The organism is Dolichospermum sp. DET69, assembly GCA_017355425.1.
Taxonomy (GTDB): Bacteria; Cyanobacteriota; Cyanobacteriia; order Cyanobacteriales; family Nostocaceae; genus Dolichospermum.
In genome coordinates, this window is the sequence record CP070234.1 from 57,672 (window position 1) to 115,342 (window position 57,671).

A 57,671-nucleotide genomic window follows, 5' to 3' on the forward strand; every position below is an offset into this window, starting at 1 on the left:
AGGATGATTGTTTTCACTTTACTATGATAACTGATAACTTTTTTAATCCTACCCTATGAGTACGTTGTTAAGGGTAGGTATTTCCGCAAATTTACCAACTCAAAATGTTATGTTTCAGGTATAGCAACTGCATCCAACAACACCAACCCCATTTGCTTCAATAAAGCAGTATTCCCATCAGGACAACCATGTTGAATTAGGCACTTAGCACAACCAGTATGACAATTACAATCTCGTGCGATCGCCCCCGCAACCTCCGCAAGTTTTGGCAGATGTTTAAACACAGCTTCAGCCGCACCATTGCCGCCGTCACTGGTATCATAGAAGTAACCTGTGTAATTGTTATTTTCCTCTAACTCCTTCACCACAGTAAAATTCACCTGTTTGGGGTCAACTCTAGCTACAAGCTGTAATGCTCTCATAATTTGATGTCCAAAGCTGTGGATAGCAATGAAGGGACTGGAATATTCCCACAACTGTTGATAACCAGAAGGTATCGGTTCTTTACTACGAGTTAAATTGGTTCTAGTTTCTTTAGCAAATTGCTGGATATATTCCCGCGCACTGGAGTTAATTGTTACTTTCACCATAGGGGCAGAAAACTGGGTGCGAAAAGGCTGCTCAAACTTGGCTTCTGATAGGGTTTTGACAATGACAGCTTTGCGGGTGAGTTTACGACACAGGGGACAACGCTGTTGTTGAGGTAAGGGTTCTTTATAGTTGAGACAGCGTTTATTCAAACAAGTCTGCTCGTAAATTTGCGTCATTAAACTGTAACCACTGGTAATGTGTTTAACTTCACCAAAACTCAATTCCAGCGTTAAATATTCCTGACAGTCTTCAACTTCAAGCAAAGTTGCAGGGTGCGAAATTTTCTCCTTTATTTTCTGTTCCTTTTCCTCCTTCACAGATTTTTCAATGACTACAATGTCAGTTTTGTGGGAAACTTTCCCCTTTATTTTCTGTTCCTGTTCCTCCTGTTTCTTTTCTTCCATACCATCTGGAGAAAACAATAATGGTAAATTCACTGGGTCAGTCAGCACAGTTAAACTACTGGTTTGTGATACCGTAGTTGCAACTGTAAAAATTGCTTTATCTGTTATTTGTTTTAAAATTGCTCGTTTACTGTTAAGGTCGAGAGAAATACATTGATAAGTCAGCATTTGTCCCTTAGTATCTTGGCGTTTATAAATGGCTTGAGGATGCACTTCTCGATAAGCGATATCTTCAGATATTTCCTCTAATTCTTCCCCAGAAATTGCATCTACTAATTTGATAGTTGTTTGCGATAAACCACCCCGAAAATTCACATCTTTGTGGGGATAACCTTTAGCCCATAAGCCATTTTTACCTTTGTGTAAATGTCCTTGGGCTAATAACAGTTTGGCAACATCAAAAGCGGCTGCACCAAAATAGTGTTTAATTTTGTTAGTGGGAAAGCCTGTTTCTGCGGCTGCACACATCAAATGTTTGGCTGCAAAGATGGGATATTCATCATTAAAAAACACTTCTTCAGATTCTCCAGATACCAGCATTTCTGGATGTTCTGCTACATAACAATCAATAGGGTTGAAAGCATTGGGAAGCAGCACTGTGAGTCCTGGTTGAGAACGTCCGGCTCGACCACTGCGTTGCTGATACGCCATTTTAGAACCAGGCCAGCCACGCAAAACACAACATTCTAATTCTGGTAAATCTATTCCTGCTTCTAAGGCTTCTGTGGCAATTATCCACTTAATTATACCAGATTGAAGTTGATTAACTACTTCGGCTCGACGCTCGGCAGTAATGCCACTGTAAAACGCGGTGACTTGATTTGATTTTAACAGTTCTGTGACTTCTCGCACACTCCGCCGGGAGTTACAAAAGGCGATTCCTGATTTATTTTGATTGAGTAAAAATTGAATTATCCGGGCTGTGTCAGCAGTTAAATTATAACTTGGTTGGGTGACAATAATTTGTCTGGGTGGTGAAGCTGCGCCACTTTTGCGAATCCAAATTAAGGGTTTGGGGTTGAGTTTAGTGGGTTTTAAACCAGAGATTTTCAAAGCTAATTGTTTAGGATTTCCACAAGTAGCACTTAGGAAGATAAATTGCAGTTTTTGGGAGTCACCACCGTAATGATCTACTGCTAGTTTAATACGGCGAATTAACCAAGCCATATTTGCGCCATAGCTACCGGAAAGGGTGTGTGCTTCATCAATTAAGATGTAGCGTAATCGTTGATAAAAGTTTGCCCAATTTGGTGATTTCCAAACTTGTTTGAGTTGGAAGTGAATTAATTCGGGAGTGACACCTAATATATGGGGTTCACTGGCAAGGATTTGTTCTCGTTCATCTGATTTAACATCTCCTGTGATCATTGCTAAGACTGGGCGATATTTGGGGGGGATGGTAGAAAGGAGTTGTGAGATTTTATGGAATTGGTCAAGTGCTAATGCTCTTAGTCCATAAAATGCTAAAGCTCGGTGTTCTTGAGTGATGCAACCTTCGATAATGCCGGGGTATGTGCTGAGGGTTTTACCACTGGCTGTAGGTGAGGTAAGGATGAAACTTTTACCTTTCCTAATTGCTTGTAAGGCTTTGATTTGATGGGAGTAAAGTTGGGTGATTCCTAATGATTGTAGGGCTTTAATTAATTGTTTTGGTAGGTCTTTGGGGATGGTTTTGAGGTTGGGTTCGGTGGCGGGAATTGTTTGTTGATAGAGTATTTCTTCTGCTAGAAATTCGGTGATTTCTGTTGGTTCTGGGGGATGGTGATTGGGGTGGGAATTTTCGGGAATGGGTGTGGTAGGTGGTGTCCACAGGCTTTGTAGTAATAGGCTGTAGTTGGGCGTGTTCATGGTGGTGTTTTTTGAACTTTGCCCTTATAAATCCCCCATTGGGGGAAGATGTTAAGTTGATAGAAGTAAACTCCGAATTTACAAAGTTATTTTTGATAAATGCCATAGTAATTTATTAGAAAATTATCATCTGGCAAAGATTTTACTCTCTGAAGGATGTTTGTAACGGGGGTGATTAATGGTTGAATATAAATAGTTAAACTAATAGATTTATATTTCATTTGGTGTTATTCGTCATCTTTATCTAGATCCAGGCTTTCGTCAAGTTTGACTCCGAATGGTAGGGGATCAAAGCCTAAGTTTTCTAGAGTTAAAATTGCTGTTTCAATTGATAAGTTGTTGATTGTTTCTTGATTTACTAGGGATGTAAGTAATTCACAAACTCCCTGGTATTGACTGGCATTATAGTCAATCCAACGGTTAGAATATGCCAGTGCATCATGTAATGCCATTACCACTTCTGTATAGGGGTCAAAAGGTAATTTATCACGCATATTTCGCATAGTCCGCAGTAGGTTATCTGCATAAATAGATGCTATTGGTTCTCCAGAGCAAGAGGAGAGTTTTTGGAAATCTATTAAGATAGATTTGGTAATTTCTATTCCTGAAATTTCTAAGACAGTCTGCTCAATATTCATTATATTTCTGCAATAATTCTTGAGGGTTTAAGTTAGCTATTGCTTTCTATTTTAATACATATTTATCTCTGCTGTAGTTGGGGGTATTCATAGTGGTGTTTTTTTAAACTTTGCCCTCACAAATCCCCCAGTGAGGGAGTGTGATAATAAGTTAGAATCGGTAAGTGATGCTCTGGTATCAAAAACAAGAATATGAATGTTACAGGACTTTACTATAAATTTCAATTGGTACTGATACTTTGTAGGATAAAGCACTGTTTTACAAATTGATGTAAAATTAAATCTAGTGATGTTTAAAAATTAAATTATAGAAATAATGTATAATTGGAAACGCTTTTGGTGTATAAATACGGAAAATATCAGGCTTCACTATGGTGGATTTTTAGAAGATTCAGAATCAGAATATGGTCATAATCCTGATGTTGTACCATTTAATTCTATATCCCATATTCCTTGTTTAGTATTATTGGGTGAGCCAGGTATTGGTAAAACAACAGCAATTAATCAAGCATTTAATGAACTAAACACAGAATTGGAAACATCTGAAGATGATTGTTTATTTTTTAATCTAGGTGATTTTGACTCAAATCAAGATTTATTGAATGGAATATTTCAAAGCAATAAATTTATTAAATGGCTCAATGGAAGTTATAAGTTACATCTTTTTTTAGATAGTTTAGATGAAGGCTTATTATCTGTCAAAACGATTATTAGGTTTTTATGTAAGCATATAGATAATGTTCCTATTGAACGCCTTTATTTTCGGATAACTTGTAGAACTTCTGTATGGTTAGAAAGTATTTCCTTTGAACAAAAATTAAAAGAAAAATGGAAAGAAGATAATACAAAAATATATGAACTTGCTCCTTTGCGTAGAGTAGATGTTATTGAAGTAGCGAAGGCAAAAAGCATCAATCATGAATTATTTATACAAGAAATTTTAGATAAAGAAGTTACCCCACTCGCTATTAATCCAATCACATTAAAGTTTTTAACTGATACTTACCTAAAAAATGGAAACTTTCCTGATTCCAAAAAAGAATTATACAAACAGGGTTTACTTCAATTATGTGTAGAGAACAATGAAGATCGTCAAGCAGCAAGGTATCGAGGTAGTTTAAGTTCTGATCAACGTTTGATTATAGCAGGTCGTATTGCAGCCATTTTACTTTTAGCTAGAAAAACTGCTATGTGGACAAGTAGAGAAATGGTAGAAATGCCTAACTCAGACATAGCTATTCCAGATTTATGTGTAGGTAAAGAAATCATTAATCAGCAAGAATTTCCAGTTACAGAAAATGATATCAGAGATGAAGTTTTATCTATTACAGGATTATTTTCTTCTCGTGGTAGTAACAGAATGGGATTTGCTCATCAAACCTACGCTGAATTTTTGGCAGCATGGTATTTAAATAAGCGTAAGATACCTCTAGTTCAAGTAATGAGTTTAATTGTTTCTCAAGGAGATCCAGAATCTAAATTAATTCCTCAACTTCATGAAACTGCTGCTTGGTTAGCAAGTATGAGAACTGATTGTCTTGAAGAAATTATCAAAACAGATCCAGATGTACTTTTAAGAAGTGACATTCCAACAAATGGAGAAATCAGAGAAAAAATAGTTGATAGTTTACTGAAAAATTACAATGATGAAAAACTGTTACATCGAGATTTTAATAACTATTTTAATTATAAAAAACTTCAACATCCCAGATTACCTGAACAACTACGTCCGTATATTCAAGATTCTAGCAAGTCATTGGCAGCAAGATATGAAGCAATAGACATTGCTGAAATATGTGAATTAGATGAGCTTCAAGAAGATTTAGTAATTTTAGCATTGGACTCATCTCAATCTATATACTTAAGAGTTAATGCTGTAAACGCTCTTTGTTCAATTGGTAATTCAGAGACAAAATTAAAGTTAAAACCTTTAGCTCTTAGTAATCTTGAAGAAGATGAAAATGATGAAATTAAAGGATATAGTTTAGAAGCTATTTTTCCCGAACATTTAACGGCAGAAGAGTTATTTCATGCTATTACTCTACCTAAGAGAGTAAATTACTTTGGTGGTTATCAGAGTTTTCTTGATGATAAACTTACTTTAAAACTTCAACCTAATGATTTATTGATAGCTCTAAATTGGCTTGAGAATAAAGGGTTAAGATACTCTTTAGATTTAGATTTAGATTTAGATTCATTTGAAAGGCTTAGTAATAAAATTTTGTTAAAGGCATGGAAAAATTTTTCTATTCCTGGAATTGCAAAGAGTTTTGCAAAAATAGCCTTAATAAAATGGAAAGTATACCAGAGATTAATAACTCAAAGTGAGTATAATTTTGAATTACAACTTTCACAGGATAGTCAAAAAAGAAGAATATTGCTTGAAAATATAGTTTTAGTGATTTCTGATCACACAAAGAAGTCCAAATTATCCCAAGGCTATTTCCAAGAAAATATTCTCTTAAATCAAAATATATTTTGGATATTGGATAAACTGCAAAATACGAAATGTGAGGAAGTGCAAAGAAATTGGGTACAACTAATTGAATGGATTTTTAACCGTCAAGATGCAAAACAAATAGATGCTATTTTAACAGCTACTCAAACTAATGAAATTCTACGCAATCATTTTATATCTTACTTTGAGCCTGTTGAGTTAAATTCAGATCAAGCTGATAAGACGAAAGCTAATAATAAAATGTTGGAAAATTGGAAAGAATACTGGAAAAATGAGCAAGAAGAACCTCCACTACTAGAGCAACCACCAAAAGAGAGAGTTATTATATTTTTGGAGAGTTTAGAGTCTGGAAATTTATCGGCTTGGTCAGAAATAAATATGGAAATGAATTTAACACCATATAGTAGATATTCTAATTCATTATTAGAATATGATTTAACTAAACTTCCAGGTTGGAAAGAAGCAGATATATCTACTCGAATAAGAATTATTGATAGTGCTAAGAAATATCTTTTAGAACAAAATGAAGTTGATTATGACTGGATAGGTACAAACAGTTATAATAGATTAGCGTTGGCTGGTTGTAGAGCGTTATTGTTACTATTGAAAGAATTACCAGAATTTTTGAATACCATTACAGATGAAATCTGGCAAAGATGGACACCTGTTATAGTAGGCTACCCAAATATTTACAGAGAAGATTATTACTTGGAATTGGTTAGACAAACATATATAAAAGCTCCCACTGAAACTATTAGCACACTAATTTTAATAATTGATAAAGAGAATAAAGAAGATAGTAATTTTTTTGATATTAATAAATTTTATAAATGCTGGGATAATAATTTTAATTCTGTAATTTTAGAAAAAATCAAAAATGATAAATCACTTAAACCAAATATTATTGAACGATTGATTAAAGAAATTGTAAAACATGAATTTCAAGAAGTTAAAGAATTTGCTAAGAGTCTAATTTATTATCCACTACCTTCAGAACCTGAAGAATATGAAAGGACTTTACTAGCTGCTAGAGTTTTAATTGGAAATGCTGGTTCTAATGACTGGTCATTAATTTGGTCAATTATTCAACAAAATACAGAATTTGGACGTAAGACTTTTGAAGCAGTTGCTAATCGTCCTTCATTTGGTATTAACTTAAATATTACTGAAGCACAACTAGCAGATTTATATATTTGGATGATTCAGCAATATTCACCTCATGAAGATCCTGTTTATGAAGGTGTTCATCAGATAACAAATAGAGAACGAGTAAGTGATTTTAGAAACAGTATTTTAACTCAACTCAAGGAAAGAGGAACATCTCAATCTTGCTTAGAAATTCAACGAATTAGTAAGGAATTACCTGAATTAACATGGATGAACAGAGTATTAGTAGAAGCTCAAACTATAAGAAGACGTGAAGAATGGAATCGGAATCCTCCCAATTCATCTGAAATTTTTGAACTTATTAGCAATACAGAAAAGCGTTTTGTTCAAGATGGTAATGAACTTTTAAATGTCCTTGCTGAATCGTTGAAAACATTGGAGAAAGAACTACAAGGTGAAACACCATCTGCTATATTCCTTTGGGATAAAGTAGGGGATAATAGCTATAAACCAAAGGACGAAAATACATTTTCTGATTATGTAAAACTCCATCTTGAAAGGGATTTAAAATCTAGAGGTGTTATTATTAATAGAGAAGTAGAGCTAAGACGAAAGCAAGGAGGAAGTAAAGGAGAAAGAACAGACATTCACGTAGATGCTGTCATTGAAATAAATGGAGAAGTATTAGATCAAATAACGGTTATCATTGAAGTAAAAGGTAGTTGGAATGATGAGTTAGATATTGCAATGGAAGAACAACTGGTTAATCGCTATTTAAAAGATAATACTTGTCAACATGGTATGTACTTAGTTGGTTGGTTTAATTGTGAACAGTGGGATAAAAGTGATTATAGAAAAGGAAAATCACCAAAAATCAGTATTTATGAAGCAAGAGAAAAGTTTGAAAAACAAGCTGAACAATTATCACAATTAGGTGTTAAAGTTAAATCCTTTGTACTCAATACAGCACTTCGGTAGCTAAATTTGGATTTTAGACAGACATCAAACATCCAACCTAAAATCCAAAATTATCCCTCAACTTCCTCCTGATTAAACTACCTGAAACAACCTACAAACACCAAGAATCACTACCAATAAATCCCCACCATCACCACCCCTCTTAATAGACATCTCTACATCCAAAATCATAGTCACCGCTTTAGCCAAAGCATTGATACTTGTATTTGCTACCTCCTGACGCAAATAGTAAATACGATGAGGATTACTAATATTACAAAGTTGAGCTAATTCACCATCCTTCTTCACCCCAGAAACAATCGCCGATTTCACCCATAACCAAGTTCTAAACTGCGTTAAAATAGTGCTGACAATCACCATTAAAGGTTGACAACGAGACAGTAAATCATCCAACAACTGCAAAACTTGATGGCTTTTTCCTTCACGCATAGCCGCAGCCAATTGTAGGCTATTCTGAGTTTGACATGGAACTAACTCCTGTACCTCCGCAAGCTCTAATTTTCTACCCTGAGCATAGATATCCAGTTTGCGTAACTCAGAAGCTGCACGGGTCATATCATTACCAATAGCTTGTGCTAAATATGTCACTGCATCCTCTGACAACAGCAGTTTAATTTTCTGAGTTGTAACAGCATTATCCGTGGTGTTCGTGTAGAGTTTTGCAGCAAGGGAAACTATCGCCTGTTCAATCAAATCATACCGCCAAGGTGGTATCAACGCAAACTCCAACAACTTCCCATACTTGACCAGATGCTTGTAAACCTTTAGCCGCTTATCTACATTAGTCGCCACAAACACCAACATTGTCGAATTAGGCAATTGCACCAACTGTTGCAAAGTGGCCAACTCAGGATCACCCCACTGCTTGAGGTGGCAATTTTCCACAATTACCAGTTTTTTACCACCAGTCAGGGAACGAGTCCGAGCCACACTCAAAGCTTTGTCAAGCTGAACAGCCGGAAATCGGTGATAGCATAGAGTCAGCCATTGAGAATCAATCTCTGCTTTGTACTGGTTTAGCTGTTCTTGAATAGCGTATTCATCATCACCCGTGAGCAAAACAATCATCCTCTGACCCTCCCATTATTACTGAGATTGGCAGTTTTAATCAACACAGTCAGAGGTTTTGGACTTTGAGTAGCTCGTTGCAGCATTTTAGCGATCGCTTCTTTGCTATTCTCAAACTTTTGCAGGTAAGCTGGTGTCACCTCTAAAATTGCCTTAGACCCTTGCAATTTCACCAGATTTGCATGAGCCAACAGCTTTTGATGGTTCGGTTTAGCCTTATCCATCACCTGCTGCCATATTTGCGCTAAATTAGTGGTATTGGTGGCAACTGCTGGTAACAAGCTATCTTTACCTGGATCATCCACAGGTTTATCAGTTACCTTGTTGATGGTGTACGTGCCATAAGTTGGTAACAATTTGCCATCATGCCCAGGTTTCACATTTACCGTCTTCGTTGCACCCCCAGGCAATAAACCGGGCAGCAAATTGAGTAAACAAACCTCCAGCCACACCGCTGCATTGACCGTATACCGCAGATAATTTTCCGCTTTTTGTAACTCTGCTAAGGACAAATTCAGAGTCTCGAAATTCCAGTGTTTGGCAAAAGCTTTGAGTTGAGTATAACTGATACAACCAGTCAGTAAAGCTTGTTCCTTGGGTGCAGACTTGATAATCAGTAAATCTCGGTATGTTTGCAGTAAATTTGAGATAATCAATTTGGGCGGTTTCCCAGAGTCTACCAAAACTCTAGCGACTTGCAGTAAGTTAAAAGTGTTGTTGGTAGAGATGGCCTGTAAAATAGCCACTAGCTCTGCTTCTGTGACACCACCAACGATTTCCATGACATGATGGGCAGTGATATCTACATCTAAAAGACTGGCTTGACCGAGTAATTGCAGGGCATCTCGTAAACCACCATCACTCAGTCGAGCGATCGCATTTAATGCCTCTTCATTAATAGAAATAGATTCCGCATCTGCTATAATACGGAGATGCTGCACAATTGTTTGAATTGATAAAGTGCGGAAATTAAACACCTGACAACGGCTGACAATGGTAGGTAAAACCTTGTGCTGTTCTGTGGTGCAGAGAATGAAAACCACATGAGGTGGTGGTTCTTCAATACACTTGAGTAAAGCATTGAAGGCATTACCGGTTAGGCAGTGACATTCATCTAAAATAAAAATTCGATAACGTCCGGCTATTGGTGCTAAAGTACAGCGTTCAATTAAAGCACGGGCATCATCTACACCATTATTTGAAGCAGCATCAATTTCACTCACATCTAAACTATTGCTACTTTCAATTGAACGACAAGATTGACAAATTCCACAAGGTTTATCAGTTGGTTTTTTAGTATTGAGGCAATTCAGAGATTTGGCAAATATGCGTGCAGTTGAAGTTTTACCTGTACCTCTAGAACCTGTTAATAAATAAGCTGGGGCAATTTGCAGGTGTTTGATAGCATTAGTGAGAGCAGTTTTAATGTAGGGTTGTCCAACCAATTCGGCTAAAGTTTGGGGGCGATATTTTTGATGTAGAGCGACTGTAGACATAGGATTTATTCATCTTAATTCGTCGCTCTTGCCCCTGTTAAGGGGGTGAAATTTTAGTTAAAATTTGCACTGATTTTCATATTGATGAGGTACAGCAACCAAAGTGTGTAAACCTGTTTTTTAACTAATATGATTTATCGTCATTTTGTTGAAAGTAAGTCGGCGTTAAAAAATCAACATAAGTAACAAGTTATAAATTCACCCCTTGGAGAATCTTTGCTATTCCTGTTCTTAGTTGACTGCTGACATCTGACATCTTACCCCAAACCTAATTAAACTTAGTTAACTGTACTGATGAAGAAGTTTAACAAAGAATTTGACAATTTAATATAGCTTTCTGTTTTCAAGTTCCTCTATTCCCTATAGCCTTAATATGCGGTCTTTCTGGCAACAAACATGATATCAAGGGGTTTATGGTTGCCTTTTGTATGTTCAATTTTTGGCAGTGTTAACTAACTAGCGTTAATAATCTCATGCTATACTAATGATAGCAATTAATTTGTCAATAACTCAGCCCTAAAGGGACTGAGCTTGTAAGAAATCAAGACTTACGTGTTTGACTAGCTCATTGAGACGCAATTTGGTACGAACTTCCGAATACTTCTCTAGTATGGCTTACGCCACGCTACGCTATCGGATTATCTTCAAGCTATCTTGTAATAGCGTTGGTTAAAGCCAAGACATCTTGATTGCGTTGAGCGAAGGGACATTAAACTTTACTCGAAGGATTAGTGCGATTCGTTGTTAGCTGAATCACGGTATCCAGCCCGTACATAAGCTAACCAACCCAATCTAGCAATAGAAGAAGGTTGAACTCTCGGTCTGATATGGGTGCAAGTCCCATCTGCCAGACTCAGGTATGACTCCCTATCTGCCTACGATGACCCGACTCGGCTTCGGGAGGTCGAAGCTAGGAACAGGACGCAATCAGACATCCGTTGTGGGGTGACACTGGCGTTAATGGGGAGTTCCCACGGTGAAACAGAGCCTGGAAAAGCAACTTATCGAGAGGCGGGACACAATACAAAAAACCCGACCTCATTGGAGTTAATTCCCGCCGCATCTTAGTCCCATAGCGGTACGAGTCCAGGGATTCCAGTGGTTGAAATGGCTACACCTAACGGAACTAATAATCAACCGAGGGAACGAATAAAAACGGATTGAGGGTCTAAGGGCGGTCGAACCCTACAAGTAGGCTGGACGAGCAGCGGAATTCCCTCAATCCGGGTAGGACAGACCGTAATTGGTCTGAGGTGTTCAGAATACACAAACTGGAGCAGAGCATGATTGGACACAGAGACAACTCTAGTGAATCTTGGAAGACCTTACCCTGGAAGAAATTCCGCCGTAACTTATTCCGCCTACAAAAACGAGTGTACAAAGCGGTTCAAGTTGGAGACAAGCGCAAAGCTAAGTCCCTACAAAAGCTGATTCTGAAATCAACCGCAGCGAGATTAATGGCTATCCGTCAAGTAACACAGCTAAACGCTGGTAAAAAGACCGCAGGAATTGATGGCAAAAAGTCCCTTACCTTTAAGGAACGCTTTGAGCTTAATGAACTGCTAAAAGCATCCGTTAGCAACTGGAAACACCAGGAACTAAGAGAAATACCCATCCCCAAAAAGGACGGTACGATGAGGATGCTGAAAATCCCTACTATTGCAGACAGAGCTTACCAATGCCTTGTCAAATACGCATTAGAACCAGCGCACGAGGCAACCTTCCATGCTAGGAGCTACGGGTTTAGGACGGGACGTTCAGCGCATGACGCACAGAAAATCCTGTTCATAAACCTATGCTCTGCGCGAAATGGAATAGATAAAAGGGTTATAGAACTCGATATCGAAAAATGCTTTGATAGGATAAACCACACCGCCATCATGGATAGACTCATAGCTCCCAAGAGCATAAGACAAGGTATTTTCCGATGTCTCAAAGCCGGAGTCAACCCAGAATTTCCTGAACAGGGAACGCCTCAAGGCGGAGTGGTAAGTCCACTACTAGCTAACATCGCTTTAAACGGCATTGAAAGCATCCACAGATATAAAGATGCCGGAAGTAAAGTAATAGAACCAACAATCCGATACGCGGATGACATGGTGATAATACTCAGACCTCAAGACGATGCCACAGAAATACTTGACAAAATCAGTCAGTTTTTAGCAGAGCGGGGAATGAAAGTCAGCGAGAAAAAGACAAAGCTAACCGCCGCGACAGATGGGTTTGATTTCCTCGGCTGGAACTTTTTAGTCCAGAAAAACGGGAAGTTTAGATGCGCTCCATCAGTGGACAATTTTAAATCTTTTCGCAAGAAAGTAAAATACATCGTCAACAACTCGAATTATGGTGCTACCACAAAGGCTGAGAAATTAGCCCCTGTAGTTAGAGGCTGGAGGAATTACCACCGCTTCTGCAAGATGGACGGGTCAAGAAACTCGTTATTTCACATCCAAAACAGAGCATTTAGGGTATTCAACAAGGAAACTAAACAGAATCGCTATACCAGTAAGCAATTACTAGATAAGGCGTTTCCAGCAGTCCCTTACTCCGAAAACAAACACATCAATGTCAAAGGTGAGAAATCACCTTATGACGGAGATTTAAGTTATTGGAGCGAACGTAACAGCAAGCTCTATAACAACAATACCTCTAAAGCCCTCAAACGGCAAAGCCATAAATGTGGTCATTGTGGTCTTAAAATGCTCAATGATGAGAAGGTACACTTACATCATGTTGATGCCAATCATAACAATTGGAAACCAAACAACCTTCTAGCAATTCATGAAAGCTGCCACGATTATATTCACATGAGCAAAAACGAAAGCTAAGAACATCGGAAGCTGGGTGCAGTGAAAGCTGCACGCCCAGATTTAACAGAGAGGGGCGCGGGATAATACCCGCCCTCGACTCTACCGTGCGATTCGTTGTTAGCTGAATCACGGTATCCAGCCCGTACATAAGCTAACCAACCCAATCTAGCAATAGAAGAAGGTTGAACTCTCGGTCTGATATGGGTGCAAGTCCCATCTGCCAGACTCAGGTATGACTCCCTATCTGCCTACGATGACCCGACTCGGCTTCGGGAGGTCGAAGCTAGGAACAGGACGCAATCAGACATCCGTTGTGGGGTGACACTGGCGTTAATGGGGAGTTCCCACGGTGAAACAGAGCCTGGAAAAGCAACTTATCGAGAGGCGGGACACAATACAAAAAACCCGACCTCATTGGAGTTAATTCCCGCCGCATCTTAGTCCCATAGCGGTACGAGTCCAGGGATTCCAGTGGTTGAAATGGCTACACCTAACGGAACTAATAATCAACCGAGGGAACGAATAAAAACGGATTGAGGGTCTAAGGGCGGTCGAACCCTACAAGTAGGCTGGACGAGCAGCGGAATTCCCTCAATCCGGGTAGGACAGACCGTAATTGGTCTGAGGTGTTCAGAATACACAAACTGGAGCAGAGCATGATTGGACACAGAGACAACTCTAGTGAATCTTGGAAGACCTTACCCTGGAAGAAATTCCGCCGTAACTTATTCCGCCTACAAAAACGAGTGTACAAAGCGGTTCAAGTTGGAGACAAGCGCAAAGCTAAGTCCCTACAAAAGCTGATTCTGAAATCAACCGCAGCGAGATTAATGGCTATCCGTCAAGTAACACAGCTAAACGCTGGTAAAAAGACCGCAGGAATTGATGGCAAAAAGTCCCTTACCTTTAAGGAACGCTTTGAGCTTAATGAACTGCTAAAAGCATCCGTTAGCAACTGGAAACACCAGGAACTAAGAGAAATACCCATCCCCAAAAAGGACGGTACGATGAGGATGCTGAAAATCCCTACTATTGCAGACAGAGCTTACCAATGCCTTGTCAAATACGCATTAGAACCAGCGCACGAGGCAACCTTCCATGCTAGGAGCTACGGGTTTAGGACGGGACGTTCAGCGCATGACGCACAGAAAATCCTGTTCATAAACCTATGCTCTGCGCGAAATGGAATAGATAAAAGGGTTATAGAACTCGATATCGAAAAATGCTTTGATAGGATAAACCACACCGCCATCATGGATAGACTCATAGCTCCCAAGAGCATAAGACAAGGTATTTTCCGATGTCTCAAAGCCGGAGTCAACCCAGAATTTCCTGAACAGGGAACGCCTCAAGGCGGAGTGGTAAGTCCACTACTAGCTAACATCGCTTTAAACGGCATTGAAAGCATCCACAGATATAAAGATGCCGGAAGTAAAGTAATAGAACCAACAATCCGATACGCGGATGACATGGTGATAATACTCAGACCTCAAGACGATGCCACAGAAATACTTGACAAAATCAGTCAGTTTTTAGCAGAGCGGGGAATGAAAGTCAGCGAGAAAAAGACAAAGCTAACCGCCGCGACAGATGGGTTTGATTTCCTCGGCTGGAACTTTTTAGTCCAGAAAAACGGGAAGTTTAGATGCGCTCCATCAGTGGACAATTTTAAATCTTTTCGCAAGAAAGTAAAATACATCGTCAACAACTCGAATTATGGTGCTACCACAAAGGCTGAGAAATTAGCCCCTGTAGTTAGAGGCTGGAGGAATTACCACCGCTTCTGCAAGATGGACGGGTCAAGAAACTCGTTATTTCACATCCAAAACAGAGCATTTAGGGTATTCAACAAGGAAACTAAACAGAATCGCTATACCAGTAAGCAATTACTAGATAAGGCGTTTCCAGCAGTCCCTTACTCCGAAAACAAACACATCAATGTCAAAGGTGAGAAATCACCTTATGACGGAGATTTAAGTTATTGGAGCGAACGTAACAGCAAGCTCTATAACAACAATACCTCTAAAGCCCTCAAACGGCAAAGCCATAAATGTGGTCATTGTGGTCTTAAAATGCTCAATGATGAGAAGGTACACTTACATCATGTTGATGCCAATCATAACAATTGGAAACCAAACAACCTTCTAGCAATTCATGAAAGCTGCCACGATTATATTCACATGAGCAAAAACGAAAGCTAAGAACATCGGAAGCTGGGTGCAGTGAAAGCTGCACGCCCAGATTTAACAGAGAGGGGCGCGGGATAATACCCGCCCTCGACTCTACCTCTCTTTATGCGAGTACCCGTAATTTCAGTAGACAATACGCCATTAATGCCAACTAAACCTAGTCGAGCAAGACGATGGATCAAATGCGGTAAAGCAATCGGCAAATTCGATAAACTTGGCATTTTCTATGTCCAGTTATTAGCCGAATCAAGTAATACTGAAACGCAAGAAATAGTTCTTGGTTTAGACCCTGGTAAACTCTTTTCAGGTATAGCGGTTCAGTCCAAAAAGTTCACCTTGCAAATGTTGCATTTAGTTTTGCCTTTCAAAACGGTCAAAGACCGAATGGATCAACGATCAATGATGCGGCGTAATAGGCGAGGAAGGCGAATTAATAGAAAGCTATCATTCAACAAACGCAATCATCGTCAAGCAAGATTTGATAATCGTCGTGGCTCAAAGTTGCCTCCAAGTATTAGAGCAAACAAAGACTTGGAATATCGAGTAATTAGTTTACTCCTCCAACTTTACCCAATAAAAACAATTGTTATTGAAGAGGTTGAAGCACCAGGTAATAAAGGCTTTAGCCCCGTCATGGTTGGACAGAGATACCAAATTGTCCGACTATCAAAACTTACAAATGTCGTTTTAAAGAAGGGATGGGAAACCTCAAACCTTCGTAAGCATCTGGGATTGCATAAAGAAAAATCCGATAAATCTTTACAAATACCAGAAACACACGCTGTTGATGCAGTAACGTTAGCCTGTTCTGAATTTGTTAAATACCAGTCGTGGGAAGGATCTAAAAATCATGGTGCGTCCTGGACAGGAGAGGTTGATACCACAGAGTCTCAATTCACTATTGTGCGTCGTCCTCCAATTAGTCGTAGACAATTACATTTGATGACTTTTAGTAAAGGTGGTAATCGTCGGAAATATGGAGGCACTACAACTCGTCATGGCTTTAGAAAAGGTGACTTTGTGGAAGCCACTCAAGGAAGTAAAACTTTCTTTGGTTGGGTTAGCGGAGATACTGAAAAAGCAGTCTCTGTTAGTGACGCTAATTGGAAAAGATTAGGACAATGCACTGTTAAAAAAGTTAAGTTGATTCGACGATCAACAAGTCTAATTATTACGGCGGTTAAAACCGCCCGTGTCGCTTCCCTCTCAGCACTAAAATGACTGAGTTTCCCGCTTACCGCGAGGTCTTATGAAAAAAATTTACGTCTCCAAAGTCGCCCAACTGCGAAAACAAAAAAATCTGACTCAGCGCCAACTAGCTGATTTAGTTGGTGTTGACCCCTCAACTGTTCGTAACTGGGAGCGAGATCGAGGAGGGATCGAAACCTTCGTGAAACTAGCCAAACTTTGTAAAACACTGGATTGCACTATTGAAGATTTGTTTGAAGCGCAAAGGGTCAAGGAGGATGATTAACTTTTTACCTGTTAATTTTATTACCTGTATTGCCGGTCATCAATTAGAGCGATTGCGCTTCCTACAGTTCTGGAGGCGATCTTTGCCAACAAATGTGATTGCTTTTGGCTCTTTGGTACTTTCAGAATCCACTCCGAGTCTAAGCGCCATCGCTAAATCCCTAAAGATGCGCGGGTTATGGCATTTTACTAGAGCATATGGACAATACCCCTAGTAAAAATAGGGAACAGTTAGAGATATCCCCTAGTAAAAATCGCCGACGAAAGGGCGATGGTAACGGGTTTATTTATTGGCGCACCGTCACCAAGAATGGTAAAGATTACCAACAGGCTTATTATCACTGGAAAGAACACGGTCAGAAAAAGACTAGATACATACCTAACAAATTACTGGGGGATATTCAAGAAGCTGAGGCTGCTAAACGTCCAGTTCCAGAAATTCTGCTTCTTTTAGGCATTTCTGTAACCCCTAGTAACAACAGCCCTAGTAATTTACTAGGGGATATCCCATTAAGCCCTAGTAATTCCGATATCTCCCCTAGTAATAACAGCCCTAGTAATTTACTAGGGGATATCCAGTTAAGCCCTAGTAATTCCGATATCTTCCCTAGTAATAACAGCCCTAGTAATTTACTAGGGGATATCCAGTTAAGCCCTAGTAATTCTGATATCGCCCCTAGTAATGACAGCCCTAGTAAAATGCGGCGGCATAAAGGAGAGGGGAGCGGTAACATTCACTGGCGCACATTACCAAAAAAGGCAAGGATTATCCACAGGCTTATTATCATTTTGAGTTTTGGACTCAAGGCGATCGCTTAGTAAAATCTTCTAAGTACATTCCTAAGCGGTTAATACATCGAGTTGAACAGTTAGAGCAAGAAAAAGCACCCGTTAAAGACATTTTGCAAGTCTTGGGTGTAGAATTGTAGCCCGAATCACGATTTGCAAGATTAAAGGATTTACAGGATAATTGCATTCACAATATTCTTAGCCATTAATATTTTGAGGATGAATAATCGTAATTTCGGGAACAGCTATAAAATCTTTGGGGTTTAAAGTTAAAATATGACTGATATTATGAGCAAGCATCACGGCTAATATGTGTATATCGTGAGTGCGTTTACCAGAAATATTATATGTTGTTACTAAGTTCAACCAAATAGAAAATACATCTGGTGTTTCTTCTAGAAAATCAAATTGATTTATTAACATCTGTACTGCTTGAGTTGTTTGGTCTACAGTCCATCCTAATCCATTGACATTAACAGGACGAGTAGCAACAACCCAAAATTCAATGATTACTTGAGAGGTAATAAAACATTGACTACCTTGTAATAAAATTTGAGAAATAGCATTGCTTATCAGGTTATATTCCAGAGATTGGGAATTTGTAAATCTAAGAATAATATTGGTATCAAGTAAATAGCTTTTCATATGCCTCTATCATCATAAATATTTTCTCGACGCAGTGCTTCATCCGATAGGGTAATACTACTTTGAGGAAACTGAGATAACCATTCTTGAAACTTTGTGGCTTTTTCTGTTGAGGTTAAATTTTGTTGTTCTGCTGCTGGAATAATGTTTCTATGAGAAAGTTTAGACAGAAAAAGTTTCTGATCTTCGGGAGTTAATTTAGAAACAATTTCTACAAGGGAGTCAACAAGTTGTACATTCATAATTATCTATGTTGTTTACTAGGTTGTAGTTAATATTTCACTCTATATCAATTATAAACCTAAATTGTCAGAATCACGATCACCAGGATTATAGGATTTACAGGATTGTTATTTGATGGTTGTAGGAGTTAATTTTTTATGTCTCATTTTACAACTATCAAGCTACAAATTAAAAACGGTGAAGTGCTGCATCAAGTTTTGCAAGAATGAACCTATAATTGGTATATCCCTTCAAAAAGTTTTTCACTTGCCATTCCGTAAAATTATTTGATTATGCTCCAAAGACTATATGTACACAACTTCAGATGTTTAGAAAATTTTGAACTGACCATGAAGGAGATGTCATCTGCTCTCTTGATTGGAAAAAATGGTACAGGTAAATCAACTATTGCAACTGCATTAGAGGTATTTCAATCTATTGGTAGAGGTATAAATAGAGTTGGTCAACTTGTAAAGTCTAAAGATTTTACTCGTGGCAGGTATGATGTTCCCATTCGCTTGGAAATAGAAGTATTACTTGAGGAGAAATTATATAAATATATCCTGGTCTTGGAGTTGCCAGAAAAATGTAAAGAACTGCGAGTTTTTGAAGAACAACTTTTAGTTGCAGGAAATCGAATTTACTCTCGTAAAGAAGCACAAGTTACTCTTTGTAGTAGTTCACAAAATCGTGAATCTCAGTTTTTAGTAGATTGGCATTTAGTAGCTCTTCCAGTCATTCAAGAGCAATCAGAAACAGATCCACTTCATACTTTCAAAAATTGGCTGGCTCATATAATTATTCTAGCACCAATTCCTAGTTTAATGACTGGAGATTCCCACGGAGAAACTTTACAACCAAACAGAGATGGTGCAAATATTGGAGAATGGTTCTCTGGTTTACTTGGTAGATATCCTGCGGTCTATAGAGACGTTGATAAATATTTACGGGAAGTCATGCCCGATTTTCAAGATTTTCTGAATGAACTTATTGGTAAAGACTTCAAAAGTTTAATTGTGAGATTTGCCGAAAATAATGCAACCTTGAATGTTAATTTTCAAGATTTATCTGATGGTGAAAAATGCTTTTTTCTTTGTGCTGTAGTATTAGCAGCTAATAAATTTTATGAGTCAGTTTTTTGCTTTTGGGATGAACCTGATAATTATCTCTCTATCTCAGAAGTAGGTCATTTTATCACATCTCTGAGACGTTCATTTAAGGATAGTGGCCAAATTTTAGTAACTTCTCATAATCCTGAAGTAATTAGAAAATTCTCCAATGAAAACACCTTTATCCTAGATAAAAAAAGTCAGTTAGAACCAACTTTAATTAGATTGCTTAGTGATATACCTATTACTGGTGATCTAATTAATTCTTTGATTTGTGGTGATATAGAATTATGAGTATAAATATCCTTATCAACGTCAAGAATAGTTAAATCTGCAAGTGGCAAATAATGGACAAAAGAAGATTCATTTAGATATTGGTGAATTAGGTGATATGACACAAACGAAAATTGCATTTGATGCTTCGGGAAGAATAACTTCTAGCGCTCTTCAACATCAAGAAAGTTACCGTTCCCTAGATACTCAACATCAATAGGTTAGTTCACCAATACGTGACTACACAAACGAAGTCTACCCTAACATCATATCCAATCAAATTTGGTCATCAATGGGCATTTGGGGCGATTGCCTACACCAACACCACTATTGATAGTTTGGGCGGCGAAATCATGGCAACCGCTATCATTATTTTTACCTCTAAACCTCAGCTAATTTGCCGGATTTACAGCCACAAATTCACAATTATGATGTTTTTGGAATATACAATGGCAGCAAGACATGACGCATGGACATTTCCACTTCTGGATTTGCTCTATCTCCATCAGGAACTAACATAGCGGGATGATCTGACTGCTGTAAGTGCATTTTGACACTTGAACTAGGAATTGCTTTAGCAGCTTCGATTAAATACTTGAGATTAAACTGGATATTCAACATCATTTCTGTTGGTAAATTAGCAACAATCACCTGATCACCTTTGCCAAATTCTCGTTCAATAGATAACCGTAACTGTTGTAAATTGCCATCAAACTGCAAATAAATTCCTTTCTCTTTCTTATCTGTTAACACAGATAACCGTTCCAGTGCTTTAACTAACGGTGCTTTTTCTAAAATTACTTCTTTCTCAAAGCTGAATTTAGTTAATAACTGCTCACAATCAGGATAAATTCCTTCCACAACTTGACAGCTAAGAACGACATCTTCCCAAGCAAAACCCAAGCGATTACTTTGGGCATCATACAGTAGATTAATAGATTTCACATCATCATTTAAGTTACGCGCTATTTCTCTAACTACACGACCAGGAAGAGTAAATTGCATAATTTCCTCAGATGGCACTTGTTGAGATTGAACTTCTTGAGATTGAATTTCTTGAGATGAAACTTGTTGACGAGGTTTTCTGCCAATTCGGTGAGTGTAAAGTTCAGTAATAGCAACCCGATGACCATCAGTACCAATAAACTTTAACTTCTCCTGTGCCAGTTGGAGATGAACTCCAGTCAAGATATATTTATTTTCATCAGTGCTGACTGCATAAAGTACACCTTTCAAACCATCTTTGAAAATTGTTGTTGCTAAAGACACAGGAGTAGCATCAATTATGTTAGTAGGTGGGAATTCTTCAGCACTAATGCCTCTAATTTCATACTTACCATCAGCATCAGATAAGCACAAACAGCAGATTTTTGTTTGTGGCTTATCATCATCAGTAGATTGAGGATTTTTTGTTTGTTGCTTATCATCATCAGTAATTTGAGTAATTTGAGTTTGACTATTCAGAGAAATAGTACCATTAGGGCAATGCTTGACTATCTCCAATAAAATTTGCACTGGTACAGTAATTTCACCCTTTAATAACACTTGGGCAGCAAAACTCGCCTGAATTGTTAATGCTATATCTGTGACAGTTAGATGTATCTGTTGTGTTTCCACATCTGCAATTATGAGGACATTGGCAAGAATAGGATGACTAGGTTTAGCTGGAGTAGCACAATTCACTAAAAAGAGAGCATCGTAAAATTTAGCTTGTTCACATATTACCTCCATGCCTAATTCTCTGGGTATTGGAGGGTTTAACTTTGATTTAGATTTTTTTTGCTTATTCCGCTTCTTTTCGATGGGTTCAGTTGGAGTATCAGAGTTTGCAGATGTAGATTTCTTCTTTTTAACTTCAGGTATTTTTGTGATATCTGTTGATACTTCATTATCTATTTCAGGATTAGCAACACTTGTTTGTTTTGTCTGCTTTACAGTCTTTATCTTTTGTCTTGATGCTGTTTGAGTCATAATCATTTATCTCTGTGTGCGTCATTACTAGAAAGGTGACTGCGGTAGCAGAAATAAAATTATTCAGCACTAATTAAAAGTACGAAAATAAGTAGGTAGACGTGAAATAAGCAAAATATGTAACGATACTCAATAAAATCGTTACGATATCAATAGGGTTTTGGTGAAGGTATTGATAGGAGAGTTTTAGTTTAAAGAAGTGATACAATGATGACATTTATCATATTAGAAAATAAAGCCACCAACCGCCTCAGTAAAAGGTTTAAAAGTTGCCTTTTATGTTTATTTTCGGAGAGTGACATAAAAGAAATGTAACCGCTCAATAATCCGGGGTAAATCCTTTAATGATAAGCCTCAAATGGCATAAAATCCTTTAAAATCCTTCCCGAATAGGTAGTCCGCCCCATTGATTGAGCGAATACAAAGGAAAGAGGAATATTGGCTATTTAGTTTTACTGTTTAAGTTTTAAAGCAGCCAAATTCAACACAATTCGTTTTGGCAAAGCTTTCTTTATTTTTCTCTCTCTGTTCAGTCTGCCTACACAATTAAGATTTTAAATAAATTTAAGCTTGATTTGAATTGTTATGCCTAAAGGATCAGACTAATATTCTCTGTGTAAATCTCTGCATCAAGATATCAAGCGCAATTATTTACATTTATCAAAGATTGGGCAGAAGAAACATCTGCAAAGGCACGGAGAGAACGAAAACGACTGGTAATTTCAGCCATCGCATCTAATAGTTCCTCCTCATCCGCAGTTTGAATCACTTCAACCAGAGAGCGCTTGACGGATTTGGGTGACTGATTTTCTTTACCTAACACCAGTTGATAAAAGAATTGTTTAGAACCAGGAGCTAAAACTTCCATACCATCCAACAACTTTGACAGGGTGGTAGTGCTAACGTCGCATTTTCCCCGCCGAAACTCGGAAATGTGATTTTCTGAAACCTTGGTTTCGCCAGACAACTGTTTGGCACTAATCCTATACCGTTTTATTGTCGCATCAAAGGACTGGGACAGGGGGGACACTGAGTAAGAACTAGCTGAAGCCGAATGATTAACGGGCACAGAGCAAGAAATAGCCGAGGCAGAATTATTAACTTTCATTACTAAAATTAGCTGATTGGCTAATTGACGGTTACTTTATACAGCGATAGGCTAATTAAAAGATTAGAAACCTCCAATTCAATGTTAGATCAACATCAACAAATAAGCATCAGTTACAATAAGGCATTTTTTGTGCTTTAGCAATGACTAATTGACACTCTTCCACAGCTAATCGCCAGCGGTGTAGCAGGAGCATTCTTGTTGAATTTATCTAAAAAATCAACCCAGTTTAGGTGAACAGGGGCAGGGCAGAGAAATTTATCCAACAGATTATGACACAGGGAATCTCAAAATTACAGGGTGGGTTCTATCCTCCCCAGTATCAAGAATGCTGGAGAGCTTATTGTGAACTCGCACTACCAAAGCCGTCTTTTCTCTACCATCCAGAGCCTCAAAAGATGCTTTGTTTATTTAGAGTGTGCAGTCTGGAAAAAACGGTGCTAATTCTAGCTAATTGCTTAAAATCGTCTATTTTGGTCGTATTTAAGGAGGTGCAGGATGAATATTAAAGGCAGATTTTATCCTGTTACTCCTGAAATCGCCAAAGTCCTCCGTCAAGCAAAACTGACTGCTGCTGAATGGAGGATCTGGAGCTACCTGATTGAAATTGAACCTTGGGGAGATGTCTATCAGGATATTGACACCTTAGTAGTTATGACAGAGTGCCAAGTGAGCAAAGCTACATACTACAGAGCGATTGCCAAATTCCAAGAGCTGGAATTATTTGACTTTCAAGATAAAGGTATCAGTATTCGCAATCTCAAAGGTGTATCCAGTCTCAAAAATGAGACTCCAGTTTCAGAAATGAGACAGAATTCTCAAAAATGCGAAAGTAGTTTCAAAAATGAGACTCCAGTTTCAGAAATGAGACAAGATTCTCAAAAATGCGAAAATCAACCGCCAAAACCCTCTCCTAGCAAGGATTCCCATTCTCCTCAGACTAAACAGACTTATTCAGACTATACAAACTCTCTCTCAGACAGCGAGAGAGAGAGTTTTTTGAAGTTTGGGTTAGAAAAAGCGAAAAAAACTCCCTAAACCTCCAGAACTTCCCCATAAGTGGATAGAGACACATTGGCAAGAGATATTAGCCGAGTGGATGAAAGTACAGGGGAAAATTCCTCAAGTTCAGCAGCAAAAATGGGAGAACCATCCCCGTCGAGATGAATGGATCTCCAAAATTCGCTCTCTTGGACAATTTGGTTTTTACGCTGAGAACAATCAAGAAGAAAAAGAACGACGAGAATTTTTTAACTGGGCGAATGCTAATAACTTGATATGGGGTCAAACTTGACAGTCTTAGAGTCAACAGACACGTTCATTTCACGCATACCCTATATTTTTATGATTGATGACTTACCGCAATTTGAACCCATTCCTTTGCGTCCTGAAGAGGAACAGCAAGAGGAAGAAATTTTCTATCCTCGGTGGCGATGTTTCTGTTGCCAAGATTCTGGTTTAGTCTCGCAGCATTTAGTTCAATTAATTATGCCAAAGTACAACCCAAACCGGGATAAATGGGTACTTTGCCAAGAAGCCAGTTGTGACGCAACTCAACGATGGAAGGACGTACCAATTCAAAATTTTGATACGCGCTTTATTCCCAATATTTGTAAAAAGCTGGATTTCATCAATCGGGACAACTGGCGGAATACTGTCAAGCAACAAATTAATATTCGTCAACTTGCTAAAAAACTGAAAATGCCTGGAAGCGGTGAACGCAATGACAATGATAATTGCGAAGTCCAGCAACGTAAGCAAGAGATTGAAGCAATTTCTCCCGAAGAATGGATGAAAATGTCCAATCAATATTTAGAGCAATAACCCGAATAAACAGAAAATTAATTCTCTCAAATTCCCCAAATTATGGTCATCACCGAATTACCAAAATTCTTTGTCTAGCCCGTGAACTAGCCACATAATACAACCGATTAAACTCCTTAATTTTAGCTAGAATTGATTTACCGTCATCTCCTCGTTCTGGATTCAATCGCTTACTTAAATCTTGACCATCAATACCCGCTTCCAAGAAAGTGCTACCTTGACTATTGTGAACAGTTAAGGCAAAGCAATTTCTGATATTAGCAAACTGCTCTAAATGTTTATAGTATTGTTTCCAAAGAAAGGGATTGCGCTTGGCACTTTTGAGCAAGCGTTTGGTTTCTTGGTGAAATCGTTTCTCTTCATCTTCATGTAAAACGTAGATTTGACGCACGATTCCTTCATCTGTTTCTACCTTCAATCTCCAACTACCATAATTATTGTAACGGTCTTCAAACACATCTAAAACATTAAATTCTGTAGATGTGGAAAGAATAGCAGTTTTACCATCAGGAGATATCACCGGATCTCTAGTAATTAATCTTTCTCCAGAGATAAATCGGTTGGTATTCTTACCATATAAATATGTCCGAATCTGTTGATTATAAAAGTCTACTTGAGCATTTGTCCAAGATAAAATGCGAAAACAATCTGGATTATTAACAAACTCCTTAGACATCTTTTTGCAGGCATAGCGCAGTAAAGTTTGAGATTTAACCATGAGCGCCCCGTTACTTTTATCAGGTAGATATTTGGAAAATGGGGCAAATGGCAATTTACTTTTAGTTACTGCATAGCGAGAAGCCGTTACAAACTCTAGTAAAGGGCTATCAATTCCTTGACGGACAACTTGAGTTAATACGGCTTTATTTGCTACTTGAAAGCTGAGAGATTTTCCTTCATTAACTGGATTTAATTGTGCCGGGTCGCCCATGAGAATAATTTTGATTTTTGTCCAGGTAGACGATTGATTAGCCACATTTTCAATCCAGTGCCACAGTTGTTTACCAATCATGGAACATTCATCAATAAAGACAACATCAAATAAGTTGATGTAACATGGTCCTATTTGGTCAAGTATTTTTTCTTTACCTCTAGTCACCATTCCTAGTCCTAGTAATTGGTGAATAGTAAAGAATTCCACACCAGTTACCCCATTTTCAGCCGCCATGCGTCGCAGTACACCTACAGCTTTATTCGTGGGTGCAGTCAAGACAACTCGTTTACCTGTAGCCACAAGAACTTTAACGAGTTGGAAAACAATTGTTGATTTACCTGTGCCGGCATATCCTACTAATAGAAATAAAGCAGCCGTGATAGTTGGTTGCACAAAAGTCCACATTTTATCTAAGGCTTTTTGCTGCTGTTGAGTAAATTGGAAGGGAAAAGAATTGGTGGTCAGGAAAGTAGGAAGAGTTTGGAGCATAATCGCTGCCTTAATTCCATTAATTGATCCATTCAATGCAGCGGTAGCTGTTGGTTTTGGTTCACCACAAAACCACACTCCTTCTAGTTTCAAAATCTAGCAGGAGTGGTAAATAATTATTCAGTGATGGGATTGAATACTGGTCGGCTAAAGAAATAAATAAGGTTTATACCTGGCTTAGGCATCCATATACCAATCTAATGTGAAGTTGCATATAATTAGGGGGCAGAAAACATTGTTAATTCAAGAATCATTCTGTGCAACTTTATATAAAAATGGTATTATTTCCTGAAAATATCGTTATCAATGGATAACTGAAAATTAATCAATTCGGTTTAAGACCTCTCCTTTCAACTTTTAAGAAGAAAAAATCCAAAAATTTTCGTTGGCTTCAATCCTCTTTTCTTCAGGGAGAGGTCATTGTCAATTATCCATTATTAATTATTGAACTATCATGCCCCAAAAAAGCTGAATCAGGTATAATATTGTTGTCCAGTTTTTTATAGTTATTATGGACTACCCTAAGCATTGGAAAGAACTAGCCAAAACCATCAAGGAAAAATCTGATTGGTGCTGTCAAAAATGTGGTCAGGTTTTACGTCCCGATGAAAAACCCCAACGCCGTACTTATTTACAAGTACATCATTGGAACAGGGACCCCTCCGACAACAGACCTGAAAATTTAGTTGCTTTATGTCCTCGTTGTCATCTTAATTACCATCGGGGCAGCAAGGGTAATATATCGGTGGGGCAGTTGAGCTTGTTTGATATTTCCAAATTTTAGCAATGTCTTCTTTGCGATATATTGATATTTTGATGTCGTGAGTATTGACAATATTTATCTAGGGATTGGGCTGCATCATTATGACTTGAATCATAAAATGAGCTTTTTGGTCAAGATATGCTTCGCAACGTAGGGGTTAATTTTATGCTTCAAAATGCAACCAAAGTAGAAAACTAATTTTCTCCATGTAATACGCGGTAAAAATGTTGAATTGACGGTATATTACATGGAAAGATTGTTAAGGCGAATAATTGCTCAATGTGTCGTTAGTTGTAGTTGGGGACATCAGTGGTCAAAGAAGTCGGGGTTATTTGAAGCAAAGTAAAGTAACTGATGTTAAAATCAGTTTATTCTGTGATGAATTGGCAATTGAGCCACCATGTTAGGAGAATAAAATTTATGCAAGTTGTGATCGAGTTACCTGATGAGTTAGGAAAACAACTTTTAGAGTTGCCCAATATGGAAATGGTTGTCCAAGAAACTATCAAAAAAATGTTATTAGTAGAACGACAAAAACAATCATCTCAATTATTGGTAAATATAGTTAATGATTTACCTGAGTTTCCTGTATTTCAAAATCAAGACCCCTTAGAGTTACAAAGAGTATTACGCGATGAATGGACTTAAGTATCTGTTAGATACAAATATTTTAATTGGGCTATTTCAACGTGATTTAATAATTTTAAATCTGCTAAAAGATAAGCTGATTAAAGTTAATGAATGTGCTTATAGTGCTATAACTCGGATGGAGTTACTGAGCTTTCCTTCTATAAGTTCTACAGAAAAAGAAGCGATTAAATCTTTATTAAATCAGATGACTTATTTAGCAATTACATCAGAAATTGAGGACGAAACTATTAATTTTAGATATACCCATAAAACAAAATTACCAGATTCTATTATTGCGGCTACAGCTAAGTATCATCAAATTGAGTTAGTAACATTAGATAAAAAATTAGCGAGTAAGTTGAAATCAAATGATTGAGATAATTCCATAAATATCTTTTTTGCGATACCTGCGATACCTGCGGTGAGCATCGCTATCGCTTTCTCATTAATTCTAGTGGGAAAACTAAAACCATAGAAAAGACGAGCGATAGCGATGCGCTCCGTAGGTATCGCTGAACTTGTTAGTCAATTTCAAGTGGAGCAAAAAGAATTACCAGCTTCCATATTACAAAAAAACCGTCCGTTGAGAATGAGTATATCTGTTGACAATCAAATTAACAGAATGCTTATTCAGCAACGGTTGCAGCCTTAGCGTAACTTTCTGTACGATTGCTCATTTATCCCCGAGAACAGCACGACATTGTAAACAATGAAGATTGTTCAGTAAATTAGACCTCTTGTAGAATTCATTTTATGTTATAAATAAGGGTTGGCTTAATTTTAGCTAAAAGTTAGAATCACACGCCTATCTTTGAATTTGTGATGCCTTCGGCGAGCGTAGCTATCGCAACAACACCCAAATATACATAAAACCTAAAACTATTTATTGTACCACAGAAACAATTGTGCAAGAGGTCTATTGATTAGTCACCTTGAAAGGTTAAGGGCTGCCCATTGCTACTCAAAGGCGATATTGAGTGCTTGTGCCAGCATTTGTGCAATGTCATCCACGCTTTCGTTATCATCTATTTTGGATTCTATTGATATGCTGTGTGCTGTCTGTGTTGTTGGTTGTGCCATTTGCTCTGCCTTCTGAGGGGCATCATCAAACATTTTTGCGACTAGGTAATCATGCAATGAATCAAGTGTTGGGCAATTAAAGAGCAGAGTGGCTGGCAGAGGGCGTTCTAAACTACGTGTCAAGTGATTCCGAAATTCAACCGCCATCAAAGAGTCTAGTCCCATATTCATCAATCCCTGATAGGGATCAATTTTTTGATTAGATGCCAAACCGAGAACTCTGATCGCAGTTTTTTGAAGATGTTCCATCAAAAGGGCATCCCGGTCTGTCTCTGAGAGTGTTTGAAGCTGTTGCCGCAGACTGACTTCCTCTGAGGTGCTGCCTGCTGTTTGCCGCAATTTGGCTTCTTTTTCGTTACGCAAGTGGTGTGTAAAATATTCATAGAATGGCATATTCACGCCATCATGGGATAGATATTCAGCCCAATTAGTCGGTTGTACAGCAACTTGGGGGATTGTATGCTGATTAAGTTTTTGAATAAGTTGGACGAGAATATGCCTCCCTTGCTTTGGAGAAATTGCCGCGATTCCCCGTTGTTCCCATGATAAATTGGCTGCCATGCCCACTTCTGCCCAAGCCCCCCAGTTGATACTCAAGCTATTAGATCCCTTTATGTGACGATAATACATTAATGAATCCAAAAACGCATTCGCTGCGGCGTAATTGGCTTGTCCTGGTTCTTCTATGAGCGACGCAACAGATGAGAACGCGACAAAGAAATCTAAGTCAAGGGTTTGGCTCTGTTGGTCTAGATGCCAAGCTCCGCGCACCTTGGCCGCCATCACTTTTTCAAAACGCTCTCGATTTTGTTGGAGCAGGATGCCATCATCCAAAACGCCCGCCGCATGGACAATCCCTCGAAGAGAGGTCTTGCGCCGACTTTCTACTAAGAGTCGTTCACTATCTGCTGCATCAGAGACATCTGCCGCAATCAAATCAACCCTAACATCCTTTTGGCGTAGTCGGTCGATAATCAACTGGGCTGCTTTTGAGACCGTGCCACGACGACTGTTGAGAATCAAGTGCCTTGCCCCAGCATCCGCAAGCGCGAGTGCCACCTGCAATCCTAAACCGCCTAATCCACCTGTGATCAAATAGCCACTATCGGGACGGATTTCGGTTTGAATTAGCGCATGAGGTTCTGATTGATCACGAATTAGCCGTGCAACATAGCGCATTTTATTTCGGTAAGCAATTTGAGATTCATGCTCTGTGGCTTGCATCTCATTCAATAAGAGTGGTGCGACATTTAAGAGCGTATCAAAATCCAAACAACGGCAATCAAATTCAGGGTGTTCGGCGCGGATGCTTCGACCCAATGCCCATAAGGGGGCTTGTTCGATCTGTAAATTCCCTAAGTCACCACCAACTGCTTGACTATTTTGTGTAATTAGCCATAGTTTGGGTTCCCACCCTATATCGCTGAGGGCTTGTACCAAATGAATAAGACCAGCACATAAGTTTAGGACGATATCTGGCACACTTAATTCTGTCCGATGATTAGAAGCATTTGTTAAATCATGACGATTCCACAGATAGAGTATATGTTGACAAGGCAATCCACTCTCCGTTAGAGTTTCCAGAAAATATTTATAGTCATGAAGAGAAGCAGGATTGAGCGTGACAACTTTTGTCAGTGTCGTCACACCATCGAGGGCAGCATCATCAAGATGTCCAGTGCCTGCAATGTGTTTTTCAGTCACTGTATACTCGCTCCCAGGCACTACAAAAACACAGTGCTTTCCTTGGCTCTGCAAATGTGCTGCTAAGTCCGCCCCTATTCCTTCTGGTTGTGCAAAAAGAAGCCATGTTTCTGCACCTGTCTTATTAATATTAATATCCAGCACCTCCGGGATTCGTAGAGGTTGCGATCGCCAATCAACTCTATAGAGCCAGTTATGCCAAAAGTCTACCCCTAGTATGGCTTCGGGCATAGCAACACGAACTTCTAATCCTATGAATTCCGCAATGACTTGCCCGCTCTCATCAAACAGAGAAACATCCCATGTATATCTATCTTTTTCTATTGCATGAACCCACCAAGTTTGTCCGCTTGCAGGCTGATAACAACGTAGCTCATTCAGCGCAAAGGGCATTGTTGTTTCTGATTTCCCATTTTCATCACTAGACGAAATTGCAAATGGGACTTGTGTACACGCATCCAACAAACTGGGATGAATCACATATCCGTTGAACGATTCAATGCTTTCCGGTTTTTGCAGACGCGCCAATGCTTCTCCATCGCCCACCCAGACTTGTTCTAACCAGCGAAAACGAGATCCAAAAACAAAACCTTTGTCTGTGAATGTTTGATAGAATGGATCGCGCTCAATTTCTCGCGGACAACGTGCTTGTAGTTCCTCTAGCTCCACTCTAGGAGGTGCTGTATTTTCAAGCTTAAATTGCCCTTTGGCATGAATAATGGGTGTCTGAAAATCAGCATTTGTACTGCTACTTTCAGGTAAATTCTCAGCAAAACTGAACAATTCAAACTGCGTCTTGTCGCCACGCTTAAATGACGCAGCAGAATAGACAGAACAAGCGACTTGCACCGTACGAATCGCTTGATCAGGGATCATAAGGGGGACTGGGAAGGTCACATCTTTTAGCAAATAAGTGGTTTGCTTTGTACTATTCCCTCCATTTAAATAACCATTTGCATCTGACTCAGCAATACTAAGTATCATTGATAGATAGCTTGCACTTGGCGACACAATTGAACCATAAATGCGGTAGTCATCAAGAAAGGGCAATGTCTCTAGACTAAATTCTTTCTCAAAGATTGTTTCGTGATGACGCGGTAGTTTCATGCACCTATCGAGTAGAGGATGCAGATTTTTAATACCGTGCTTCTGTTGGTCTGATTCTACCCAATAACGCTGCCGCTGCCATGGGTATGTTGGCAGGACAACTTTATTTCGCACATAGTCTTTATCAAAACCGATCCAGTCAATCTCAACGCCATGAACATAGAGTTGACTCAAGCTCTCCAACATCTGCTGCCAGTCGCTGCGATTCTCACGCAAACTGGGCATCATCATGGGTGCAGAGGATGAATTCTCAGAACTTTGTAACTCAACCATGCCAAGCAGTGTGGGTTTGGGACCAATTTCGATCATGAAATTGACATTCGCTGCGTGTAACACGTTAACCCCATCGGCAAAACGGACAGTCTCTTGCAGATGTCTCACCCAATAATCGGGAGTGGCGATTTCTTCATAAACCCGTCGGCCTGTGACATTCGAGATCAGGTTAATCTGCGGTGGCCGATAGGTGATGGTGTTGGCAACTCGGCGGAATTGACCTAACATTGGTTTCATCAATGGCGAGTGAAAGGCGTGAGAAACCTTCAGTTGGCGTGTCTTGATGCCTTCAGCAACCAACTGTTGGGTAATCTGTTGTAATATCTCCCTGTTACCAGAGATAACTACACTCTCTGGTCCATTGACGGACGCAATAGAAACCTCGCGGCTGAAAGGTGCGATCGCTTGCTCTATGCGGGATTTACTGGTCATGACTGACACCATCGCCCCATTGCCAGGCAATTCTTGCATCAGACGGCCTCTTTCAGCAATCAGTTTGAGACCATCTTCTAAAGAAAAGACACCCGCCACACAAGCGGCCACATATTCTCCCACACTATGCCCCATCACCACATCAGGCTCAACGCCCCACGAGCGCCACAACTGCACCAGTGCATATTCCAGAGCAAAAAGAGCGGGTTGAGTATAAGCGGTTTTATCAATTTGGGATGGTGCGTCCACTTCTTGGCTAGGATAGAGTATGGAAAGGATGGATTTGCCCAAGAGTGAACGAAGAATCTCATCACATCGGTTAATGGTTTGCCGGAAGCTGGGTTGGATCTGATAAAGTTCTTGCCCCATCCCCACATACTGTGAGCCTTGACCTGTAAAGAGAAAAGCTATTTTTGAAAGAGAGGTCGTCTTACCCTGCCCCTCTCCTGATTGGGCAAACATTTCCAATTGCTGGCGCAACTGGGTTTTAGACTCTGCTACTGCTGCAAAGCGATGTCTAAAGTGTTTGCGCCCTGTATTGGCTGTAAAGCAAATATCCGCCAGACTCTCTTGTAAGTGTTCAGTGAGATAAGTTACATAACGCTGACTAAGTTCTTGTAGTGCTTGAGGTGTCGCTGCTGATAAGGTAAAAACATACTGCTTTGAATGAATTTCTAAAGTAGACGGCTCTATTTTTGGGGCTTCCTCTAACACGACATGAGAATTAGTACCACTAAAGCCGAAAGAACTTATCCCTGCGATGCGATCGCCAGTAGGCCAAGCTGTTCGTTCTGTGGGGATGCTGATTGGCAATTTATCCCAGTTAATGCGAGGACTGGGCTGGTGAAAGTGTAAATTAGGTGGAATTTCTCCATGCTGCATGGCAAGGACGACTTTAATCAGTCCAGCAATCCCTGCTGCTGCTTCTAGATGCCCAATATTTGTTTTAACTGAACCAATAATTAAAGGTTGGGAGCGTTGATTAAAGATCGTTCCCAACGCGCCGACCTCAATCGGGTCTCCTAGGGAAGTCCCTGTGCCATGAGCTTCTACATAGTTAACTTGTTCTGGTCTTATGCCGCTATTGGCGAGGGCTTGGCGAATCACGTCGGCTTGTTGGGGACCATTTGGAACGGTCAAGCCACTCGTGCGACCGTCTTGATTTATGGCTGACCCGCGAATCAACGCCAAGATTTTATCCCCATCAGCTTGCGCGTCCGATAATCGTTTGAGGACTATCATGCCACATCCTTCGGCTCGGACATACCCGTTTGCCGACGCATCAAAGACTTTGCAACGACCATCGGGAGATAACATATGGGCTTTTGCTAACGAGACACTTTCCTCTGGGGCTATCAGCCGATGGACTCCCCCAACCAACGCTAAGTCACATTCTCGCTGGCGCAGACTTATCAGTGACTGATGTACAGCGACCAACGACGAAGAACAAGCTGTATCTATCGAGAGACAGGGGCCTGTCAGACCGAGAAAGTAAGACAAGCGACCACTGGCTGTGCTATGGGCATTACCCGAAGCAAAATAAGTACCAATTGCTCCTTGCTTCAAGAGCGTTTCACGATAATCAAGGTTACTAATACCGACGAATACGCCCGTTGCCGAAGGTGGTATCACCGCTGCATTTTCCAGTGCTTCCCAACTTACTTCTAATAACAAACGTTGCTGAGGGTCAAGAGAAACCGCTTCTCGCGGTGATATGCCAAAGAATTGGGCATCAAACTTCTCAAGTTGCTCGATAAACCCGCCAAATCGCATTGATATCTTGTCTGCGCTGTCCAAATTTTCATCTATGTAGGCATCAACAACCCATCGATTTTTTGGTACCTCACGAATAGCATCAACCCCATCACACAACAACTGCCAAAACGCTTCTGGACTATTCGCACCAGGAAGACGACAGCCCATGCCGATGATGGCGATAGGTTCACGTTGGGTTTGCTTCAACCTGTTAACTTCAGCTTCCAGAGCCTCTATCTTGTGATAAGATTGCTTGATTAATCGTTCGTATGTTCTTAGTTTTTCATCCATGGGTTTAAATTTCCATCTCTAGTTTCGCGGACAGCAACTGCACGATGTCATCCATTGACGATATCTCATCTTCTTCATCAGATTCAGGTTCTTGTAGCTGCTCAGGGGTTCCCAGCAATTCACTGGCAAGATAATTCACAAGAGCCTGTTGTGTTGGATAGTCAAAAGCCAAAGTGGAAGAAAGAGAGCAGCCCAAACTAGCTTGTAACCTGTTTCTTAACTCGATAGAGGTCAGCGAATCCATCCCCAGGGTAAAGAAACCCACGTCTTGTTCTGCTAGTAGTATCTTCGCATCTATCCCCAAAACTTGGGACACCTGCTCCCGAACATGAACCTGCAAGAGAGTCAGACCCTCTTTGGGCGGAGCTTTCTCCAATTGCGCTCGAATATTATGCCCGTAACCTTGGGGGCGAGAGTCCCTGTCCTGCAAGGTTAGTTTACCTAGGGAGGTGTCAATACTCTTCATCACATCGCTGAAGAACGGCCGCGGAGTCAATTGCCTGGCTAAGAATTGTGGCCAGTTGATGGGCATGACACCCACTTGATGCACCGCACTCTCGTCTTTGAGCAACTGCTCAAGAATTTGTAAGCCCTCTTCTAGCGTAATGCTTCCCTCACCCTGTTTGCTAGACAACTTATCTAGTCCCAGTCGAGCCGCAATTCCCACTTCGCTCCATGTCCCCCAATTAATCGAGAGGCTCGGTAGTCCTAAGTGACGACGATAGGAGGCTAACCCATCAAGAAAAGCATTTGCGGCAGCGTGATTGGCTTGTCCAGCGTTACCTAACAAAGAGGTGGCGGAAGAGAACAAGACAAAGAATTCTAAAGGTTGATTTTTGGTCAGTGTATGTAAGTTCCACGCACCTGCTACCTTGGGATTCATCACTTCTTTAAAAGCTTGCCAACTTTGCTGCTGTAGAATCCCATCGTTCAATGTACCTGCCGCGTGAATAACACCCCGTAATGGTGGGTAGGTCGCTGCTGCAAGTGCTTGGGCCAGTTGTTCTGCATCGGCAATATCGGCTTGTACGACTTTCACGGAAGCACCAAGTTGCGCTAATTCGCTTAATTGAGCTTGCTGCTCCTCCCTTGCACCACGTCGTCCGACCAGCACAAGGTGTCTAGCCCCATTTGTAACCAGAAAACGAGCCACCACTAACCCCAGTCCGCCTAAACCACCAGCAATCAGATAGCTGCCATCATCACAGAAAGTAAAAGCTTCTTGTGTGCCTTCCTCTCTAAGATTGGGGCGGTCTAAGGGCGAAAGTCTTGCCACATAACGTGTTTGCTCACGAAAGGCTATTTGCTTTTCATGCGATCGCGTTTGCAGATCAGATGCAGATGTTGCTGATACAGGCTCTTCGGTGGCGAAAAGTTCGCTTTTAAGCGATTCTACTTGCATCTCAACTTTTGCATTGGGGTCTAAATCCACTTGCACCACCCGTAGCTCTGGGTGTTCCAGTGCAATTACCTTTCCCATCCCCCAGAGGGCTGATCCAACTACATTTTGAACATGATGTTCGTTAACGGCTTGTGCGCCTAGGGTGACAAGTGACAGGCGAGGGTTTTTTGGATAGTTTGCTAGTGCTTGAACTAAATGCAGCGTACTATTGCAACTTAAACTAGTGCCTCTATCTAAGCTAGTTGAAATCATACTCCAACAATGTACGATTTCTTGTATGTTTGGCGATCGCTTCAACAAACGTTGCCACTCTTCTAGGTTTTCAGGATTGATTGTAAACGTTTGCGAGTCTTTTTCTGCGTACTTTTCCCCGGGCAAGAGGAGTATACAATCTTCTCCTTCTTCACGTAGCTGTTTAGCTAGTAATCCGCCAATCTCCTCATCAGCCAAGAGCAGCCATCTTCGCGGTGTTCTCATAGCTGGTTGATTACGGGCTACAATCACCGCCTCCCGAGGCAATTTATGGTGTCCATCTATTTTTGTCCATAAGGCGGTTGTTTGACTAAATCCCATTTCTGACAACAAGATTTGCCACTGCTCAGGAGACAATAGCGGATGGTTGGGGCGTAAGTCACGGTCTGTAAACTTCCACCAGCCTTCTGTTAAGCCAAAGGTTAAATCAGCCCAGCGTGCGGGTTCGCTGTCTTCCATCAGGATCAACATCCCGCCCGGTGCTAATAATTGCCGGATATGTGCAAGAGTTTGACGCAAGTCGCTAGTAGCATGCAAGACATCCGCAGCCACGATTAAATCGTATATTTGGGGTTCAAATCCTTGCGCCTGTGGTGCTTGTTCGATATCTAATACCTGATAACGTACAAACGGGTAATTTTTAAAACGCTCTTCCGCTTTAGCAAGAAAAAAGGCACTAATATCAGTAAATACATATTCTGTCTGATCCCCAGGCAGATGGGGTAACAAGTAGGCTGTAGTTCCACCTGTGCCAGCACCAATCTCTAAAATTCGCCAACCACGTTCCGGCGGCAACTGCTCCAGTGCGGAAAGAAGCGCTTCTTGGACTAGAGTATTAGTAACACCCAAAACTGGGGCTTCACGATAGAGTTTGCTTAACGTTGTTGTGTCTCCTGCGGGAAAGAGCAACTGTATCGGGTCACATTTTCCTTGTAATACTTCGGCCAATTTTGCACTGCAACGGGAGACTAGTGTTACCTCGGCTGCTGCTGCTTTGGCTTCGAGTTCATTAAGAAGTACCTGGATGTCAATCGTTTCCGGGTAGGAAATGACTTCCCATGTCGTCATCGAGTTTTCGTTGCGGAGTATGTCTGCTTCGGCTAGAATGTCGAGCAAACGAGCGAATAGTTGCCGATGTTGATCAATGACTCCTAACGCTGATACCTTCTGGGCGGTGGAAAAACGCTCACCGGGTTGAAACAGCCAGCCCATTTGTCCCAAAGCCGCCACAACGTAAGCTAGACTTAACCTTTCGAGTTGGGTATAGGCGATCGCATAATTGGCCAAATCAGCTGTGATGATCAATGTCTCTAACTTTGTTTCCAGCCGCTTGCGAATCTGATCTGGGGTTGGCAAGTAATTCGGTAAAAGTCCAAAACGTGCTTGAGGTTCCCACTGGACTTGATAAAGCCAGTTCTGCCAAGCGTCTTGAGTTCGCAACATTGCTTCCCGTCCCACAAGGACAGATTGCACACCAAACATGATGGCAACCACACGACCCTGGGTATCAAATAGATGCAAGTCTGCAATGAGTTTCTTTGGCAGCAAATCAATACCCTGCCTTTGATCTGTATCCAAAGGAGTCCGATATTGGGCGCGACACCAAAGTTCTGAACTGGGACGACCATAGACTTGTAGACCCTCTATACCAACAGGTACATAAGTCTGTCCTTGGTTTGCTTCAGGATAAGAGACCGTTATCATTTGCAGCCCCGCATCCAAGATTACAGGATGGAATTGGTAGGCATTGGACTCATGAAGCAAGATTTCTGGTAGGCTTACTTTAGCGAGTGCGATCGCATCATGACTTTTGGCAAAGGAGAGTGGATAACGCCAAATCTGCTTCACCCCACGCATCATTGGACCCATGTCCAGCCGACGCGCCATTTCTTCCTGATATAGCACATCTACTGACACTTCTTCGGAACAATGTGCCTGTAACGCAATCAAGTCAATTGGCTCGGTTTCTAGCACTTGCTCTTGGGCGACTAGCTTACCAGAGGCATGAAGCACCCAAGAGTTTTCTTTTTCTAAAGAGAGGATTTCAAAAAAATAAGCTGACTCTTCCTGTGGGCTTAATACTATTTGCACAGTTTGCCCTTCATTGGGAATAATCAGTGCTTGGGCGATGGATACATCTTCGAGCCAAAATATACTGTCTGGTTTAAGTGTCTTTCCTGCTGCCAGTGCCATCTCAAAATAGGCGACACCCGGAATGATGACATTTCCAAATACTTTATGATCAGCAACCCATATTGGGAAGTCGGAGTGGATGAAGGTTTGAAAGTAAATCTCTTGAGTCCGCGACAAATGCAGCCGTTGACCAAGCAGAGGATGCTGCGCCACGGTGGCGTTACGAGTTAGCTTGGTGGTATTTGTGGCTTGTAATACTGATTGCCGGTGACGAATAATTGGCTCTACCCAATGCCGCTCTCGCTGCCAAGGATAAGTCGGTAGTGGCACACGGCGACGAACATACCCCTGATCGAAATTACTCCAATCTACGGTCACACCTGCTAAATATAGATCACGCAAACTACTTAACACCTGTTGCCAATCATCCTGTTTCGGGCGCAAACTAGGCAACCAAAGTCCCTCTTGTTCAGGCAAGCAGTCGCGTCCCATGCCTAAAAGAACAGGTTTAGGACCGATTTCTATAAATACGTTTACCCCTTGACCCTCAAGGCTCTCCATTCCCGCCGCAAACCGGACGGGCTGTCGCACATGACGTACCCAATACTCTGCGGTGGTGATCGGGAGTTCATCGGGACAAGATTCATGGCTTGCCAATGTTCCCGTTACATTAGAGATAAGCTTGATTTGAGGTTCCGAGTAAGTGACCTCTTGTGCAACCTGCAAGAAAGAGTCCAACATTGCTTCCACTAGCGGCGAGTGGAAGGCATGGGAGACGTTTAGCTTCTTGCTTTTGATGCCCTCAGTTTCCAAGATGGCACAAATAGCATCAATCGCTTGCTGTTGCCCAGAAATTACAACACTTTCTGGTCCATTAATCGCGGCGATCGCTACCTGTCCCCCATAAGGTAAAATGATATCTGCAATACGCTTCTCGCTTGCCATCACGGAAACCATGCTCCCATCACGAGGAAGTGCCTGTATCAGTCGTCCTCGTTCTGCAATCAGTTTCAACCCATCCTCTAAGCTAAAGACTCCCGCCACACAAGCGGACACATATTCACCTACACTATGACCTATCACCACTGAGGGCTGGATGCCCCACGATTTCCATAATTGATAGAGCGCGTATTCGATGGCAAAGAGTGCGGGCTGGGTATAGGCTGTGTCATCTAATGAGAGTCCATGCTCAGATGAACCAAAAATGACGGAGAGAATGGACTCGATCCCTAAATTTTGGAGAATGGTTTCACATCGGTCAAGGGCTGCACGGAATGTTGATTCAGTATCGTAGAGGGTGCGCCCCATGTTAATGTATTGTGAGCCTTGACCTGTAAAGAGAAATGCGATCGTCGGCGGGGCATTTTTTTTCTGTGCTGAAATCGCAGTCTGTGCAGTTTCCAGTTGTGCCTGTAAGCCAGGGATTGATTCGGCTACAACCGCTAGGCGATGCTCAAAATGTTTACGTCCCGTATTGGCTGTGAAACAGAGGTCGCCTAAGTCAATATCAAGGTGTGTCTCGTTATGTTGGATGTAGCGTTGCACCAACTCATGCAAAGCCTCTTGTGTATGGGCAGAAAGAGTCAGCAGATGATGACTGCGTTCTGGCAAAGAAGAGAAAAATGTGGGTTGCTTTACAGGCGACTCCTCCAGTACAATATAGCTGTTAGTTCCACCCACACCAAAAGAACTCACCCCCGCCCGCCGAGGATAACCATTCCTTGACCATTCGCGTAGTTCTGTGTTGACAAAAAACGGGGTTGCGTCAAAATCAATCCGTGGATTAGGATTGGCATAGTGCAAGCTCGGTGGAATCTGTCCATATTGTAGAGATAGAGTAGCCTTTATCAGTCCGGCAATGCCTGCCGCCTCATCTAAGTGGCCAATATTAGTTTTAACTGATCCAATAGCGCATTGTTGTTTACCAAGTACGCTGTCCGTACTGCGCTGAAATGCCCGTGCTAACCCTGCCACTTCAATCGGATCACCCAATTGGGTGGCTGTGCCATGAGCTTCTACATAGCCAATGGTGCTGGCATCTATGTCAGCGATAGCGATCGCTTCGCTAATTACATCAGCTTGCCCATCCACGCTCGGTGCTGTGTAGCCCATCTTGAGCGCACCGTCGTTGTTGATGGCTGTGGCTTTGATGACTGCCATAATGTTGTCGTTATCGTCTAGTGCATCCTGCAACCGTTTGAGCAAAACCAAGCCCCCGCCATTGCCAAATATAGTCCCTTGGGCTTCGGCATCAAAGGCGCGACAATGACCATCCTGAGAACGAATCATGCCTTCTTCGTAGAGATAGCCTCCCTTGTGTGGTACAACCACAGAAATGCCACCGGCTAAAGCCATTTGACACTCCCCACTAATGAGACTCTGACAGGCCATGTGAACCGCAACTAACGAGGTTGAGCAGGCGGTCTGCACATTGACGCTTGGACCCTTGAGATTCAGCTTGTGAGAGATGCGTGTAGCAAGATAGCTCCGGTCATTGCCAATTTTAGCCTGAAACTGCTCCATATCCGTTTCAATAAAGGGTTGCTCGGTAATTATGCCTAAAGCAGAGCCAATATTGTTGAGCAGATAGGTACTCAGGCTTGAACCAGCATAAACACCAACTGGTTCTGGATAGGTTTCGGGGTTGTAGCCAGCCCGTTCAAATGCTTCCCAGGCACACTCTAGCAAAATCCGTTGCTGAGGATCCATCACCGCAGCTTCTTTGGGGCTGTAGCCAAAAAAGGTAGCATCAAATAATTCAATGCCCTCTAGCACCGCACCTGCTTTGACATAAGCGGGATTATTAAGTAACTCAGGCAAAGTCTGCTCTAGCTCATCATCACTAAAAAGGGTGATGGATTCAACACCATTACAGAGATTATACCAGAACTGCTCAATCGTTTCAGCACCCGGAAAGCGACCTGCTACACTGATGATGGCAATATCGTTGCTGTCACCGGACTGCTTTTTACGTACTTTCTTGTACCTGGATGCTGTATCGCTTGAGGTTGTGTCTCCTTGGCAATCAATATATTGTGCCAATGTCTGAATTGTGGGATATTGAAAGAGTGAGACAGCGGACAAATTAATATTAAAGGTCTCGCACAGGGATTTGTGCGCTTGGGTTAATAGCAGTGACGTACCGCCTAGATCAAAGAAATTGTCGTGGGTTCCCACAATATCTACAGCAAGATAATTGCCCCAAATCTCTGCTAAACGTTTCTCTGTCTGGGTACGAGGCTTGACAAGTGGGGTAGACAATCCAGGGCGATCGCCTTTGGGATCAGGTAATGCCCTGCGGTCAAGTTTACCACTGGGAGTCAACGGCATATCGCTGATCTTGATGAACCGAGTGGGTATCATGTATTCTGGCAGCACTGCTTCCAAATGTTGACGCAGGATAGGTTCAAGTTTGTCGAAACTGAGGTTAAGTGTATCCTTTGCTATAACATACCCTACTAACTGTGTATGACCTGCAATCTCCCTTGCCACAACGGCACATTCACGCACAGCTTGGTGACTTGTCAGCACGGACTCGATTTCCCCCAATTCCACGCGGAAACCTCGGATCTTAACCTGGTGGTCTATCCGTCCTAAATGCTCAATCGTGCCGTCGGGTAGGTAGCGTGCCAAGTCCCCTGTGCGGTAGAGTTTTTTAGCGTTCCCATTAGCCCCAAATGGATTGGGAATAAATTTCTCATTCGTTAGGTCAGGCAAATTGTGATAGCCACGAGCCAGTCCAACACCACCAATACAGAATTCACCCTCTTCACCAACAGGTACAGGTTGCTGTGCCTCATCTAGAATATAGACTTGAACATTGTGCAGTGGACGACCCACTGGCACCAGTGTTGGCCAGCCCTCTGGATTGCCATTGAGGGTATGAGTGGTGGCATCTTGAAATTCCGTTGCCCCGTAGTGATTATGCAACATCGCCCCGGTTTTCTGAAAGAGGTTAGCGACGGCAGGTGTAATCTGCATCTGCTCCCCGGTAGTGATAACTTCGCAAAGCGCGAGGGAGGTGCTTTTATTCCCATTCACAGCTTCGGCTAACTGTAGTAATGCTATAACGGGAAGAAACAATTTTTCAATTTTCTGTTGACTGATAAACTCAGCCAATGCAAAGGGATTTTGGCGCACTGCCTCTGGCACCAAGACCAATATCCCGCCAAGACAGAGGGTAGAAAAAATTTCATGGCAGGAAAAGTCAAAGCTGACTGCACAAAATTGCAGCGTCCTAACACCCTGAACCGAAGGCCGCGTTTGCTGATGCCACCAAAGCATATTCACCAGTGAGCGATGTTCCATTAAGATCCCTTTGGGATTTCCGGTAGAGCCAGAGGTGTAAATGCAGTAAGCGAGATTATTGGGGAGAACCTGTGTCTGAATCCCTTGGGAAACCGAATTTGCCTGAAAAACCTGGCATTGCTGAATCAAGGTATAAAAATAAAAATGTAATAATCTCAAGTATTGGTTATGTAATAGTTTAGCTATCGCTAAAAAATCAAAATCATACTCAAAAATCTCTTGATCTAAATAGACGGTTTGGCACTCTTGCAACGCAGGTAAGGTTAAGGCAAGTTTCTTAGCGACATCCGTAGAGGTTAGTAAAACACGCGCATCCGAGTCCCGCAACATATACTCTATGCGATCGGCAGGATAGCCTACATCCAAAGGCACATAGGCACATCCGGCTTTTAGGATACCCAACAAACCAATAAAGAGTTCTGCCGAACGCTCGATGCAGATGGCGAGGAGGTCATCGGGTTGACAGCCTAGGGACAAGAGATGCTGGGCTAGGTGGTTAGCGCGTACATTTAGTTCCCCGTAGGTAAGGGATTGCTCACCGTCAATGAGAGCGATCGCATCCGGTCGCTTTGCGGCTTGATCCTCGAACAAGTGGTGAATGCAACTATCTGGAAACTCAGATTGTGTTCCATTCCCATCAAATAGTATCTGTGGGCTTTCTCTCTCTTGCATAACTATAAAACCTACTAAATAATGAAGCGAGAAACGCCATTGGTTGATGCAGTTACCGGCATATAGTTTAGTTTAGGGAAGTAATCCTCACAGATTCCCGTGCGATGGATATCCCAGGTGGCACAATGAAGCGAACCGCCAAACTCAAAGACATTGCGGAAGGGAATTGGGTAGACTTCAAAGCCGTGTTTATCTAGCAACTCATGAAGCGGATGCTCTTGTTCTTCACAGATGACCTTCTTGGGGGAAATGCTTAACACATTCATCGCCAACCACTTACTGGACTGGCAGAACATAGGCATCTCATCATCGGTGGAAGTGGGGAGAGGTGCTTTGATGAATTGCCAATCATTATCCATGAAAAGTTTCTCTTCACCCTCTTGGATAGGGCGCTCTGGATTCACTAGCACAACCCCAGGTGCCAAGGGGACAAAAGTACAATCAATGTGGGATGGGAAAATATCTAGTGGGAAGTGAACATCATGCACGCGGAAGCCACGTGGCTCCAAATGCCGTTTGAGCCAGCGAATCCCTGCACGATTAGTCGTCATTGACTCCTGCACAAAAATATCACGGCCAAAGCGGCTACAGTCTGCCGCATCAAAAATCACCTCATCCTGGGTAACGCAGAACTCAAAATCATGCATACGCTCAAATCGATCTTCTATCGGCCACTCCCAGAAATCTTCGCAGTACATGGCATTTTGCATAGTCGGTTTAGGCGCAGTATTCCAGATCATATCTGGATCTTTGTGCCAATATTCATAGACTAGCTTCCGATAGGGTAAATACTCAAAGAAGCGTGACCGCCGTGACATAGTTGCTTCGAGAATTTCGTTCCCAAAGGTGATCATAACATCACGTGGGCAGACCGCACAATATTGATTCTCTACCTCAAAGAATGGTGTCTTCACGGACACGCCAAAGTTATGTTTCTCTGGGCGGCGTACAGTTACGCCCTGTGATTCTAGAAGCGCTACCAGCCCATTCAACTCCTCATCAGCTTTCTCTGTGACCTCTTGCTTTTTCGGACCCCTGGGAAAAGAGAACATTTTGGCAATGTTCTTATCGCGTAAAGCAGGGCGGTTACCTGGCTCAGTTGGTTCAAAATAAGCACCATCTGCAATCCCGACAACCATCTCCTTTAGTTCATCCCACTCATTCCAGCTATTTACAATTCCTGTTTGCATCTCTTCAATACCTTAATTAATCTACTTGATTCAGTAGATTACAATTCATAAACCTGTGAAAAATATATTACCCTACATTTCCTTGATTTACAAAAAAAGGGAACAGGGAACAGATAAGAAACTAAAGTTTCAGAGTTTAGAGCTTCTGTCAAAAAAAAGATGTTTTGACAAGATGCGTATCACAAAAAAACAGTGTCATTATTTCAATCTCATGTTTTAAACATGAGTTTTTCTGTTCCCTGCGATGCACTGAGCTTGTCGATAGCGAAGCGTGGCGTTAGCCATAGTGTTGCTCGTTCCCTGTTCCCTCTGAATTCCCTTTTGTTTACGGGCTAATTTTTTCTGCTTGCGTTTAAGGTTTTTCTCATGCTTGGCAAGGTGTTTAGGATTATCATATTTAGAAATATTTTCGCCATCAGTGACAACAACAAAGTGTTTTAATCCTAAGTCTGATATCTTATTTTTGATAAGGGACTTACCGCGTAATAGTTAAATTTTTGTATAGCCTAATTTTACTTGGTTTTAGACTCTTTTCTGCTCTTTTGGTGAATTATTCAGGATAAGCAAAGATGAGTCAGCCCAATTATGGCATTTTGATGAAAAATGCGTTGAACGAGATAAATAGTTTACGATCACAACTAGCTGCGGTAGAAGCCCAAAAAAATGAGTCTATTGCCATTGTTGGTATGAGTTGCCGTTTTCCAGGCGGTGCCACTACTCCAGAGCGTTTCTGGGTATTACTGCGCGAGGGTATATCAGCCATTACAGAAATCCCTGCTGATCGCTGGGATGTTGATAAATATTATGATGCTGACCCCACATCGTCCGGGAAAATGCATACTCGTTACGGCGGTTTTCTGAATGAAGTTGATACATTTGAGCCATCATTCTTTAATATTGCTGCCCGTGAAGCCGTTAGCATGGATCCACAGCAACGCTTGCTACTTGAAGTCAGTTGGGAAGCTCTGGAATCCGGTAATATTGTTCCTGCAACTCTTTTTGATAGTTCCACTGGTGTATTTATCGGTATTGGTGGTAGCAACTACAAATCTTTAATGATCGAAAACAGAAGCCGGATCGGGAAAACTGATTTGTATGACTTAAGTGGCACTGATGTGAGTGTTGCTGCCGGCAGGATATCCTATATCCTGGGTTTGATGGGTCCCAGTTTTGTGATTGATACAGCTTGTTCATCTTCTTTAGTCTCGGTTCATCAAGCCTGTCAGAGTCTGCGTCACAGGGAATGTGATCTAGCACTAGCTGGTGGAGTCGGTTTACTCATTGATCCCAATGAAATGATTGGTCTTTCTCAAGGGGGGATGCTGGCACCTGATGGTAGTTGTAAAACATTTGATGCCAATGCAAATGGCTATGTGCGAGGCGAAGGTTGTGGGATGATTGTTCTGAAACGTCTCTCGGATGCAACAGCCGATGGGGATAATATTCTTGCCATCATTCGTGGGTCTATGGTTAATCATGATGGTCATAGCAGTGGTTTAACTGCTCCAAGAGGCCCCGCACAAGTCTCTGTCATTAAGCAAGCCTTAGATAGAGCAGGTATTGCACCGGATGCCGTAAGTTATGTAGAAGCCCATGGTACAGGCACACCCCTTGGTGACCCTATTGAGATGGATTCATTAAACGAAGTGTTTGGTCGGAGAACAGAACCACTTTGGGTCGGCTCAGTTAAGACAAATATTGGTCATTTAGAAGCCGCGTCCGGTATTGCAGGGCTGATTAAGGTTGTCCTGATGCTAAAAAACAAGCAGATTCCTCCTCACTTGCATTTCAAGACACCAAATCCATATATTGATTGGAAAAATCTCCCGGTCGAAATTCCGACCACCCTTCATGCTTGGGATGACAAAACATTGAAGGACAGAAAGCGAATTGCAGGGGTTAGTTCTTTTAGTTTCAGTGGTACTAACGCCCACATTGTGTTATCTGAAGCCCCATCTAACGAACCAATTAGTAATCATGCGGCAGTGGAAAGACCATGGCACTTGCTAACCCTTAGTGCTAAGAATGAGGAAGCGTTGGCTAACTTGGTTGGGCTTTATCAGTCGTTTATTTCTACTACTGATGCAAGTCTTGCCGATATATGCTACACTGCTAATACGGCACGCACCCATTTTTCTCATCGCCTTGCTCTATCGGCTACTTCACACATCCAAATAGAGGCTCTTTTGTCCGCTTATAAGGAAGAGTCGGTGAGTTTGAGCATCAATCAAGGTTGCGTCCTTTCCAAAAGTCGTGCGCCGAAGGTCGCTTTTCTCTTTACAGGTCAAGGTTCACAGTATGTGCAGATGGCTGGAGAACTTTATGAGACCCAGCCTACTTTCCGTAATTGCTTAGATCGCTGTGCCGAAATCTTACAATCCATCTTTTCATCGAGAAACAGCCCTTGGGGAAACCCACTGCTTTCGGTATTATATCCAAAACATGAGTCAAAGGAAATTGACCAGACGGCTTATACCCAACCTGCCCTTTTTGCTGTAGAATACGCCTTAGCACAGATGTGGCGGTCGTGGGGAATCGAGCCAGATATCGTAATGGGTCATAGCATAGGTGAATATGTGGCAGCTTGTGTGGCGGGGATCTTTTCTCTGGAGGATGGTCTCAAACTTGCTGCCGAAAGAGGCCATTTGATGCAGGCACTACCACAAGATGGCGAGATGGTTGCTATATCGGCCTCCCTTGAGGAAGTTCAGGCGGCTATTCAATCTGACCAGCGAGTTGTCATAGCGGCGGTAAATGGACCACGAAGTGTCGTCATTTCGGGCGATCGCCAAGCTGTGCAAGTCTTCACCAACACCTTAGAAGATCAAGGCATCCGGTGCAAGAGACTGTCTGTTTCACACGCTTTCCACTCTCCATTGATGAAACCAATGCAGCAGGAGTTCGCAAAGGTGGCCAGGGAAATCAACTATAGTCCTCCAAAAATAGCTCTTGTCAGTAATCTAATCGGTGACTTGATTTCACCTGAGTCTTCTCTGGAGGAAGGAGCGATCGCTTCCCCTGGTTACTGGGTAAATCATGTGTGCAATCCTGTCCTGTTTGCTGATGGTATTGCAACTATGCAAGCGCAGGATGTCCAAGTCTTCCTTGAAGTTGGCCCAAAACCGACCTTATCAGGACTAGTGCAACAATATTTTGACGAGGTTGCCCATAGCGATCGCCCTGTCACCATTCCCACCTTGCGTCCTAACCAACCCAACTGGCAGACTTTGTTAGAGAGTTTGGGACAACTGTATACGCTTGGTGTCCAAGTAGATTGGGCGGGTTTTGATGGAGATTACGCCAGACGCAACGTAAGTCTACCAACCTATGCTTGGAATCGTCAACGTTATTGGCTAGAAAAACAGGCCGCTCCACTTTTAGAAACAACACAAGTTCGTCCCGCGACTGCCATTGTAGAGCATCTCAAACAAGGCAATGTGCCGGAAATCATGGACCTGTTGGCAGCGACGGATGTACTTTCAGACGAAGCACGGAAATTCCTACCCAGCATCATTGAACTATTGGTTGCAAAACATCGTGAGGAAGCGACACAAAAGCCCATCTACGATTGGCTTTATGAAGTGGTTTGGCAACCGCAGTTGCTGACTGTATCTACCTTACCTGCTGTGGAAACAGAGGGTAGACAATGGCTCATCTTCGCCGATGCTAGTGGAAACGGTGAAGCACTTGCGGCTCAATTACGTCAGCAAGGGGATATAATTACGCTTGTCTATGCTGGTCTAAAATATCACTCGGCTAATAATAAACAAAATACCGGGGGGGACATCCCATATTTTCAGATTGATCCGACCCAAAGGGATGATTATGAAAGGTTGTTTGCTGCTTTGCCTCCACTGTATGGTATTGTTCATCTTTGGAGCTTAGATATACTTAGCTTGGGTAAAGTATCTAACCTAATTGAAAATGTACAATTAGGTAGTGGCACTCTATTAAATTTAATACAGACAGTCGTGCAACTTGAAGCGCCCACCCCTAGCTTGTGGCTCGTGACAAAGAACGCGCAAGCTGTGCATAAAGACGATAGCCTAGTCGGAGTGCTTCAGTCACCCTTATGGGGTATGGGTAAGGTGATAGCCTTAGAACACCCTGAACTCAACTGTGTATCAATTGACCTTGATGGCGAAGGGCTTCCAGATGAACAAGCCAATTTTCTGGCGGCTGAACTCCGCGCCGCCTCCGAGTTCAGAAATACCACCATTCCCCACGAAAGTCAAGTTGCTTGGCGTAATAGGACTCGCTATGTGTCACGGTTCAAAGGTTATCAGAACCATCCCGCGACCTCATCAAAAATGCCTATTCGACCAGATGCCACTTATTTGATCACGGGCGGCTTTGGTGGTTTGGGCTTGCTTGTGGCTCGTTGGATGGTTGAACAGGGGGCTACCCATCTAGTTCTGATGGGACGCAGCCAACCCAAACCAGCCGCCCAAAAACAACTGCAAGAGATAGCCGCGCTGGGTGCAACAGTGACGGTGGTGCAAGCCGATGTTGGCATCCGCTCCCAAGTAGCTGATGTGTTGGCACAGATTGATAAGGCATATCCTTTGGCTGGTATTATTCATACTGCCGGTGTATTAGACGACGGAATCTTATTACAGCAAAATTGGGCGCGTTTTAGCAAGGTATTCGCCCCCAAACTAGAGGGAACTTGGCATCTACATACACTGACTGAAGAGATGCCGCTTGATTTCTTTGTTTGTTTTTCCTCAACAGCAGGATTGCTGGGCAGTGGTGGACAAGCTAACTATGCTGCCGCCAATGCCTTTTTAGATGCCTTTGCCCATCATCGGCGAATACAAGGCTTGCCAGCTCTCTCGATTAACTGGGACGCTTGGTCTCAAGTGGGAATGGCGGCACGTCTCCAACAAGCTTCTTCACAAAGCACCACAGTTGGGCAAGATAGTAGCACTTTGGAAATTTCACCAGAACAGGGATTGCAAATCTTTGCCTATCTCCTGCAACAACCATCCGCCCAAATTGCGGCCATTTCTACCGATGGGCTTCGCAAGATGTACGACACAAGCTCGGCCTTTTTTGCTTTACTTGATCTTGACAGGTCTTCCTCCACTACCCAGGAGAAATCTACACTTCCTCATGAAGTTGGCCTTACCTTGCTCGAACAATTGCAGCAAGCTCGGCCAAAAGAGCGAGAGAAAATGTTACTGCGCCATCTACAGACCCAAGTTGCTGCGGTATTGCGTAGTCCCGAACTGCCCGCAGTTCATCAACCCTTCACTGATTTGGGGATGGATTCGTTGATGTCACTGGAATTGAGGCGGCGTTTGGAAGAAAGTCTGGGGATTCAGATGCCTGCAACGCTTGCATTCGATTATCCTATGGTAGACCGTTTAGCTAAGTTTATACTGACTCAAATATGTATAAATTCTGAGACAGATACCTCAGCAGTTCTCACACCAGATGGAAATGGGGAGGAAAAAGACAGTAATAAGGACAGAAGTACCAGCACTTCCGTTGACTCAAATATTACTTCCATAGCAGAAGATTTATTCGCACTCGAATCCTTACTAAATAAAATAAAAAGAGATCAATAATGAAAGTACCTATAACAGCAAACGAAGATGCAGCTACATTACTTCAGCGTGTTGGACTGTCCCTAAAGGAAGCACACCAACAACTTGAAGCAATGCAACGCCGAGCGCACGAACCGATCGCAATTGTGGGGCTGGGACTGCGGTTTCCGGGAGCGGATTCACCACAGACATTCTGGAAACTACTTCAGAATGGTGTTGATATGGTCACCGAAATCCCTAGCGATCGCTGGGCAGTTGATGACTACTATGATCCCCAACCTGGGCGGCCAGGCAAAATGTATATTCGTGAAGCCGCTTTTGTTAATGCGGTGGATAAATTCGATGCCTCGTTTTTTGATATTTCGCCACGTGAAGCGGCCAATATAGATCCCCAGCATAGAATGTTGCTGGAGGTAGCTTGGGAGGCACTCGAAAGGGCTGGCATTGCTCCCAGCCAATTGATGGATAGCCAAACGGGGGTCTTTGTCGGGATGAGCGAAAATGACTATTATACTCACCTAGAAAATACAGGGGATCATCATAATGTCTATGCGGCAACGGGCAATAGCAATTACTATGCTCCGGGGCGTTTATCCTATCTGTTGGGGCTTCAAGGACCTAACATGGTTGTTGATAGTGCCTGTTCCTCCTCCTTAGTGGCTGTACATCTTGCCTGTAATAGTTTGCGGATGGGAGAATGTGATTTGGCACTGGCTGGTGGCGTTCAGCTTATGTTAATCCCAGACCCTATGATTGGGACTGCCCAGTTAAATGCCTTTGCGACCGATGGTCGTAGTAAAACATTTGACGCTGCCGCCGATGGCTATGGACGCGGCGAAGGTTGTGGCATGATTGTACTTAAACGAATAAGTGACGCGATCGCGGCAGACGATCCAATTTTAGCCATAATCCGGGGTAGTGCAGTCAATCATGGCGGGCGTAGCAGTGGTTTAACTGCCCCTAATAAGCTGTCTCAAGAAGCCTTACTGCGTCAGGCACTACAAAACGCCAAGGTTCAGCCGGAAGCAGTCAGTTATATCGAAGCCCATGGCACAGGGACACAACTAGGCGACCCTATTGAGGTGGGAGCATTAACGACCGTCTTTGGATCTTCTCGTTCAGAACCCTTGTGGATTGGCTCTGTCAAAACTAATATCGGGCACCTAGAACCAGCCGCTGGTATTGCGGGGTTAATAAAAGTCATTTTATCATTACAAGAAAAACAGATTCCTCCCAGTCTCCATTTTCAAAACCCTAATCCCTTCATTGATTGGGAATCTTCGCCAGTTCAAGTGCCGACACAGTGTGTACCCTGGACTGGGAAAGAGCGCGTCGCTGGAGTTAGCTCGTTTGGTATGAGCGGTACAAACTGTCATCTAGTTGTCGCAGAAGCACCTGTCCGCCAAAACGAAAAATCTGAAAATGCACCGGAGCGTCCTTGTCACATTCTGACCCTTTCAGCCAAAACCGAAGCGGCACTCAACGCATTGGTAGCCCGTTACATGGCATTTCTCAGGGAAGCGCCCCCCATATCCCTAGCTGATCTTTGTTATAGTGCCAATGTCGGGCGTAATCTTTTTGCCCATCGCTTAAGTTTTATCTCCGAGAACATCGCGCAGTTATCAGAACAATTAGAACACTACCCACAGCAGGCTACAATGCCAACGCAACATAATGTGGTACTAGATAATCAACTCAGCCCTCAAATCGCTTTTCTGTTTACTGGACAAGGTTCGCAGTACATCAACATGGGGCGTGAGCTTTACGAAACTCAGCCTACCTTCCGTCGGATTATGGACGAATGTGACGACATTCTGCATCCATTGTTGGGTGAATCAATTCTGAACATACTCTACACTTCCCCTAGCAAACTTAATCAAACCGTTTATACCCAACCTGCCCTTTTTGCTTTTGAATATGCCCTAGCAAAACTATGGATATCATGGGGCATTGAGCCTGATGTCGTACTGGGTCACAGCGTGGGTGAATATGTAGCCGCTTGTCTGGCGGGTGTCTTTAGTTTAGAAGATGGGTTAAAACTCATTGCATCTCGTGGACGTTTGATGCAAGCCTTACCGCCGGGGAAAATGCTTAGTATCAGAAGCAATGAGATAGTAGTGAAAGCGCTCATCGCGCCTTATAGTGCAGAAGTATCAATTGCAGCAATCAATGGACAGCAAAGCGTGGTGATCTCCGGCAAAGCTGAAATTATAGATAATTTAGCAGCACAGTTTGCATCGGAAGGCATCAAAACACACCTAATCACCGTCTCTCACGCTTTCCACTCGCCAATGATGACCCCCATGCTGAAAGCATTCCGAGACGTTGCCAGCACCATCAGCTATAGGTCACCCAGTTTGTCACTGATTTCTAACGTTACAGGGCAATTGGCAACCGAGGAGGTTGCTACACCTGATTATTGGGTACGTCATGTCCATTCTGCCGTCCGTTTTGCCGATGGTATTGCCACAGTGGCAGAACAGAATACTGACATCCTCCTAGAAGTAGGACCCAAACCAATATTGTTGGGTATGGCAAAGCAGATTCATAGTGAAAACGGTTCAGCTAGTCATCCGCTCATGCTACCCAGCTTGCGCGAAGATGGCAACGATTGGCAGCAGATGCTTTCTACTTGTGGACAACTCGTAGTTAATGGAGTCAAGATTGACTGGGCGGGTTTTGACAAAGATTATTCACGACACAAAATATTGTTGCCCACCTATCCATTTCAGAGAGAACGATATTGGATTGAAAGCTCTGTCAAAAAGCCCCAACAACAGAGGGTGCGCCCAATGTTGGATAAGATGATCCGGCTACCATCAGAGAACAAAGTGGTGTTTGAAACCGAGTTTGGCGTGCGACAGATGCCTCATATCTCCGATCATCAGATCTACGGTGAAGTCATTGTACCGGGGGCAGTATTAGCCTCCTTAATCTTCAATGCAGCACAGGTTTTATACCCAGACTATCAGCATGAATTAACCGATATTGCTTTTTATCAGCCAATTATCTTTCATGACGATGATACGGTGATCGTGCAGGCGATTTTCAGCCCTGATAAGTCACAGGAGAATCAAAGCCATCAAACGTTTCCACCCATGACTTTCCAGATTATTAGCTTCATGCCGGATGATCCCTTAGAGAACAAACCGAAAGTCCATGTCACAGGGTGTCTGAGAATGTTGCGCGATGCCCAACCGCCAACACTCTCCCCGAACGAAATACGTCAGCGTTGTCCACATACCGTAAATGGTCATGACTGGTACAATAGCTTAGTCAAACAAAAATTTGAAATGGGCCCTTCCTTTAGGTGGGTACAGCAACTTTGGCATGGGGAAAATGAAGCATTGACCCGTCTTCACATACCAGATGTGGTCGGCTCTGTATCAGGACATCAAATTCACGGCATATTGCTCGATGGTTCGCTTTCAACCACCGCTGTCATGGAGTACGAGTACGGAGACTCCGCGACCAGAGTTCCTTTGTCATTTGCTTCTCTGCAACTGTACAAACCCGTTACGGGAACAGAGTGGTGGTGCTACGCGAGGAAGATTGGGGAATTCAAATATGACTTCCAGATTATGAATGAGACCGGGGAAACCTTGGTGAAAGCAATTGGCTTTGTACTTCGTGAAGCTTCTCCCGAAAAATTCCTCAGAACAACATACGTACACAACTGGCTTGTAGACATTGAATGGCAAGCTCAATCAACTTCCCTAGTCCCTTCTGATGGCACTATCTCTGGCAGTTGTTTGGTTTTATCAGATCAGCATGGAACAGGGGCTGCATTGGCACAAAGGCTAGACAATGCTGGAGTGCCAATGACCATGATCTATGCGAAGCAGATACTGGACAATTACGAATTAATATTCCGTACTTTGCCAGATTTACAACAAGTCGTCTATTTATGGGGGTTGGATCAAAAAGAGGATTGTCACCCCATGAAGCAAGCAGAGGATAACTGTACATCGGTGCTATATCTTGTGCAAGCATTACTCAATACCTACTCAACCCCGCCATCCTTACTTATTGTCACCTGTGATGCACAAGCGGTGGTTGAACAAGATCGAGTAAATGGCTTCGCCCAATCATCTTTGTGGGGACTTGCCAAAGTTATCATGCTAGAACACCCAGAATTGTCCTGTGTTTACATGGATGTGGAAGCTGGATATTTACAGCAAGATGTGGCGAACACGATATTTACACAGCTAACAAGAGGCCATCTACCAAAGGACGGAGAAGAGAGTCAGTTGGCTTGGCGCAATGGACAAGCATACGTAGCACGTCTTAGTCAATATAAACCCAAATCCGAACAACTGGTTGAGATCCGCAGCGATCGCAGCTATTTGATCACTGGTGGACGGGGCGGTGTCGGCTTACAAGTCGCACGGTGGTTAGTGGAAAAGGGGGCTAAACATCTCGTTTTGTTGGGGCGCAGTCAGCCCAGTTCCGAAGTATCTATGGTGTTGGATGAACTAGAATCAGCCGGGGCGCAAATCATTGTGGCTCAAGCTGATATTAGCGATGAGAAGATATTAGCGCAGATTCTGACCAATCTAACCGTACCTCTGTGTGGTGTAATACACGCCGCAGGAGTGCTTGATGATGCGAGTCTGCTCCAACAAACTCCAGCCAAGCTCAAAAAAGTTCTATTGCCAAAAGCACAGGGGGCTTGGATTTTGCATAAGTTGACTCTGGAGCAGCCACTAGACTTCTTTGTTCTCTTTTCTTCTGCCAGTTCTCTATTAGGTGCGCCAGGGCAGGCCAACTATTCAGCAGCCAATGCGTTCCTAGATGGTTTAGCTGCCTATCGGCGAGGGCGAGGACTCCCCTGTTTGTCTATCTGCTGGGGGGCATGGGATCAAGTCGGTATGGCTGCACGACAAGGGCTACTGGACAAGTTACCGCAAAGAGGTGAAGAGGCCATTCCGTTACAGAAAGGCTTAGACCTCTTCGGCGAATTACTGAACGAGCCAGCCGCTCAAATTGGTGTCATCCCAATTCAATGGACTCGCTTCTTGGATCATCAAAAAGGTAATTTGCCTTTTTATGAAAAGTTTTCTAAGTCTAGCCGGAAAGCGCAGAGTTACGATTCGATGGCGGTCAGTCACACAGAAGATATTCAGAGGAGGCTGAAGCAAGCTGCTGTGCAAGATCGACCAAAATTATTAGAAGTGCATCTTCGCTCTCAAGTCGCTCAACTGTTAGGAACAAACGTGGCAGAACTACCAAATGAAGAAGGGGTTGGTTTTGTTACGTTAGGTCTTGACTCGCTCACCTCTATTGAACTGCGTAACAGTTTACAACGCACATTAGATTGTTCATTGCCTGTCACCTTTGCCTTTGACTACCCAACCATAGAAATAGCGGTTAAGTACCTAACACAAGTTGTACTTGCACCAATGGAAGGCGCAGCACCGCAGCAAACAGACTCTTTATCAGCAATATTCACAGATACTTCGTCTATCGGGACAATTCTTGACAACGAAACAGATGTGTTAGACAGCGAAATGCAAAGTGATGAAGATGAATCTTTGTCTACACTTATACAAAAATTATCAGCACATTTGGATTAGGCGTGATCAATAATTACACATTGTGGAAGTGAGCATACAAGTAAAGGACAAATGAATGAACGCTTTGTCAGAAAATCAGGTAACTTCTATAGTCAAGAAGGCATTGAACAAAATAGAGGAGTTACAAGCCGAACTTGACCGTTTAAAATACGCGCAACGGGAACCAATCGCCATCATTGGGATGGGCTGTCGCTTTCCTGGTGCAGACACACCTGAAGCTTTTTGGAAATTATTGCATAATGGGGTTGATGCTATCCAAGAGATGCCAAAAAGCCGTTGGGATATTGACGACTATTATGATCCCACGCCAGCAACACCCGGCAAAATGTATACACGTTTTGGTGGTTTTCTCGACCAAATAGCAGCCTTCGACCCTGAGTTCTTTCGCATTTCTACCCGTGAGGCAATCAGCTTAGACCCTCAACAGAGGTTGCTTCTGGAAGTGAGTTGGGAAGCCTTAGAACGGGCTGGGCTGACAGGCAATAAACTGACTACACAAACAGGTGTCTTTGTTGGCATCAGTGAAAGTGATTATCGTGATTTGATTATGCGTAATGGTTCTGACCTAGATGTATATTCTGGTTCAGGTAACTGCCATAGTACAGCCAGCGGGCGTTTATCTTATTATTTGGGACTTACTGGACCCAATTTGTCCCTTGATACCGCCTGTTCGTCCTCTTTGGTTTCTGTGGCATTGGCTGTCAAGAGCCTACGTCAACAGGATTGTGATTTGGCATTGGCGGGTGGTGTACAGATACAAGTGATACCAGATGGCTTTATCAAAGCCTGTCAATCCCGGATGTTGTCGCCTGATGGACGGTGCAAAACATTTGATGTCCAGGCAGATGGTTATGCCCGTGCTGAGGGGTGTGGGATGGTAGTTCTCAAACGCCTATCCGATGCCATTGCTGACAATGACAATATCCTGGCCTTGATTCGTGGTGCCGCAGTCAATCATGATGGCTACACGAGTGGCTTAACCGTTCCTAGTGGTCCCTCACAACAGGCGGTGATCCAACAGGCATTAGCGGATGCTGGACTACACCCAGATCAAATCAGCTATATTGAGGCACACGGCACAGGTACGTCCTTAGGCGATCCTATTGAAATGGGTGCGATTGGGCAAGTCTTTGGTCAACGCTCACAGCCACTTGTCGTCGGTTCGGTCAAGACGAATATTGGTCATACTGAAGCCGCTGCTGGCATTGCCGGTCTCATCAAGGTTGTACTCTCAATGCAGCACGGTGAAATCCCAGCAAACTTACACTTCGACCAGCCAAGTCCTTATATTGACTGGGATCAATTACCAGTCAGTATCCCAACAGAAACAATACCTTGGTCTACTAGCGATCGCTTTGCAGGAGTCAGTAGCTTTGGCTTTAGTGGCACAAACTCTCATATCGTACTAGAGGCAGCCCCAAACATAGAGCAACCTACTGATGATATTAATCAAACGCCGCATATTTTGACCTTAGCTGCAAAAACACCCGCAGCCCTGCAAGAACTGGCTCGGCGTTATGCGACTCAGATAGAGACCTCTCCCGATGTTCCTCTGGCGGACATTTGTTTCACAGCACACATAGGGCGTAAACATTTTAAACATAGGTTTGCGGTAGTCACGGAATCTCAAGAGCAACTGCGTTTGCAATTGGAGGCATTTGCACAATCAGGGGGTGGGGGGCGAGAAGTCAAATCGCTACCAAAGATAGCCTTTCTTTTTACAGGTCAAGGCTCACAGTATGTGGGAATGGGTCGTCAACTTTACGAAAACCAACCTACCTTCCGAAAAGCACTCGCCCATTGTGATGACATCTTGCGTGCTGGTGCATATTTCGACCGATCACTACTTTCGATTCTCTACCCAGAGGGAAAATCAGAAGCCATTCACCAAACCGCTTATACTCAGCCCGCGCTTTTTGCTCTTGAGTATGCGATCGCTCAGTTGTGGCACTCCTGGGGTATCAAACCAGATATCGTGATGGGGCATAGTGTAGGTGAATACGTCGCCGCTTGTGTGGCGGGCATATTTTCTTTAGAGGATGGGCTGAAACTAATTGCTACTCGTGGTCGTCTGATGCAATCCCTACCTCAAGACGGAACGATGGTTTCTTTTTTGGCAAGTGAAGC

General features: G+C 42.4%; 30 protein-coding genes and 1 pseudogene (1 of these 31 only partly in view). 18 read left to right on the forward strand and 13 right to left on the reverse strand.

The genetic code is table 11. The features are described from left to right. Positions 1–107 precede the first annotated feature (107 nt). On the reverse strand, positions 108–2,843 hold the full coding sequence (locus EZY12_26990; GenBank protein QSX70992.1) for a DEAD/DEAH box helicase: 2,736 nt from the start codon (positions 2,841–2,843) through the stop codon (positions 108–110). A gap of 227 nt (positions 2,844–3,070) precedes the next feature. Next, positions 3,071–3,481 (reverse strand): hypothetical protein, encoded by a 411-nt coding sequence (locus EZY12_26995; GenBank protein ID QSX70993.1) that lies wholly within the window; start codon positions 3,479–3,481, stop codon positions 3,071–3,073. A gap of 316 nt (positions 3,482–3,797) precedes the next feature. On the opposite strand from EZY12_26995, the gene EZY12_27000 reads away from it, so the two are divergent. Continuing rightward, positions 3,798–8,024 carry a hypothetical protein gene (locus EZY12_27000; GenBank protein QSX70994.1) on the forward strand — a complete coding sequence of 1,409 codons (4,227 nt, stop codon included), beginning with the start codon at positions 3,798–3,800 and terminating at the stop codon, positions 8,022–8,024. A gap of 72 nt (positions 8,025–8,096) precedes the next feature. Here the strand turns inward: EZY12_27000 and holA are convergent, their stop codons facing one another. After that, complete coding sequence (holA, locus tag EZY12_27005) at positions 8,097–9,092, reverse strand: DNA polymerase III subunit delta (protein ID QSX70995.1); 996 nt, start codon at positions 9,090–9,092, stop codon at positions 8,097–8,099. Next, on the reverse strand, positions 9,089–10,588 hold the full coding sequence (gene dnaX, locus EZY12_27010; GenBank protein QSX70996.1) for a DNA polymerase III subunit gamma/tau: 1,500 nt from the start codon (positions 10,586–10,588) through the stop codon (positions 9,089–9,091). Before dnaX ends, holA begins: the two co-directional genes overlap by 4 nt. A gap of 1,283 nt (positions 10,589–11,871) precedes the next feature. Here dnaX and EZY12_27015 point away from each other — a divergent pair. The 5 genes from EZY12_27015 to EZY12_27035 all read left to right on the forward strand — a co-directional run bounded on the left by EZY12_27015 (position 11,872) and on the right by EZY12_27035 (position 17,879). Next, positions 11,872–13,416, forward strand: a complete 1,545-nt coding sequence (locus EZY12_27015) for a reverse transcriptase N-terminal domain-containing protein (protein QSX70997.1) — start codon at positions 11,872–11,874, stop codon at positions 13,414–13,416. 638 nt (positions 13,417–14,054) lie between these two features. Beyond that, positions 14,055–15,599, forward strand: a complete 1,545-nt coding sequence (locus EZY12_27020) for a reverse transcriptase N-terminal domain-containing protein (protein ID QSX70998.1) — start codon at positions 14,055–14,057, stop codon at positions 15,597–15,599. Between the two features lie 93 nt (positions 15,600–15,692). Beyond that, positions 15,693–16,808, forward strand: a complete 1,116-nt coding sequence (locus tag EZY12_27025; protein ID QSX70999.1) for an RRXRR domain-containing protein — start codon at positions 15,693–15,695, stop codon at positions 16,806–16,808. A 28-nt stretch (positions 16,809–16,836) separates the two neighbouring features. After that, positions 16,837–17,061: a helix-turn-helix transcriptional regulator gene (locus EZY12_27030; GenBank protein ID QSX71000.1), complete on the forward strand. Its 225-nt coding sequence runs from the start codon at positions 16,837–16,839 to the stop codon at positions 17,059–17,061. A 197-nt stretch (positions 17,062–17,258) separates the two neighbouring features. After that, complete coding sequence (locus EZY12_27035; GenBank protein ID QSX71001.1) at positions 17,259–17,879, forward strand: hypothetical protein; 621 nt, start codon at positions 17,259–17,261, stop codon at positions 17,877–17,879. Between the two features lie 168 nt (positions 17,880–18,047). Here EZY12_27035 and EZY12_27040 read toward each other — a convergent pair whose 3' ends face one another. Next, positions 18,048–18,494 (reverse strand): type II toxin-antitoxin system VapC family toxin, encoded by a 447-nt coding sequence (locus tag EZY12_27040; protein QSX71002.1) that lies wholly within the window; start codon positions 18,492–18,494, stop codon positions 18,048–18,050. Then, positions 18,491–18,736 (reverse strand): hypothetical protein, encoded by a 246-nt coding sequence (locus EZY12_27045; protein ID QSX71003.1) that lies wholly within the window; start codon positions 18,734–18,736, stop codon positions 18,491–18,493. Before EZY12_27045 ends, EZY12_27040 begins: the two co-directional genes overlap by 4 nt. Positions 18,737–19,009: 273 nt before the next feature. Between EZY12_27045 and EZY12_27050 the strand changes: the two genes are divergently transcribed. Both EZY12_27050 and EZY12_27055 read left to right on the forward strand, forming a co-directional pair. Then, on the forward strand, positions 19,010–20,119 hold the full coding sequence (locus EZY12_27050; protein QSX71004.1) for an AAA family ATPase: 1,110 nt from the start codon (positions 19,010–19,012) through the stop codon (positions 20,117–20,119). 43 nt (positions 20,120–20,162) lie between these two features. After that, positions 20,163–20,318: a hypothetical protein gene (locus EZY12_27055; GenBank protein ID QSX71005.1), complete on the forward strand. Its 156-nt coding sequence runs from the start codon at positions 20,163–20,165 to the stop codon at positions 20,316–20,318. A gap of 206 nt (positions 20,319–20,524) precedes the next feature. Here the strand turns inward: EZY12_27055 and dnaN are convergent, their stop codons facing one another. Then, on the reverse strand, positions 20,525–22,075 hold the full coding sequence (gene dnaN, locus EZY12_27060; protein QSX71006.1) for a DNA polymerase III subunit beta: 1,551 nt from the start codon (positions 22,073–22,075) through the stop codon (positions 20,525–20,527). Positions 22,076–22,706: 631 nt separating this feature from the next. After that, positions 22,707–23,138, reverse strand: a complete 432-nt coding sequence (locus EZY12_27065; GenBank protein QSX71020.1) for a helix-turn-helix transcriptional regulator — start codon at positions 23,136–23,138, stop codon at positions 22,707–22,709. A 537-nt stretch (positions 23,139–23,675) separates the two neighbouring features. On the opposite strand from EZY12_27065, the gene EZY12_27070 reads away from it, so the two are divergent. From EZY12_27070 to EZY12_27080, 3 genes are all read left to right on the forward strand, one after another. Then, positions 23,676–24,215, forward strand: coding sequence for a hypothetical protein (locus tag EZY12_27070; GenBank protein ID QSX71007.1), 540 nt, complete (start codon positions 23,676–23,678; stop codon positions 24,213–24,215). 61 nt (positions 24,216–24,276) lie between these two features. Beyond that, positions 24,277–24,471, forward strand: a complete 195-nt coding sequence (locus tag EZY12_27075; protein ID QSX71008.1) for a hypothetical protein — start codon at positions 24,277–24,279, stop codon at positions 24,469–24,471. A gap of 50 nt (positions 24,472–24,521) precedes the next feature. Beyond that, positions 24,522–25,001, forward strand: a complete 480-nt coding sequence (locus EZY12_27080; GenBank protein QSX71009.1) for a hypothetical protein — start codon at positions 24,522–24,524, stop codon at positions 24,999–25,001. A 49-nt stretch (positions 25,002–25,050) separates the two neighbouring features. Here EZY12_27080 and EZY12_27085 read toward each other — a convergent pair whose 3' ends face one another. Continuing rightward, entirely contained in the window at positions 25,051–26,424 is a 1,374-nt protein-coding gene (locus EZY12_27085; protein ID QSX71021.1) for an AAA family ATPase, read from the reverse strand. Between the two features lie 511 nt (positions 26,425–26,935). Between EZY12_27085 and EZY12_27090 the strand changes: the two genes are divergently transcribed. The 4 genes from EZY12_27090 (at position 26,936) to EZY12_27105 (ending at position 28,469) form a co-directional block, all read left to right on the forward strand. Next, positions 26,936–27,208: an HNH endonuclease gene (locus EZY12_27090; protein QSX71010.1), complete on the forward strand. Its 273-nt coding sequence runs from the start codon at positions 26,936–26,938 to the stop codon at positions 27,206–27,208. Between the two features lie 399 nt (positions 27,209–27,607). After that, positions 27,608–27,835, forward strand: coding sequence for a hypothetical protein (locus tag EZY12_27095; protein ID QSX71011.1), 228 nt, complete (start codon positions 27,608–27,610; stop codon positions 27,833–27,835). Further along, a complete protein-coding gene (locus EZY12_27100) occupies positions 27,822–28,193 on the forward strand; it encodes a type II toxin-antitoxin system VapC family toxin (GenBank protein ID QSX71012.1) in 372 nt (123 codons plus the stop codon). Before EZY12_27095 ends, EZY12_27100 begins: the two co-directional genes overlap by 14 nt. A gap of 117 nt (positions 28,194–28,310) precedes the next feature. After that, positions 28,311–28,469 (forward strand): hypothetical protein, encoded by a 159-nt coding sequence (locus tag EZY12_27105; protein ID QSX71013.1) that lies wholly within the window; start codon positions 28,311–28,313, stop codon positions 28,467–28,469. A gap of 305 nt (positions 28,470–28,774) precedes the next feature. Here the strand turns inward: EZY12_27105 and EZY12_27110 are convergent, their stop codons facing one another. From EZY12_27110 to EZY12_27125, 4 genes and pseudogenes are all read right to left on the reverse strand, one after another. Beyond that, positions 28,775–34,459: an SDR family NAD(P)-dependent oxidoreductase gene (locus EZY12_27110; GenBank protein ID QSX71014.1), complete on the reverse strand. Its 5,685-nt coding sequence runs from the start codon at positions 34,457–34,459 to the stop codon at positions 28,775–28,777. A gap of 4 nt (positions 34,460–34,463) precedes the next feature. Further along, complete coding sequence (locus EZY12_27115) at positions 34,464–43,226, reverse strand: SDR family NAD(P)-dependent oxidoreductase (GenBank protein QSX71015.1); 8,763 nt, start codon at positions 43,224–43,226, stop codon at positions 34,464–34,466. A 14-nt stretch (positions 43,227–43,240) separates the two neighbouring features. After that, positions 43,241–44,416: a glycine amidinotransferase gene (locus EZY12_27120; protein ID QSX70876.1), complete on the reverse strand. Its 1,176-nt coding sequence runs from the start codon at positions 44,414–44,416 to the stop codon at positions 43,241–43,243. A gap of 315 nt (positions 44,417–44,731) precedes the next feature. Continuing rightward, positions 44,732–44,866 (reverse strand): annotated as a pseudogene (locus EZY12_27125) (transposase). A 119-nt stretch (positions 44,867–44,985) separates the two neighbouring features. Here EZY12_27125 and EZY12_27130 point away from each other — a divergent pair. The 3 genes in view from EZY12_27130 to EZY12_27140 are tightly spaced (at most 55 nt apart) and all read left to right on the forward strand, a layout consistent with a single transcriptional unit that may run on beyond the window. Then, positions 44,986–49,989 carry a type I polyketide synthase gene (locus tag EZY12_27130; protein ID QSX70877.1) on the forward strand — a complete coding sequence of 1,668 codons (5,004 nt, stop codon included), beginning with the start codon at positions 44,986–44,988 and terminating at the stop codon, positions 49,987–49,989. Then, positions 49,989–55,544, forward strand: a complete 5,556-nt coding sequence (locus EZY12_27135) for a type I polyketide synthase (GenBank protein QSX70878.1) — start codon at positions 49,989–49,991, stop codon at positions 55,542–55,544. The genes EZY12_27130 and EZY12_27135 overlap by 1 nt, the downstream gene beginning before the upstream one ends. A gap of 55 nt (positions 55,545–55,599) precedes the next feature. Then, positions 55,600–57,671, forward strand: partial view of an acyltransferase domain-containing protein gene (locus tag EZY12_27140; protein QSX70879.1) — the 5' portion only. It continues 2,002 nt past the right edge of the window; only the first 2,072 of its 4,074 coding nucleotides appear in the window; the start codon lies at positions 55,600–55,602; its stop codon lies beyond the right edge, outside the window.

Bases quoted from the DNA above. Each gene is read 5' to 3' on its own strand.
- EZY12_27045 (QSX71003.1), bottom strand. From the start codon at position 18,736: ATGAATGTACAACTTGTTGACTCCCTTGTAGAAATTGTTTCTAAATTA.
- EZY12_27095 (QSX71011.1), top strand. From the start codon at position 27,608: ATGCAAGTTGTGATCGAGTTACCTGATGAGTTAGGAAAACAACTTTTA.
- holA (QSX70995.1), bottom strand. From the start codon at position 9,092: ATGATTGTTTTGCTCACGGGTGATGATGAATACGCTATTCAAGAACAG.
- EZY12_27000 (QSX70994.1), top strand. From the start codon at position 3,798: ATGTATAATTGGAAACGCTTTTGGTGTATAAATACGGAAAATATCAGG.
- EZY12_27015 (QSX70997.1), top strand. From the start codon at position 11,872: ATGATTGGACACAGAGACAACTCTAGTGAATCTTGGAAGACCTTACCC.
- EZY12_27080 (QSX71009.1), top strand. From the start codon at position 24,522: ATGATTGATGACTTACCGCAATTTGAACCCATTCCTTTGCGTCCTGAA.
- EZY12_26995 (QSX70993.1), bottom strand. From the start codon at position 3,481: ATGAATATTGAGCAGACTGTCTTAGAAATTTCAGGAATAGAAATTACC.
- EZY12_27115 (QSX71015.1), bottom strand. From the start codon at position 43,226: ATGCAAGAGAGAGAAAGCCCACAGATACTATTTGATGGGAATGGAACA.
- EZY12_27035 (QSX71001.1), top strand. From the start codon at position 17,259: ATGGACAATACCCCTAGTAAAAATAGGGAACAGTTAGAGATATCCCCT.
- EZY12_27085 (QSX71021.1), bottom strand. From the start codon at position 26,424: ATGCTCCAAACTCTTCCTACTTTCCTGACCACCAATTCTTTTCCCTTC.
- dnaN (QSX71006.1), bottom strand. From the start codon at position 22,075: ATGATTATGACTCAAACAGCATCAAGACAAAAGATAAAGACTGTAAAG.
- EZY12_27090 (QSX71010.1), top strand. From the start codon at position 26,936: ATGGACTACCCTAAGCATTGGAAAGAACTAGCCAAAACCATCAAGGAA.
- EZY12_27020 (QSX70998.1), top strand. From the start codon at position 14,055: ATGATTGGACACAGAGACAACTCTAGTGAATCTTGGAAGACCTTACCC.
- EZY12_27030 (QSX71000.1), top strand. From the start codon at position 16,837: ATGAAAAAAATTTACGTCTCCAAAGTCGCCCAACTGCGAAAACAAAAA.
- EZY12_26990 (QSX70992.1), bottom strand. From the start codon at position 2,843: ATGAACACGCCCAACTACAGCCTATTACTACAAAGCCTGTGGACACCA.
- EZY12_27050 (QSX71004.1), top strand. From the start codon at position 19,010: ATGCTCCAAAGACTATATGTACACAACTTCAGATGTTTAGAAAATTTT.
- EZY12_27100 (QSX71012.1), top strand. From the start codon at position 27,822: ATGAATGGACTTAAGTATCTGTTAGATACAAATATTTTAATTGGGCTA.
- EZY12_27025 (QSX70999.1), top strand. From the start codon at position 15,693: ATGCGAGTACCCGTAATTTCAGTAGACAATACGCCATTAATGCCAACT.
- EZY12_27075 (QSX71008.1), top strand. From the start codon at position 24,277: ATGAAAGTACAGGGGAAAATTCCTCAAGTTCAGCAGCAAAAATGGGAG.
- EZY12_27130 (QSX70877.1), top strand. From the start codon at position 44,986: ATGAGTCAGCCCAATTATGGCATTTTGATGAAAAATGCGTTGAACGAG.
- EZY12_27105 (QSX71013.1), top strand. From the start codon at position 28,311: ATGCGCTCCGTAGGTATCGCTGAACTTGTTAGTCAATTTCAAGTGGAG.
- EZY12_27040 (QSX71002.1), bottom strand. From the start codon at position 18,494: ATGAAAAGCTATTTACTTGATACCAATATTATTCTTAGATTTACAAAT.
- EZY12_27070 (QSX71007.1), top strand. From the start codon at position 23,676: ATGAATATTAAAGGCAGATTTTATCCTGTTACTCCTGAAATCGCCAAA.
- EZY12_27110 (QSX71014.1), bottom strand. From the start codon at position 34,459: ATGGATGAAAAACTAAGAACATACGAACGATTAATCAAGCAATCTTAT.
- EZY12_27120 (QSX70876.1), bottom strand. From the start codon at position 44,416: ATGCAAACAGGAATTGTAAATAGCTGGAATGAGTGGGATGAACTAAAG.
- EZY12_27135 (QSX70878.1), top strand. From the start codon at position 49,989: ATGAAAGTACCTATAACAGCAAACGAAGATGCAGCTACATTACTTCAG.
- dnaX (QSX70996.1), bottom strand. From the start codon at position 10,588: ATGTCTACAGTCGCTCTACATCAAAAATATCGCCCCCAAACTTTAGCC.